Genomic DNA, 56,013 nt, shown 5'->3' with positions numbered 1-56,013 from the left:
CCTGCCCCATGGTGAGGGACTGTCTTTGCCTGCCTACGCCACGCGAGGGGCGGCCGGCATGGACGTGGTGGCTGCAGAGGATGTGACGATTGCACCAGGTGCGCGCCATGCGGTGGCGACTGGCCTGTCGGTTGCAATTCCGCAAGGGTACGAAATTCAGGTTCGCCCGCGCTCAGGCCTCGCGTTCAAACACGGTATCACCGTGCCCAACACGCCTGGAACAATCGATTCAGATTATCGGGGCGAGCTCAAGGTCCTGCTCATAAATCATGGACCTGAGGATTTCGCGGTTGCTCGCGGTGACCGAGTGGCACAGCTTGTGGTTGCGCCCGTCACACAGGGGATGTGGCAAGAAGTGGACGAACTTGATGCCACGACTCGCGGTGAGGGCGGCTTTGGCTCAACCGGCGGGCACGCAAAGCTCTAGCGACTATTCCTGTGCAAAGCGCACGCTAGCGCTGTATTCTGCCTTCGCCCTGTCACCGTCTGGGCCGCGGGCAGGTGCAAACCGGGCGCGGTCCATCAATATCCGGCAGGCTTGACGGTCAAATCGGCGCGAACCAGTGCTGCGATTGACTTCGCAATCCTCAGCACGGCCGTTCTCATCGACGAGAAGAGTATAACGCAAAATTCCGCGACCCTCTCGAAAACCGCGAGAGGGCCAAGGGAGAGTGTCCTCATTGCTAATCCAACCAGCCGGATTGATTGGCCGAGCGGCTACAGACCTGGTGAGAACGGGTTGTTCGAGAGGAGGGGCGATGCCGCCTTCTCTTGTTGCGGGCTGGGTGCCTGTTGGCGTAGAACGCACTGATCGTGTGGTCGGCGCTTCCAATTCGCGGTAATTGGCACTCGCTAGCCTGCGATACCACGGGATATAGCGCCACTGCTGGGCGCATTGCTTGAGCAGGCGAAAACCCGCAGAGCTTGTCTTTAGATCGATGCGCGCGAGTTGGTTTCCACCATGGTCGACATAAAGGGTTTTTGCCGCGCGAAACGCCGCTTCAATATCCCTTGCACCCGCCGAAAGTGAATAGTTGCTGCCCGATTGATAGCCAGCAAATCGCGCGTCATCAAAAGACCAAGTTACATCGCCAACCATCCCAGTGAAAAACCGGCCGGTTTTGCGTTGAAGCGCGAGTGAGCCAGCACGGCCATCTGCCAAACGATAGCGAAGAATTACCTGCGGATCGGCTGTGAGCCGCAATTCGCACGCCCGCGCGCCTTCGTCCTGAACGACAATCCAACGTCCGAGATTTACGAATGTCTCCTCACCGCCTTGATTGCGATCTTGCTGAACAGCGCTTGCCGGTGCTGCAATCCATGCCGCTGCTGCGCCAAGGATGTAAAGAAGGCTAAGAGGTTTCATTGCTGGGCTCGTCTAGCAAGAATTGTTTCGGCGCTCATCAGGGGCGCTGACCTTTCCACAATACAAAAAGGCGGCGCTTTTCCCTTCCGCCGCCTTTTCGTCCCATCAACGGGTGGTGTTCGGGCGTGGATCAGTTTGCTGGCTTTACGCTTTTTCCATCCTCACGGATCGTAATACGCAAGACTTCACCCGAGTTTCCGGGAAAATCGGTAAAAATTGCATCAACCAGATTAGGGACGAGCGATTGTAAGCGGTTAGAGCGCGAGGCGGCCTGTGCCTGGCCCTCAAAAAGGCGCTCACCCGTGGCGGTGTTGTCGATCTTGAGGTCGATCTCGCTGGTGTAGACGGTGAAACTGCGCACATCAGGACCTGCAAGCCATGGGTCGTAAAAGCCAAAGGCAAAACTGCGGCGCGCACTAAATCCTCTGAAACGGCCAAAGCGGCCAAAGCCACCAAACCGGCCAAAGCTCCCGAAATGCCCAAAGCCTGATCCAAGATGGGTGGAGCGGATACGCTCTCGTCCATTGTCGACGCTGTAGTCAAAGCGTACCAGCAGGCTTGCCGCCTCGGGCGAAGCAGAGGCAACATAGCCGAGTTCTGCCATCTCAGCGGCAACTAAATCGGCATAGAGGGCGAACTCAAGGCCACCGGCAAGCGCCGGATCATCGGCAACAACGGCAAAGGTTTGCCCTTGCGGTGCAGGCAGCTGCGTTTGAAAACGCGAGACATCCGCTTTGAATGATGAGGCGCAGGCAGCGAGCCCTAAAGCAAGTCCTGCAACAAGGCCTGTTCGCAACAAGCGACGGCCAAATGTTGAACGCGAGGTCATATCAGGTGTGGTCATGGCATATCCTTCACAAAATCTCCAGTGCGGCCTTGAGACGAAGGCGCACTGGACAGTCCCTTGCAAGCCCGGATCGTCACCGCCCTCGCGCAGCGATCAATCATCAATGATTTGAACGGCCACACCCTTTGCGATCAGTCACTCGCGCTAATAACACTACAACCGAGTGCTGAACCCAGTTTGAACGTGTCCCACTTCGGGGTGTTCGGCAGGGTAGCCTAACCTCTGACTAGGCCCAGCGCCTTGTAAGTTGCATCAAGCGTCGGAATTCCGCGTTCGCGCGCCTGTGAGGCCCCGCGCGCAAGAATGGCATCCAACGCTTCCTGATCGTCCTTCAATTCCATGAAGCGCTCATTGATGGGGCGAAGTGTTTCAACCAATACCTCGCCAAGTGCAGGTTTGAATGCACCAAATCCCTGCCCGCCGTGTTCGCTGAGAACTTCCGCTGTACTCTTCCCGGTCAAAGCGCCGTAGATGCCAGTCAAATTTTTGGCCTCTGCGCGGTCTACCAAGCCAGCTTCCTCGGATGGAAGGGGCTCTGGGTCGGTTTTGGCTTTCTTGACCTTCTTCATAACCGTTTCCGCGTCATCAGTAAGGCTGATCCGGCTCATTTCGGAAGGGTCGGACTTGCTCATCTTAGATGTGCCATCGCGAAGGCTCATAATCCGCGCAGCTGCTGGCGGGATATAAGGTTCGGGCAGGGTAAAGAGCGGCGCGTCTTCAGCGCAGAAATCCGTGTTGAACTTTTGAGCAATGTCGCGAGCCAGTTCCAAATGCTGTTTCTGATCTTCGCCCACCGGCACATGTGTTGCTTGATAGAGGAGCACATCCGCGGCTTGCAGAACGGGGTAGGTGAAGAGGGCGATGCTCTGTCCCTCTCGGTTTTTGCCCGCCTTGTCCTTCCACTGTGTCATACGATTGAGCCATCCCATGCGCGCCGTGCCGTTAAGCAGCCATTGCAGCTCTGCATGGGCGGGCACTTGTGCTTGATTGAATAGGACGGTTTTTGTGGGATCGACTCCGCATGCAACCAATGTCGCGACCATTTCACGGGTATTTTGCGTCAGTTCAGCCGGATCATGTGGCTGTGATATGGCGTGAAGGTCAGCGAGAAAGATATAACATTCCCCGCCAGCGGCCTGCGCTTCGTCTTGCAACTTCACATAGTTGACGATCGCGCCAAGGTAATTGCCAAGGTGCGGCTTTCCTGTGGGCTGGATGCCCGAAACAACTCTCATTTTGGTTACTCTTTCTTCTGATATATTTGGGCCAGGCTTCGCTTTTAAAGCGTTAAAGCCATCGCCAGGCCGCCCGCCCACGCACTGCGAAACGCAGCGGAGCTGAACTGGCCGAGAAGAATGTGTTGGTCATGTCCATCGCCAATAGCAGATGTGTTTAACGGTGCAAGACAAGCCTATTGCTTGCGGGTGAGGGCAATGATGCGCTGTTTGTCGATGGCTCCAAAGAGGAAGGCGAGCCCGAAATAGATGATGACTGCAGCTCCTATGAGGATGCCCAATGCGCCGAGCCGGGCAAACAATCCAGCCGAGTACCATTCGGTAAGGAGATCGTTCGCATAGTAGAGGGCTGCTCCCATGGCCGCTGCTGCCAATGCTTGCTTTGCCAGACGGAAGATCAAGATGGCAGGCATGCGATAGAATCCGCGTGCGGCCAGAACGATGAGCAAGAAGCCCACATTGATCCAAGCACCAACTACGCTGGCAAACGCCACACCGATGACGCCGTAGGTTTCGAGGAAGAAAATGGTCGAAGTGATGAATACGCCAAGCGCAATAAACGCGGCCACCACTGGGGTGCGCGTGTCAGCGCGGGCGTAGAAATTGGGGACCAACACTTTCACCAGCACATACGCCGGAAGCCCTAGCACCAATGTTCCAAGCACTTCGCCTGTTACAGCTGCGTCGGCTAGATCAAAGCGCCCGCCTTGGAAAATCATCGTAACGAATGCCTCGGCGCAGATTGCCAAGGCAACAGCAGCCGGAATAGTCAGCAGCATTGCAAGTTCAATTGCATCGGATTGCAGGCGGTCCGCGCTATCCTTGTCATCGCCGCCGATAAACTTCGACAGATTGGGCAAAATTGCTGTCGCTAAGGCAATTCCGATAATCCCCAGAGGCAATTGGTTCAGCCGGTCGGCATAATTCATGTAACTGACCGACCCATCCTCAAGTTGGTTGAGGAAATACAGCTGCACCAGGGTGTTGATCTGATAGGCGCCCCCGCCAATGGCTGCGGGAAGGGCAATGACCGAGAGTCGCTTTACCTCAGGTGTAATTCGCGGCCACAAAAGCTTGGGGCGAAACCCTTCAACCCGCGTCCAATAATACAGCCACGCAAGCTGCATCACACCTGCGCCTGTTACAGCCCAGGCGATGCCATATGCGATCTGGGTAACGCTTGCGCCGGTGGTTTGGGCAAACCATTCGCCTGTCAATAATGCTGTGATCAGAACAAGGTTCAAGATGATCGGGAACGATGCACCTGGCGCAAAACGCGAGACCGAATTGAGCATGCCCGTGAACAGCGTCACTATGCTAACAAGGATGATGTAAGGGAACATGATCCGCGCAAAATCGACGGCGAGCGGATAGGTTTCCGTGTTGATCGGCTTTTCCGAAAGCAGCCAGATGACGCCGGGCATAGCGATCTCAAACACCGCGACCAATGCGATCAAAATCGGCAAGAAGACGCTCAGCACATCGGCGCTAAAGCTCTTGGCGTCTTCCATGCCCTCTTCAGCAGTCTCTTTGCCGTGCAAACGCTTGGAGAACATTGGCACAAACGCCGCAGAAAACGCGCCCTCTGCAAAAAGGCGGCGAAACACATTCGGGATGATGAAGGCCTGAAACCACGCATCCGTCACGCCATTCGCACCAAGGACGCGCGCGAAAATCATCTCGCGCGCCATCCCGGCGATCCGGCTAAGAAGGGTGAGGGACCCGATCGTCCCCACGTTTTTGAGCAGGCTCATGAGCGTAAAGGTATGCGCCGTCGACGCATGAAAGCAAGGTGTTAACCCTTACGCTGTTGGCGTGGGTGTGGTCACCGCGCCTTCTTGAGCACGTTTTGCCTGCAGTTGCTGGATGTAGAGGCCGTTGAAATCAATCGGCTCAATCATCAACGGCGGGAAGCCTGCATCACGCACCGCATCGGCAATAACCCGGCGTGCGAATGGGAAGATGATGCGCGGTGCTTCGCCGAAAAGAAAGGCATGCGCTTGTTCTTCGGGAATGTTGCGAATGCCAATAAGCGCACAGTAGGCGAGCTCAATAATGTAAGCCGGGCCTTTTTCGCCAGCCGCCGTGATGTTGATTTTCAGCTCAACTTCATGGACCTCGTCGCCTTTGGCCTCTGCGCCAATGTTGAATTGGACATCTACCTTCGGCTGATCGGCCCATTGATACACGTCAGGCGCACTTGGGTTTTCAACTGAAAGGTCTTTGACATATTGCGTAATGATTCCAGCGGCTGGCTGATCATCGCCCGTGTTTGCGCCCATATTGTCGAGATTGGTGAGAACGTCGCCTTCGTCGGCCATAATGAAGTGTCTTTCGATACAAGTGTTCAAGTGTCTTTGCCGCGGTCCAGAAACAGTGCGGGCGCAAACACGTTAATCCGGTGAGCGCGCCTAGCAGGGGGCAAGCCCAAGGGCAATCGGTGGGGCAATATTTGCTTGAGAATGGGATGTCGGGAACGATTTGACTGCAAATCAAACCGTCCTCACTTACAAATTGCCCTATTCTTCGTGCGATTCGGCGTTGGAGAATTGAATTTTCTCCCTATCTATGGGACGAACAATGGTGCTTTTGAAGCATCCTACGCCAATCCGGGGCGTATCTCGTGTTGGCATACACTTTCAATTCAGTCATGGTGACTAAGATTGAAGTGGAAAATGCGCGAAAGCGGCCAGATCAAGGAAGTAACGTGATTGTAGAAATCGTCATCCTCGCAATGATCGCAGCCTTTTTGGGGCTGCGCCTGTACTCGGTGCTCGGCCGCCGGGCAGAGCATGAAGAGGAATCGATCCCGCAACGCTTTGAGCCGAGCGATAAGATGCCTGCACAAACACCCGCAACGGGGCAGTCGGCGCAAGCGGCGCAGGTGCGTCCTGCTGAGCTCGAAGGCGTGATGCCAGCCGTCGAAAGCGGCATTCGCGACATCGCCAATGCTGATCGCAATTTCGACTTCGCTTCCTTTGTTGAAGGTGCAAAAGGCGCTTATGGAATGGTGCTTGAAGCATTTTGGGCAGGGGACAAAGACACTCTTCGTGAACTGTGTGACGATGATGTGTTCGCAGGGTTTGAAGGTGTGATCGATGAACGCGAGGCCGCTGGCCACACGCTACAGAACAAATTGATCCGTATCGAAGAAACCCGCGTGCACTCTGCATCGCTCGACACTAGCAAGTTTAGCAAAGTGGCGCGTATTGCGATTATGTTCGTTGCCGACATCGCTGCGGTCACACGCGACAAGGATGGCAATGTTGTCGCAGGAAGTCTCGATGATGCGGTTGAAAGCCGCGACATCTGGACCTTCAGCCGCGATATTTCGTCGCGTGATCCCAACTGGATCCTCGACGAAACCGACCAAGCTTAGGGTCGAGGCTGGAAGGGGGGCTTCGCGATGTTGCGTCTTCGCAGGCAAAACTCGAACTCTCCGGCAAGAACCATCCGTCTTCAAGGGCCAGAAGCGGTCCGGCACGCACCGCGCTCATTAGGCGCTGGTGCGGCTGCACTTGCCTCGCTTGTTCTTCTTTCTGGCTGCTTGCGGCTTGTGCCAGACGTAAGTCCGCCGAGCCCAGTTCTGCCGGTCCCTCCACCTGTGACCACCGGTACAAGCGCTGCTCTTTCGGGCGTCGTGCGGGGACCAAGTGTTGGCGCGCTCGGAATCAGTCAAAGCGATGCAGGAACAGCTTTGGCAGGCTTTGTCGAAAGCTGCCCGCAACTCCTTCGCCGCGAAGACAGGAGCGGCCTTTCGTATAACACCGATTGGCGTCCAGCTTGCGAGGCGGCTGTGGGTTGGCCGTTGCGCGATGCTCCGCGTTTTTTCCAAACTCATTTTGAAACCGCACGTGTGGGCGATGGAAGCGCTTATGCGACCGGCTATTTCGAGCCAGAGATCGCTGGGTCTCGCACCCGTCGACCCGGATTTAATGTGCCGGTTTATGTGATGCCTGATGACCTTGCGCGGGGTTGGCCTGCCGATGTTCCTCGATCAGAGCGCACTGGACGTGCGCCTCTTGGCCGTCGCAAGCCTGATGGGTCATTTGTGCCATATTACGATCGCGCCGCGATTGAGGATGGCGCATTGACCGGACGTGTTCCCGTCATTGCCTATGCAGCTGATCCGGTGGAGTTCTTCTTTCTACAGATACAAGGTTCGGGCCGTTTGCGGACCCCGGAAGGGGAGATCATTCGGATCGGCTATGCTGGGCAGAATGGCCGCGGATACACCGGAATTGGCGGAGTCATGCGCGAGCGTGGGCTTTTGGGTAACGGCCCAGGGCAGTATTCCGGTTCTATGCAAGGGATCATGGCTTACATCCGCGACAATCCGCGCGATGGCCGCGAGCTTATGCGCCTCAACAAAAGTTGGATATTCTTCCGCGAACTCACCGGTGATGGCCCCCTAGGCGCGCTTGGCGTACCCGTTCGCAGCCGCGCCTCAGTCGCCGCGGATCCGGCATTCGTTCCACTTGGTGCGCCTGTGTGGCTTGACCTTGATCGCAACGAAGCGGATGGTCTTTGGATCGCACAGGATACAGGCGGCGCGATTAAAGGCGCAAATCGGTTCGACACTTTTTGGGGTGCTGGCGATGATGCGCGCCGGATTGCGGGCGGGATGAGCGGACGCGGTTCTGCTCTGATTTTCCTTCCAAAAGGAACCGTCGCACGCCTCGATTCCCGAAATTCAAATAACCGGCGGTGAGCTTCCCGCGCGGCCTTAGTGAACCCGAGCAGCGCGCTTGGGCTCGTCTTGCATCGAGTGTAACACCGATGCCGGGAAAGAAAGTCCCGGCAGCACCTCAAGACGCGGTCCCTGAAACCAAGGCCAAACCTCAACCCAAGCCAGCGACAAGCGGGTTACCTAAACAAGCCTTGATCGCAAAACGACCACTTACGCGTACCAACAGCCCGGCCCCAACAAAACGCCCCATGGCGTCCAACCAACTTGATGGTAGTTGGAACCGCAAATTGAAATCGGGCCAGATAGCGCCAGACTATACGCTCGATTTACATGACCATAATCTGGATCGAGCTTATGACCGGATCATGGGTGGGCTCGATCAGGCCCGCATGATGGGCGCTCGCGTTGTTTTGGTTGTTGCGGGGCGAGAGCGCCCGGTGGACCCAGCTGACCGAGGTTCAAAGCGCGGGGCAATTCGGGCAAAACTATTGGATTGGTTGGCGGTCAGTCGTCATGCGGACTCCATCGCAGCAGTGCGGCGTGCCCACATCCGGCATGGCGGAGAGGGCGCGCTTTATCTGGTGTTGAGGCGGTCCTGATCGGTTTCACCCGAACAGCATCACATTCATCAAACGGCCCGGTAGAATGATCGCGAAGATCCCGGGGATCATCAGTGCGCCAAGGAACAGGCCCACGATCTCCGCCTTATGGCGCTTGATGTCGCCTTTGCGTGCGCTGCTGACGATCAACCACGATGCGCGGTAGGTTAGCGGCACAAAAATGTGAATCCACGATAGCGCCATGCCTTCGTGGATGAATAAGGTAGAGGTCGCAGTGACCACCATCAACGCTACCAAGAGCTTTCCCAACGCCTTGTGCATCGCAGTGCCTTTGGGCGCGAGCAGCAAGTAGAGACCCAAAGGGACGCATGGGACCACTGTCGTTACATGGAACAAGACTGCGGCATTGCTGAGGTGAGGTAGGTCTGGCGCATAACCAAGCAAGGCCCGTGCAATGGCAAGTACACAAACGGCTGACATCGTGGAGCCTGCGAAGATCACCAAAGCCCGTGTGATAAGCCCCAATTGCATCACGCCTTTGGGTTGGCTGAGGCGTTTGAAAGTGCTCAACGGGCTTGGGAAAGTTGCTGCAGTCATGATGGGTCTTTCAGGTTCATTTGCGTCGCTGCAACCCAATGTGACCTGTGCCAGCCCGCCATCAATCGTATATGCGCCGGTTGGCTGTGACCTTCGCGAAATGGCATAAGGCTGCCGGGATTTCTGGAGTTTGCCACTTTACGAAGCGCGAATGGGCAGGCACCTATGGCGGTATGAACAGTATTTCTGGTGAAGTGACGAGCCGTGAAAAGACGCTCAGCTCTCGAGCGGCATTCTGGCGCAGCACGCTCACTGACCTTGCAATCATGACGACAATTGGCCTTTTCTTGGCTGTTATTGGCCCGTTTGGATCGATTGAATTGCCGATCAGCGTACGGCTCGTCACTTGGCTGACTTTCTCCTATCTTGGCTATGCTATCTATTCGCCGATGGGGTTCTCCGTGGACCGGTTGCACGTAGCGCTCGACCTTCCGGTTCTGCCACTCTGGATCGGTGCCGCTGCGGTCGCGACGGTACCGATGACCATTGCGGTCTACTTCGTCCAATTCATGCCCAATTGGCCGAGGATGCCTGCGCTTGAGGAAGCGCTCACGAGCTATTTCTACGTCTTTGTAATCGGCGGCGGCATCACCTTGTTGTTTAACTTCATTGGTCCGCGTGCCAATAATGGACGAACGCAAATGGCGGATGCTATGGACCATGACGAAGCCAGCGAATTTGAATCTGCTACGCCGGGATCGACGGATGAATCGGTGACGAAGGCGGCAGCAGCAAATCCACTCATTGATGCTCTTCCACCAGTTCTTGGCAGCGATGTGATCGCGCTTGAGATGGAGGATCATTATGTTCGGGTGCACACCGCGCTTGGTTCAGAATTGGTCCTTATGCGTCTGCGCGATGCGATGGTGCATGTGGCCGATATCGAAGGGCGTCAGGTCCACCGAAGCTGGTGGGTGGCGCGCCTTGCAGTCGAGGATGTACGCCGCGAAGGGCGTAATGTGCGGCTGGTTTTGCCCGGTGATTTAGAAGCTCCGGTTTCCCGCGCTCAAGTGGCGGAGTTGAAGGCAGCCGGCTGGTTATAGCTTGGTGTTTGGTCGGCACCAGCCCTCCTTCCTTTGTGAAGGTCAGCAATAAAAAAGCCCCCGGCGATTATCTCACCGGGGGCCTTCTGTGATCCAAGAACGGGAACCGGGGGGTGGCCCCAGACTTGGTTCAGCGTTCCAGTTTAGAAACGACCGGCATCCATCACTTTGGCGAAGGCAGCCACGAAGTCGTTCACGAACTTCTCTTCGCTACCTGCTTCTGCATAGACTTCGGCTTGCGCGCGAAGCTGTGCGTTAGAGCCGAAGATAAGGTCAGCGCGGGTTGCGCGGAACTTCTCAGCGCCCGTCTTACGGCAGGTGCCCACGTATTCTTCGTCTCCTGAGCCGTCGACCGGGGTCCACTTGGTGCTCATGTCGAGAAGGTTGGTGAAGAAGTCAGTGGTGAGCTGGCCCGGACGATCGGTGAAGACGCCGTGACCGGTGTTGCCGCTAACCGCACCCATCGCGCGAAGACCGCCAACCAGAACGGTAAGTTCTGGAAGTGACAGACCCAAAAGGTGTGCCTTGTCGATCATCATGTCTTCAGTTTTCACTGAAAGCTTTGTTTTAAGATAGTTGCGGAAACCATCGGCAAGCGGCTCAAGCGGGTCGAAGCTTTCTGCGTCGGTCTGTTCTGCGCTTGCATCGCCGCGGCCACCGGTGAACGGTACGCTTACGGTGAAGCCAGCGTCTGAGGCCGCTTTCTCAACGGCTGCGTTACCAGCAAGCACGATCGCATCAGCAACCGAGATAGAACCACGAAGCTCTTCGATTTTGGCGAGAACGTTTGAAAGCTCTGCTGGATCGTTTGCCGCCCAATCGTTTTGCGGTGCCAAACGAACACGTGCGCCGTCACTGCCACCACGGTGATCAGAATTGCGGTACGTGCTGCCGCTCGCCCAAGCTGCTTTCACAAGTTCGCTGACCGACAGGCCAGAGGCGAGGATTGCTGCTTTAAACGCGTCCGCATCAGCTGACGAAGGTGCAGTGCCAGCAGGCACTGGATCTTGCCAGATCAGGTCTTCTCCAGGAACTTCTGGACCTTGGTAACGAGCCTTTGGCCCCATATCGCGGTGGCACAGTTTGAACCATGCGCGAGCAAATGCGTCATCAAGCTCAGCTGGGTTTTCAAGGAAACGTTTCGAAATTTTCGCAAATTCCGGATCGCGCTTGAGAGCCATATCAGCCGTGGTCATCATTGTCGGGACCTTTTTGTTCGGGTCGCGAGCATCAGGTGCCATGTCTTCCTCAGACTGATCGATCGGCTGCCATTGGTTTGCACCCGCCGGGCTTTGAACCAGCTCATAGTCATATTTGAACAGCAGGCGGAAAAAGTCGTGTGACCATTCGGTTGGATTGTTCGACCACGCGCCTTCGATACCCGAAGTGGTGATGTGACCTTTGGCAATTTCATCAGCATCCGTCATCCAGCCAAACCCTTGCTGATGAAGGGCTTCACTTTCAGGACTGCCTGAGAATGTGTCAGAAGGCTGTGCGCCGTGCGCTTTACCAAAGGCGTGTCCACCAGCGGTCAGGGCAACGATCTCTTCGTCGTCCATCGCCATATTTGCAAAGGTGCGGCGCATATCGCGGGCCATGCCTTCATCATCATGCGAATTTCCGCCTGGACCTTCTGGGTTCACATAGATGAGGCCCATTTGGATCGCCGCGAGCGGGTTTTCGAGCTCCATTTCCTTGTCAGGCTGGATGCGGGTTTCGGCACCGGTGTCGACCCAAAGGTCTTCTGTGCCCCAGTAGACCATCTCTGGCTCGTAAACGTCGGGACGACCGCCGCCAAAACCAAAGACAGGTCCGCCCATGCTTTCAATCGCGACGTTACCGGCAAGGATGAACAGATCAGCCCAGCTGATGCCTTTGCCGTATTTTTGTTTAATCGGCCAAAGAAGGCGGCGCGCCTTGTCGAGGTTGCCATTGTCTGGCCAGCTGTTGAGAGGTGCAAAACGTTGCTGACCTGCACCTGCGCCGCCGCGGCCATCGCCTGTGCGATAGGTGCCGGCTGCGTGCCATGCCATGCGGATGAAAAACGGGCCATAGTGACCATAATCCGCTGGCCACCAATCTTGGTCATCGGTCATCAAAGCGGTGAGATCCGCTTTGAGCGCGCTGTAATCAATCGCGTTGAACGCAGCGGCGTAATCGAAATCTTCGCCGTAGGGGTTGGCTGATTTGCCTTGCTCAGTCAGCAGGCCAAGGTCGGTCGCCTCTGGCCACCAATCTTTGTTGGTGCGGCCCAACAACGTGCGGCTTGCGCCGTCGCCGTGGAATGGGCAGCCGCTGATATCTCCGGTTTTTGCGTCCATTGTCTCTTCTCCTTTGGGATAGTCTTATCCGACTCGAAACGTGGGAGCCGGAAGTGCTGGGACTTCAATGATGCAGTGGGGTCGCCCGGTCCAATCGATTAATCTGTCGAGTTTGATTGTAAAAACCGATGAGACACGAACCTATGCCAAGAACGTGTCTGCAATCGCCGAATTGCCACATCCGGCAAGCCGATTACTGTCGCTTCCGAAGTTCTAAGACGGAGAAAAAAAGAACCGGAAGCCGCCTTTTCCAAGGGGGAGAGGAAAGTCAGGCGACTTCCGGTATTTTGCGACACATTGCCCAAATAGATGTGGGCTTGGTCGAAGGTGCGAAGCGATCCGGCGGAGGGGGAGGCCGGTCGCCTCTTTGACGGGTGGGGGGACCCGTTGAGAAGTCAAATAGTGGTTCAGCGTAAATTTGGAAATGTAGAGATTCGATCAGAGCGATTAGGAAAACTAATGTAACCGTTTTGACCAATGGACTTTGAAAATATCGCTTTGAAAGTAAGAGGTTTATGCCAACCCAACGACCGGCGTCATTCTCTCCTGAGGTCGAAGGGCGCGCTTTGGGGCAATACCTCCAAATCGCTGCGATCTGTCTGAACCAGCACCTCTTCCCAACCCCAGCGCGTCTTCCATCCGAGATCGGTACACGCGGCACCTGAATCATAAACACGGTCAATTGTCCGAGGCAGGTTCCATCCCCGCTCGTCAAACTCTTTAGCGAGCGCTGGTGCACGAGCCCGGATTATGTCGGGCGCCGCTTGCCTCAATCCTTCGCAGTCCTCGCGGGTGAAGGGTGAGTCGCCCGACAAGATGAAGCGTGCGAATGCGGTGCCTTCATGAAAAAGAGCCGTGCGGTGACCCTCTCCCACATCGCGTGCATCAATCCCGCGATGTAAGCGATATGTTGCCATTTGCGGTGCGCTTTCCGGGAAACACCGAGACATACGCAGCGCTCGAACAGGAAGGTCGCTCGACGCGAGATCTTCAAGCCGCTCCTCCGCCGCTAATTTTGTGCGGTGGTAGATGCTTTTGGGCAAGGGTTGTGTTTCTTCATTGATCCATGTGCACCTTTCTGGCTCAACCGCATGACCATAAAGCGCGGTGGTTGAGGTATAAAGGAAGCGCTTTACACCGGCGGTAAGCGCCCAACCGTAAAGCTGAGCTGTGCCGGCCACATTCACTCTGGTAAATTCACTATCCGGCATTTCGCCGACATGCGGCGCGTGCGGACCACCTGTATGGATCACTGCGTCCGCCCCTTCCAGCAAAGGACGCATCACACTTTCTTCGGTTAGATCCCCGACTGTGTGCGTGACCGAAAAGGGCCTCGGGTCAATGCCGATAACCTCGTGTTCGCCGCAGCAAGCATTAAAGATAGCGCGGCCAATGCGGCCAGAAGAGCCAGTCAGAATGATCTTCATACGCGTCCTCCTGCTCAAGCCTGCGTGATAGACCGTTTCGCCTCGCGAAAGCTCACCAATTTGCGCGAATCTTCGTCCCACAGGGCCAGAAACATGGTTCCAAAGGCATCACGCACGGTGACTCGGTTGAACTCTGCCAATTCAGGGTGCGCTTTTAATGCTGCTGGCAGCCGGTAAAACGGAATGCGGCTCACCAAATGGTGAATATGGTGGATCGCGATGTTTCCGGTGAACCAATTCAGCACCGCAGGCAGATGCAAATATGAACTGCCCTCAATCGCAGAGGCGTGATAGTTCCAATCTTCGCGGTTTTCCCAATAGGTGTCTTCGAATTGGTGTTGGACATAAAACAACCAGACACCCACCGAGGCGGCGGTCAAAAGAACAGGCAAAAACACCATCGCCGTGACAGAGGCTCCGAACAAAAGGCCAAGAGTGACGAGCAGCGCGCCCGTCACCGCATTGGTCAAAAGCGCGCTTATCCAATACAGCCAGCCTGCTTTCATAAGGCCAATCGGCAGGCGGTGCCGCAGCAAGAAGAGATAGGCAGGACCTACCCCCATCAGGACAATGGGGTGGCGGTAAAGCCGGTATAAGAACCGACCAAGCCTGCCCTTTTCACTGTATTCGCGCACAGTCAGAGTATCAACATCGCCAAAGCCGCGCGCATCAAGATTGCCAGTACTCGCATGGTGCAATTCATGGCTGCGCCGCCAACAATCATACGGCGTCAATGTGAACACACCCAACGTGCGGCCAAGCCATTTGTTCGTGGTCTGGCTCTTAAAGTAGGAGCCGTGCCCGCAATCGTGCTGAATAATAAACAACCGCAAAAGCAGCATCCCTGCAAATGGGGTCAACGCAAAAGCAGCGTAATACCCCGCCTCCACCGCAAATAACATAACGGTCATCAGGCCTGCGAACGGCAGTATCGTGGAGGCGACTTCCCAAATGCTGCGTCCTACGCCTGGTGTGCGAAATTTAGAAAGCGTCCGCGCAAGCTCGCGCGGGTTTGGCATCGATGGTGTTTGCATTATGCGTCGCCGACTTGTGCACGATGAAGAAGCTTTTGATCGGCGAGGACAAGTGCCATCATCGCCTCCACAACCGGCGCACCGCGGATGCCTACGCATGGATCATGGCGTCCCTTGGTGCGGACCTGTGTCGCCGCGCCATCCGATGTGATTGAATCCACTGGTGTGAGAATCGACGATGTGGGCTTGAAAGCCACGCGGCAAACCACAGGCTGTCCGGTTGATATACCGCCTGCTGTTCCGCCTGCATGGTTGCTCTCGTAAACAGGACCCTTTTTATTTGAGCCTTCGGGAGCGGGTCGCATTGCGTCGGCGTTTTGCTCTCCAGTCAGGCGCGCAGCCTCGAAACCATCGCCGATTTCAATGCCTTTAGTCGCGTTGATCGTCATCATTGCAGCGGCCAGTTCGCTGTCGAGCTTGGCATAAACTGGAGCACCCCATCCCGCTGGCACGCCTTCGGCCACACACTCGACGACCGCACCCAAGGAAGAGCCACTCTTTCGTGCATTGTCGACCAATTCTTCCCAACGTTTCGCTGCCCAACTGTCTGGGCAGAAGAAGGGGTTCTTATTGATTTCATCGAAATTGATCGCATCGCGCTCAATCTTATCGCCGCCAATTTCGCACACGAAACCGGTGATTTTGACCTCAGGAACAACCAAACGCGCCACTGCGCCTGCTGCTACTCGAGCCGCCGTCTCTCGCGCGCTCGACCGGCCACCGCCGCGATAATCGCGAATGCCGTATTTCGCATCATATGTGTAGTCGGCATGGCCAGGGCGGTAGCTTTTGGAGATTTCGGAATAATCTTTGGAGCGTTGATCGGTGTTTTCGATCATCAAATGGATCGGCGTACCTGTGGTGACTTGCACACCCTCTTCATTCGCAAACACACCAGACATAATTCGGACCTGATCTGCCTCTTGCCGCTGAGTTGTGTATTTGCTTTGCCCCGGACGGCGCGCGTCGAGGAAGGGTTGAATATCCTTTTCGGTGAGAGGGATACCCGGCGGGCATCCATCAATAACCACGCCCAATGCTGGCCCGTGGCTCTCTCCCCAAGTGGTAAAGCGGAAGACCCGCCCGAAAGTGTTGAAGCTCATGGCAAAGCGCTTTTGCGCAAAGTTCGGCCTTTGTCCATTAGGCAAAAAGCTCGGTTCGTCTCATATGCGGACAAATGAGGGCCACGGCTGGTATATCGCGTCACTTTGCGTCAAGAACAAACCATGATTGCAAAGCTATCCGGCAGGCTCGATGAAGTTGGCGAAGATTGGGCCATCGTGGATGTGCAGGGTGTGGGCTATCTCGTCCACTGTTCCGCGCGCACTTTGTCGGCAATGGGCGAAGTGGGTGAGGGGTGCACCGTGCACACCGACCTGCAAGTGAGCGAGAACGATATGCGCCTGCTCGGCTTTGCCGAAAGCGCAGAGCGCGATTGGTTCCGATTGCTGACTCAGGTCCAGGGCGTGGGCAGCAAGGTTGGCCTTGCGATCCTGTCCGCACTCTCGACCGGCGAATTGCGCGATGCCTGCGCGGCGGGTGACGCGGCGAGTGTGGCACGGGCGAACGGCGTCGGGCCGAAACTGGCCGGGCGGATTGTGAATGAGTTGAAGGATAAAGCCGGAGCGCTTCCCGGTGGCGGCATGGCAGGTGCTAGTGTCGGCGGCGCAGCCCCCAAGGGCGGTGCGAGTGCCGATGCGTTGAGCGCATTGGAGAACCTTGGGTTCAAGCCAGCAATTGCCGCGCAAGCAGTATCGCGCGCGCTGGAGGAATTGGGCGAGGGCGCAAGTGAGGGCGACCTGATCCGCGTGGCGCTGAAGAAGGCGGCTGGGTGATGAGTCAAGATCATGTAGAACCACCAATTGACGATTCCGAGATTGCAGTTCTTAGAGCAGGTGCACAGCTCATCGCTGATGACGCCTTGCGTTCAAGAGACTATCTTACCGAGCAGTTCGCCAGCCTAGCGCGATGGCTCATCGCTTCACTTTTAGCTGTGAACAGTGGTGCCTTGATTGCTGTTCTCAACTCTGATGCTCTGAGTTTATCGGGCAAGCAAGTAGGTGGAGGCGTGCTTGCAGCTGCTTTGTGTGCAGTCCTGATCTCGGCTTACGCCAATATGCGAAGCGCAAAAGCACTAATGCCGAAGATGACTATGCAGCAAGACTACTGGGCTGGCGTAGCGCTTACGGGTGAACGCGATGAAGTCGAAGAGGCGAACTTCTCAATTGATTGGGACAAAGACGGTCCATGGGAAGTGGCCGCAGATTGGTTAGCTTGGATCTCGTTTGTTTTGTTTGTGTCCGGGTTGGTTGTCTGCGGGTTCGCCCTAGAAGACAAGGACTCTCCGGCAGGGCAGTCGGTTGAAATCACCTGCGATTTAGCCAATGACCGAAGCTGACCTGCCCATCCACTCAGGCGAAAACCAACCCGGCGATCCGGATACGGCTTTGCGCCCAAAACGCCTCGCCGAATTTATCGGTCAGGAGGGGGCCAAGGACAACCTTCGCGTCTTTATCGACAGCGCACGGTCGCGCGGGGAAGCGATGGATCACACGCTCTTCCACGGGCCTCCGGGACTTGGAAAAACCACTCTTGCTCAAATTGTTGCAGGCGAACTTGGTGTTGGCTTTCGCGCGACCTCTGGACCGGTCATCGCCAAGGCAGGCGACCTTGCCGCGCTGCTCACCAATCTAGAACCGCACGACGTGCTTTTTATCGATGAAATCCACCGGCTAAGCCCTGTTGTGGAGGAGGTTCTTTATCCTGCGATGGAGGACCGCGCGCTCGATATTATGATCGGGGAGGGTCCCTCTGCGCGCAGCGTGCGTATCGACTTGCCGCCATTCACTCTGATTGGAGCAACCACTAGGCAAGGCCTGCTCACAACGCCCTTGAGAGACCGGTTCGGCATCCCTGTGCGTCTCCAATTCTACAGCCATGACGAGCTCGATCTTGTGGTCACTCGTGCGGCTAACTTACTAGGGTTAAACATTGATCCGGCAGGCGCGCGCGAGATCGCCCGGCGTTCGCGCGGCACACCGCGTGTGGCAGGGCGCTTGCTTCGGCGTGTGCGCGATTTTGCTCATGTTGCAGGCGAAGGCACGGTGACGCGCGAATTGGCCGATGATGCGCTCACCCGGCTTGAGATTGACAGGCTTGGTTTGGATGCGATGGACCGGCGATACCTCACAATGATTGCAACCACTTACAAGGGCGGCCCAGTTGGCGCTGCTGCTCTTACTGCTGGCCTTGCCGAGCAGCGCGATACGGTTGAAGAAGTGATCGAACCCTACCTAATTCAGCTAGGATTGATCGCGCGTACAGAACGTGGGCGCATGCTTAATGATGCCGGTTGGGAGCATTTGGAAATGACCAAACCGACTCTTCGAAAAAACGATCCGCAAACCGGCCTGTTCGATGAAAATGGCTAACTAAGCGGCTAATTTTGGTCTCAAAACGGGACAGCGAGCCTGAAATCACCCCGATCTGAACTCTTTGCGGCCTCTGCCGGGCCTCGAACATGGTTAATCCCATTGCGGTCAACCTAATTTCAATACCATCACAGCATTGGAAAGTGGTGAAGGTGCAGACCGGCTGCACCCGGCCACAACATGCAAGGTTCGAATTTATGTCGATCAAGATGGTAACAGCTAAACTCGCGGCAACGGCCGCTGGAGTTGCGCTCCTGCAAGGTGGGGCGGTTCGGATAGCTGAGCCTTTGAACACCGATGAGCCGCGTTTCGCGTCGGATGCAGACGGCAAGCTGGTTGATTCAAAGGCGCTCCCTGTTGCTCAGCCCATCGGAGAACCGCGCTATGTGAAAACAGGCGCAGTTGCAAAACCGCGTTACATCAAAACAGATCGCAGCCGCGAATTGCCGCCTCTTCCAGAGGTTGAGCCTGATCGTCGTCGCCGGATTGTTGAGCGCACGATTGAATGTCAGCCCGTGCCAGGCGGCTTTGGTCCCCTTAGCGGTGAACGTGATGTGGTAGCCGGAACCACATCGCTGCCAGCTGGCGCGGTTGAAGCCTATTATGACGACGCAGAATGTCCGCCGATTGCGCAGGTCGCATATGCACCGGCTCCGCTTCCGCCCCTCCCGCCAATCCGCGGTGGCGGTGGTGGTGGCTTTGGCGGCCCGATAGCGGTAGGCGGTGGCGTTGGCTTTGGCGGCGGATTCTTCGGCGGCTTCTTTGGTGGCAGCGGCGGCGGAGGCGGTGTCTCCTCGGGTAATGTATCGACCACGACCACAACATCGGGTGGTTCTTCCGGCGATGTTTCGTCAAGCACTAGCGGTGGCAGCACGAGTACAAGCGGCGGCAGCACGAGTACAAGCGGCGGCAGCACAAGCACCGGTGGCAGTAGCACTGGTGGATCGAGCTCAAGCACTTCGGGTGATGTAAGCACTTCCGGTGGCACAAGTTCAGGTGGCACGCCAACGAGCACGACGACCACTACAACGACCACGACCACGTCGGGCAATGTCTCGAGCAGTACGTCAGGCAACGTGTCTTCGAGCACATCCGGGAATGTTTCGAGCACAACCTCAGGCAACGTCTCGAGCACGACATCGACGACGTCTGGCAATATCTCGAGTTCAAGCACATCCGGAAACGTTTCGAGTACCTCGACGACGTCCGGTAACGTCTCGAGCACGAGCACAACCTCGGGCAATGTTTCCAGCACGTCAGGCAATGTTTCGAGCACGAGCACCGGTGGCGGATCGTCTTCGTCGAGCTCGTCATCATCGTCTTCGAGCAGCTCAAGCTCATCTTCGAGCTCATCGGGTGGCAGCAGCAGCGGCGGCGGTGATCCAGATCCGGGCGGTTCTGGCTCATCATCTTCGTCGTCTTCGAGCTCGTCATCATCATCTTCGAGCAGCTCCTCATCAGGCGGTTCCTCTGGCGGGGCAACGTCCGGCGGTAGCACAGGCAACTTCAGCAGCTCGACCAGCTCATCTTCAAGCAGCTCGTCTTCAAGCTCATCGTCTTCATCCGGCGGGGCGAGTTCAGGCGGTTCGAGCAGCTTTGGTGGTAGCTCGTCCTCGTCCAGCTCAGGCTCTTCATCGGGCAGCAGTTCGTCAAGCGGAAGCAACACCACCACCGGTGGCAGTTCGGGCGGTTCTTCGAGTTCATCATCAAGCGGTAGTTCATCGTCTTCGGGCAGCTCAGGCGGCTCTAGCAGCTTTGGTGGTAGCTCATCGTCGTCGAGCTCGGGTTCGTCGTCCAGCAGCAGCTCCTCAGGTGGCGGCTCAAGTTCGTCATCGGGCAGCAGTTCAGGGTCATCAAGCAGTAGCTCTTCAGGCGGTTCATCCAGCTTTGGAGGCACTTCATCGTCGAGCTCAGGTTCTTCAAGCTCAAGCAGCTCGTCCAGCTCAGGTGGAAGCTCAAGCTTTGGCGGAACGACCTCGACTTCGACGTCAGGTTCTTCCTCAAGCAGCAGCTCTAGTTCATCGAGCAGCAGTTCAAGTTCGAGCGGCGGTAGCACCTCAAGCAGCAGCGGCGGCACGGATGTGCCAGCGCCGCCAATGCTGATCCTATTCGGGCTCGCGGCTAGTGCGATCCTTTCTCGCCGTGCATTCGGTTCGAAAGCGAAAAACACGGTTGAGGGCGGCGAGGGTGCACAAGTTTAACCGGTCCCCGTTCCGGGGTGGCAAAAAAAGGGCGGCTTCCAAACCGGAAAGCCGCCCTTTTTTCATTTTGCGCGAATGTTAGCTCCGCGTATTTCGCCTGATCAACCTTCAATACCGTTACCAGAAGACTGGCTTCGGCGCCGATTGTTCCCAGTTGATTGGCGTGATGATTCTGCCATTTCGTCCCACTCTTTGCGAGACGCGCAAACCTTCTTTTTCATCCGCGTACCAAGGACCGAAACCCTGCGGCAGACGCGCTCGTCTTCATCTTTGAGCTCTTCTTCGCTTTTAGCAGAGGAATCAGCCTGATCGGTAAGGGCCACTTTTTGCAATGCGGGCACCGCTGGTGCGTCGCCTTGGGCAGAGAACGCCAAAGAGGCGGCGAGAATTGATTGGATCAACATATTGGATATTCCTCTTGAGAAAAGTCTCGTGCAGAGTTTTCTGAACGTGCCTTTACTAGAGTGGTGCCCATGATGCCAGTTTTGATCGTTCAAATGTCAACCAATGCCCACAAGCGGCATTCCGGCAACAGATCAAACCGGACATTTTGATTTAGCCAAGCGCCAATCGTTCTTGAACTTGCTCGTCCGTATCGGCGAATTCATAGCCAAACGGTATGTTTTCTGGACAGTCTTCTCCTTCACTGCCGCTGGGTGCGCAAGCGGAGATTGCCAGCGTCCCAAGAGTGCAAAGAATGAGACGTTTGAACATCGGTGCGGCACAAATCCTTTAAGCGGCAAGCTTCCTCAAAACGTAATGAAGGATGCCGCCATTGTGGTAATACTCCATCTCGTTCTCCGTATCTATACGGCAAAGTGCGGTGAAAGTGAAGGTTGAGCCATCGCCTCTGCGGGCTTCGACTTCGACATCTTGTGCGGGCTCAAGGCCGGCAAGCTCCTTGATCGAAAAAGTGCAGTCGGCATCGAGACCAAGCGACAGGCGCGTATCCCCTTCTTTGAATTGCAAAGGAAGCACGCCCATTCCAACAAGGTTTGAGCGGTGGATGCGCTCAAAACTCTCAACGATAACTGCGCGCACGCCCAATAGAATGGTGCCTTTCGCAGCCCAGTCACGACTGGAACCCGTCCCGTATTCCTTGCCGCCCACAACGATAAGCTGTGTACCCTCAGCCTTATGGCGCATGGCGGCGTCATAGATCGGCATGCGCTCACCAGCGTAAGTGGTCTCGCCCCCTTCAACGCCGGGGACCATTTCGTTCTTGATGCGGATATTTGCGAAGGTCCCGCGCATCATCACGTCGTGATTGCCGCGCCGCGAACCGTAAGAATTGAAATCCTTTCTCTGGATCTGATTGCCATTAAGGTAGGAACCGGCAGGGCTGTCTTCCTTGATCGCGCCAGCAGGGGAAATGTGATCGGTGGTGACCGAGTCCCCAAGGATTGCGAGCGGCTTGGCATCAACAATATCGGTGATCGGAGCTGGCTTCATCTCCATGCCTTCAAAATAAGGCGGGTTTGCAATGTAGGTGGAGCCTGCGCGCCATTGATAGGTGTCGGACGGCTCGACTGTGATTTTCTGCCAATGTTCATCGCCATCAAACACATTCGCGTAGCGCGTTTCGAACATTGATCGGTCGATATTGGCTGTGCGGTGTTCAGCGATCTCCGCGTTCGAAGGCCAAAGGTCTGCAAGCATTACATCGTTTCCGTCTTGGTCTTGGCCTAGCGGTGTTTCGGTAATGTCTTCAGTAACAGTACCCTTGAGGGCATAGGCGACCACCAGTGGCGGACTGGCCAAGAAGTTGGCGCGCACATCAGGCGACACGCGGCCTTCGAAGTTGCGGTTCCCGGAAAGCACGGATGCGGCCACAATATCGTTGCCATTGATGGCGTTGCTGATTGGCGGGGAAAGGGGGCCGGAGTTGCCGATACAGGTGGTGCAGCCGTAGCCGACAAGGTCGAAGCCCACGGCATCAAGGTCGTCCTGAAGACCGGATTTGACGAGGTAATCGGTCACTACTTGAGAGCCTGGCGCAAGCGAGGTTTTTACCCATGGCTTTGGCCGCATGCCGCGTTCATTGGCTTTCTTGGCGACTAGCCCCGCCGCGATAAGAACGTCCGGGTTTGACGTATTGGTGCAGCTGGTAATCGCAGCGATAACGACATCGCCATCGCCAATATCGTGGTCGGTCTCGGCCACATCGACGCGGACAGGCGCGCTCTTCTTGTAAACTTTGGCCAAGTCCTCATTGAACAGCTCATCAACCATGGGGAGCGTCACGCGATCTTGGGGGCGCTTGGGCCCGGCAAGGCTTGGCACAACCGTGCCCACGTCCAGCTCAAGCGTGTTTGAAAAGACCGGTTCATTCGCCGGATCAAACCACATACCCTGCTCTTTGGCGTAGGCTTCAACCAGAGCGATGGTTTCTTCCGGACGGCCCGTCAGGCGCATATAGTCGATGGTTTTGTGGTCGATGCCAAAGAAACCGCAAGTTGCCCCGTATTCTGGTGCCATATTCGCAATAGTTGCCCGGTCAGCGAGGGTCAGATTGGCAACCCCTTCTCCGTAGAATTCAACGAAGCGGCCCACCACACCAACTTCGCGCAGCATCTGGACGCAGGTAAGAACAAGGTCTGTCGCGGTAACGCCTTCGGTCATTTTTCCAGTGAGCTTAAAGCCGACCACTTCGGGCACGAGCATCGAAATCGGCTGACCCAGCATCGCGGCTTCGGCTTCGATCCCGCCCACGCCCCAACCAAGCACACCAAGGCCATTAATCATTGTGGTGTGGCTATCGGTGCCTACGCATGTGTCCGGGTAAGCAACAAGTTCGCCGTCTTCGTCTTCGCTCGACCATACGCCGCGCCCGATATATTCAAGGTTCACCTGGTGGCAGATGCCAGTTCCAGGAGGAACAGCTGAGAAATTCTCGAAGCTTTCCGCGCCCCATTTGAGGAAGTCATAACGCTCCGCATTGCGCTCATATTCCAGCGCCATATTGGCTTCCATCGCCTTGGGGTGGCCAAATTCATCGACCATGACGGAGTGATCGATTACAAGGTCCACAGGCACCTGCGGATTGATCTTTGCCGTGTCTCCGCCAAGCGCCTTGATGGCGTCGCGCATAGCTGCGAGGTCGACCACGCAAGGGACGCCAGTAAAGTCCTGCAAGAGCACGCGGGCAGGGCGGTATTGGATTTCTTCGCCAGTGACAGGATTGTTCTGCCAGTCGACAATTCCCTGAATATCCTTTCGCCCAACGGTGAAGCCGCCATCCTCAAAGCGCAGCATATTCTCCAAGAGCACCTTCATCGAGATAGGCAGTTTTGACACATCGCCCATTTGCGCAGCCGCTTTCCTAAGCGAATAATAGGCGTAGGATTTGCCGTTCACATTGAGGGTGGAACGGGCGGCGAGGCTATCTTTGCCAGTGGCGGTCATTTGCGTTGGTCCCTAAAAACTATCCCATAAATAATCTGGCCCCGGGCGAGCCCAAGGTCAAGGATGTGGAACGCTATGCGACTTCAGTTTGTCCTCGCTTGCTTTTACGAGTTGCAAGCCAGCATCCGGTCACAATCAACGCTGTTCCCGCGAGAGTAGGCACCGTTACTGCCTCTCGGAAAAACAGCCAGCCCAATACGCTTGCCCATAAGAAACCTGAGTATTCAATCGGCACAAGAGCCTGGGCCTCGGCCCGTGCATAGGCCCATGCTAGGGTCATTGCGCCCAGAACAGTCAGGGCGGCAGCTGCTGCCAGAGGGAAAAGCGCTTGCGTTTCAATCGGCGTTGCAAGGAACGGGGCGGGCAGCAGTAAAACAACGCCTCCGACACCGCTATGGAAAGTGGCAATTTCAACCGGTCCGGCGACCTGCGATTGCTTGCGGATTACAATGAAATTGTAGGCATAAAGCAAGGCAGAGATTGTCAAAGCGCCAAGGCCAAGCGCTGCATCATCATCAAAACCACCCGTCCCGATTTTGCCGCTGACAATCACCAATGTGCCTGCCAAGCCCAGAAGGCTCGCGATGATGGCCTGAGGCTGGATGACTTCACCCAAAAGAATACGGGCCAGATACAGCGCGATGAGTGGTGCGATAAAGCTGAGCGCAATCGCCTCTGCCAAAGGCAATTTGGTTAGTGCAAAGAAGAACGACAAAGCCATAAAGGCGCTGATAATTCCGCGCTCAAGATGCAGTTTCAATGTCGATTGATCGGGCCAACCGCTGCGTTTCCAGAACCAAAAAGGCGCAATGATTGCTGCTCCAATAAGCGAACGCAGAACCGTCGCAGTATAAGCCCCGGTGGTAAGAGCAGCCTCTTTCATGAAGGCATCCATCATCGATAAAAAGCCGACACCCAGCAACGCCGCAGCAAAAGGGAGTAAGGGAGAAGAGAGGGCGGACCGGTTCATTGGAACCGCTCTCTAGAGGGGTAAGGCCGCTGCGTCACCACTACTTAGGAGCAAGTTTTTTGGGTCAATTCAGCCTTAGGAAATCTGTTTTGGTTGATAGAAGTCCTGAAAACGGGGTATATTTACCTTTAAGAGGTAGGAACACATTGTTCATGCTCAGTTTGAGCAAATGGGTATTAGGTGGATCAAATGCATAAATGGGTCAGCACGTTTGCAATCACTTTGACGGGCTCAGCTGTGCTCGGTGCGGGAGCTCTTGCACAACAAGAAGCTGCTGATCGCGCGCAAGCCGAACCGGCGGCAGCGGCTGAGACCGCAAATGACGCAAGTTTTGATGAAGCATTCCCGCAAATGGTGTCGGAGCCATTGGTGCAAGGCGACCTTGCGCCTCCTGGACCCATGGTGGCAGCTTGGGGTCTCGATCATGTGACAGCCCTTATCGGCGTGATCGACGGCATTGGCGCGGAAGGCCTCGATCCCAATGATTACGATCACGCAGCGATAAAGGAGCTGGCCGAGCAAGGGCCATCTGAGGCGCTCGACAAATTGGCGTCCAAGAACTTTGTTTGGTTGGTTGAAGACCTGCGCGATGGACGCACCCCAATGGATGCGCGGGTGCAGTGGTTTGTCGTTGACCCGGACCGCAACCGTTTTCGTTCGCGGGAACTGCTTAACGAGGCTCTTGGGACCGGAGACGTCGCAGGCACGCTGTCAAAACTCAACCCCACCCATCCTGACTATGCTGCGCTGCGCGCTGAATTGGCTGAGACTCCATTTGAGGAAACCGCCAAGCGCAAGCTTATCCGCGCCAATATGGACCGTTGGCGTTGGCTCGCGCGCGATTTAGGTCGGCAATATCTTCTCACCAATGTGCCAGAATATCAGTTGCGCCTGACGGTGGCGGACAAGATCATCAGCACCTATCGAACCGTTGTCGGAAAACCTGGCCGCACCGCGACACCGCAATTGGCCGAAGTGGTATCTGGCGTGGTCTTCAACCCCACCTGGACCGTCCCCCAATCCATCGTCAAAGGCGAAGGGCTGGGCGAGCGTGTGTTAGGCAACCCAGCATGGGCGCGTTCAAAAGGATACCGCGCAACCCGCCACGACAGCGGCTGGATCAGCGTTGTACAGCAACCAGGACCCACCAATTCTCTGGGCCGAATGAAGCTGGAAATGCCCAATCGTCACGCGATTTTCTTCCACGACACGCCGTCGCGCCATTTGTTCAACAACAATATGCGAGCACTTTCGCACGGCTGTATTCGAACAGAGCGAGCGCTGGAGCTGGCGATCACCATGGCGATCCTTGGCAAAGGCGCGACCAAAGATGAGGCGGTCGCAATTGCAACCTCTGGTGAATACACCAAGATTATGATTGAGAAGAAAATGAACGCCTACATCACCTATTTCACCATGGGTGTGGACATCGATGGCAATCTTCGTGAGTTCGACGACATTTACGGCCGAGATAAACCAGTGCTGGCCAGCCTCGATAAACCGCGTGTGCAAAATCGCTCTGGTGAAAGCGACGACGAAGTCATCGTGATCGAGAACAACCCGCTGGCGGGGTGAAGTGTTGGCCTAACCTAGGGGTTTAAAACGCCCCGGGTACGCGCCTTTGCATCGCACTGGGATTGTCGGGCGTGAGCATCTGCATGTTCGGCTCGTTCCCATTTCCCTGGGCAAGCGCCAATTGCTGCTCGCGGCTGAGCATTGCGCCGTTCTCTTGCAGGCCTAGGCTGTCGGTATAAAGCAAACGGCCGCCAGACAATTTCAACAAAATCTGCTGGAAGTCCTGTGTGCCAAAGACAAAGCACCCTTGCGAGCGGCCCATTTTGCCCCATCGTTGAAGGTGCGATGGCTCTGCATAGGCCGCGCGGTGCATCACGATATAGCGGCGCAGTGCTGCCTCATTGGATGCTTCCAATCCGCCAAGGCGCACTGATGTGCCATAACGTCCTTGGTACCACTCCCACGTCACATAAGCTCCTCGACTGGTTGCATGGGAGCCCTCCTCGTTGGAATAGCTGTCAAGCCAACCATCGTGATTGCGGTCAGAGCCTGATCCGTGGCTGACGTGATAAGCCTGCACTTCTTCAAGACGCAGGTTCACAAGGTAAAAACGCTGATGGGCCGAATGCACACCGTAATCGCAAATGCCGACGATATCCTTGCGCCAAATAGCATCGCCCGCTCGGTCAAGCTCGCGCTTAGCGACATCGAACAATGCCCTGTCACGAGGCGTTCCGGTGCGCGGCTGTGCGGGCACCTGAGCAGACAATTTGGCAGGTAATGCAGGAAGCGGTGCCGAACCCACAAGTGTGAGGCCAGTGGCAATGGAGCCTTTCAAGAGATCGCGTCGGTTCATACTGATCATACTACCTAACGGAAAATGACGTTCCCGTGAATCCCAAAATAACGCCCATTACGCCGCCTCGTGAATAGCCTTGGCCGCCATGCCCAACTTTATGACTCCCGGCAGATTGGCTTGGATTTTCGGCCCGATTTCGGAAAGCGCTGCCAGCCGGGGATCGTTCTCTCTCATCATCCGCACAATTGCAGGCCCCGTTGGGTGGAGCCGGCTTTTGTTATTGAAGGCATTGGTCTTTTCATTGCCTGAAAGAATCGCAGTGCTCATCAGATTAGCCATCACCGCATAAGGGTAAGTTTCGGTTGTGTCAGTCAGCGGTGCAGGAGGCACGAGGTTGTTTTTCTCGTCATCCGTTTCAAAATGCACTTCAATAAATGCGGCCAAAGCTGCGCTGAATGGGACAAGCGGAGCTTGAGCGAGCTGCAAGGTGATTGTGTCACCCTGGAAGAAGGGGCGTCCATTGTCGCGCTGCTCAAAAGGCACTGCGCTTGCGGTGCAATCAATGAAAAGTGTACCTTCAGGCAGATAGGTACGCTCGTCTCCAAAGATCATCGCAGATGTTTCCAGAGCGCTAACTCGCTTGTTCCTGTGAATCTTGGTAATCTGCTGGAGCAGCGCGATTTCGGCTTCCGAGATCACTGCAAAGTGGAACATTTTGGGCGTCACGCTTTCGTCGATCCGAAGCATAGTCCCACGCTTGCCAAGCTTGGCAAACATCTCATCACCTGTTTCAGAACCGTTGGCGCATTCAACAAGGTCGACCTGAAATTGCACCAAATCCTCGATATGATGATAGGCGGGTTGGAGCAGCTTGCGGTTGAACATCCAGCTGTCACGCGGACGCACCCAGTCGATTTTGTCTGCTGGAACGCCTGCCTCGAGCAGCCAGATTGCGGTATCCATAGCCGTCTTGCCGCCGCCAATGATGCAGTAATGCTGCGGCAAATTGTTCGTATCCATCCAAAGGAAAGGAAGGTCGCCAGGGGGAGCAAACCGTGTGCCTTCTCCAATGTCGAAGGCGGGCTTGTGGGTCGAAGGGACGCTGGTTTTAAACCAAGTCCCATCAACAAGCTTACGCCGGATTGTGAAGGAATGCTCATCACCCGAAAGGATGCTGCGCGCTGAATGTTCGCCTTTATTGCCGCCCTGATATTCGGTGAGCGGCAAGTATGTCACCCGTCCGCTCGGCACAAAACGCTCGGTCATCAAGCTGCTGTAATAGGCGAGGATTTCGGCGTGCTTAGCAAGGGGATACATGCCTTTATTGTGGCCGCGTTCATCCACGCGGTCGGGGCACATCTCCATCGAATTGACGCCATACGTCGCGCTTGGTTGGTGCAGGGCCACAAAAGAATAGGCATCGTTCCAATGCCCGCCAGGCCGTGCATGCTTATCGAGGATGGTGATATGGCAATCCGGATCTTCGTCTAGCAGCGTATCGACAAATGCCATACCTACCGCACCTGCACCAATGACCAGATAATCGGTTTCGTGAGAAGTCATGAGCGCGTTCATCCTTTGGCGTTTGCAAATTTGCTATACAGCTCTCGAATCAGAGAAGAGAGTAATCATGCGCCGTTTATCACGCCTTTGCGCCATTATTGTGAGTTTTTGGACTTTGGCCTTTGCGCATTCTGTCTTGGCTCAGGATGGAATGGGCGAGCGGGCGCAAACTATCGTTTCATCAGAGCTACCCCTTACACAGCTCAACATTATCCGCAGCAGCCGAACAGATGTGCCGGGCACGGTAACGGTTGAAACTGCCGAAATCCCTGAAAATTTGCCGCGCATTCTTGATGAAAAAGGCGCTGAACGGCTGATACGCAATGAGGGGATAACGCTTCAATGGATCGGCTGGGAAGAACGCGGGCCAGCCTGGGTCGCGGTCGCGGACACTGGGCATTGGCTTTTGATGGCAGGACAAGGTGACGCACAGGGCGGTACTCTTGATCTGGAGGGGTTCATAACTGAGATTGGCTCTGATCATTTCATCTTTGAAGGCACGATTAAGGTGCTGGGCACACCCGATGAAGAACGCCTTTGCAACGCCACCAAACAGTGGCGCTTTGCGGTGACGCAAGGCCGTTCATATTACCGCTTGCGCGAATTTGAATGGTGCGATGGGCTCACCGACTACATCGATATCTATTTCCCGCCCTCTCTTAGGTGAGAGTTGGACCTGGGTCGGAAATTAGCTGCCGGAGAGCAACATCTGATTGCCTTCGATCTGCACTGAGCCGATTTGCCCTAGATAGGATTGGCCGAGAAGCGATACATCCAGCCCTTCTGGCACGATCATGGCGCGCACGTTGTGGCGGGTGAAGCCGCCAACATCTACAACGTCCAGTTGGCGCACGACCCCGTAAACCGTTCCGCTTGCACCGCGTGCAACAGGGCGCACTTCGCTTTGGTCCCAATAAATGCCCGCGGCCCGTGCATCTGATCCGGTAAGAGCGATGACACTTGCGCCCGTATCCACCAGCATACGAAGGCTCGCACCGTTCACGTTTGTGGTAGCGTAGAAGTGCCCGTCATATTCGCGCGAAAGGGTGTGGGAGCCAGCGTTCCAATCGTTTGTGGCGGTCGATTCGGTATGCGCGACTGCGCCGCGAGGCGCCCAATCGCCGCCTTCATCTGAGCTGCCCACGTCAGAGCCGGCAGCAACCAGCGCTGCGAACAAGCAAACACCGGCGGTAAGGGCGAGATAGCGTCCAATCATGGATGCATGGATTAAAGCGAAAGGTTTAAGGCGCCCTAAACTTCGCGTTTTCCTCGGCCATTGCCACCATGGAGCGGGCGTGGCGAGCAGCGACCTGTTGCGCATCTCCATATCCGCCGCCCAGCGCAGACGCGATTGCTAGCCCGCGCGTGCGGGCTTCTCTCACCACAAAGCGATCGCGTTCGAGAAGCCCTTCATCGGTGAGGGCAAGGCGGCCTAGTTTATCGTCTTCATGGGGATCGACGCCTGCCTGATAGAAGACAAAGTCGGGTTTGAAGCCGTCGAGCAGTTTGGGAATGTGGTTTTCCAGCACCGTCATATAGGCGGCATCCGTGGTGCCATCGGGCAATCCAAAATCGACGTTTGAGCGAGCCTTTCGGACCGGGAAATTCTTCTCTGCATGGACTGAGAATGTCGCGATATCTTCGCGCCCCGCAGTAAGGCTGGCGGTGCCATCGCCTTGATGCACGTCGAGGTCGATGATCGCGATGCGTTTAGCGTCCCCTTCTGTGATTAACCGATTGGAGGCAACGGCCAGATCATTGAACACGCAATAGCCCGCACCCGTTTCAGCCAGAGCATGGTGGCTTCCCGCTGCGCTATTGGCGGCGTATCCGTGCTGCATTGCAAGTTTTGACGCGAGCCAAGTCCCGCCATTGGTGTGGCGCACGCGGTCACGGATGGCCTCGGTCACCGGAAAGCCGATGCGGCGCTCTTTCTCGCGCGGGACATCAGCGCGAAACACCTCATCGACATATTCTGGGTCATGCACCGCTTCGAGCCAAGCCCGCGGGCAGGGTTCCGGCGCGTGTTCGGTTATCGCCGCGCCAGAGCTGCGTAACTCCTCCATCACGAGGTAGTATTTGTCGAACTTGAACGTCCCCCGCTCAGGGTGCGGTGCCATGTAATCGGGGTGATGGACGACGTGGAGCAGGGTTTAGGGTGCCTTATCAGCCAGCATCACTAGCTCGTTATAAATCGCGTCTTCTTCGCGGCTTGCGGCGTTGCGCCAGCTTTGGGCGGTGTCTGCGTTCAGTACCTCGCCCTCGGCAGTTGCCGCCAGCACAAGCGGTGTGCCTTCCTGTTCCGCAATGCCGAAGCGCTGCAACACATGTTGGTTATGGCCGTCACCTTGTTGAGGCATACCAACATTGACGAAAACCAGCTCATAGCTCTCTGAGATCATGCCTCCGATGCGCTCACTTGTTGTCCACCCGGCAAAGGCGCGGCTGTCGTGGCACCAGTTTGCGCCAAAGGCGATGAGGACGCGCGTGTTGTTTTCCGCCGCGCGGGTGAGCGCCGCGTCAACGTCCGCCATTGCATTTTCGCTTACATCGTAAAGCCGCGCCTCGGGATAGTCATGGTCGCCATCACCTTTCCCAAGTGCAGCGCCGCCGATTACCACAAGTGCAGCGAGAAGCCCTGATACGATGGCCTTTATCATTCTGCTGCCTCCGGTGTCTTCTCTGGTGCATGCGGATCAAAAGCCACTGCATCGCCTGCTTCAATCGCGGCGGCCTTATCTTCGACCAATTTAACAATGTGGCTCAGCATATCCTCGTCCTCAATCGCATGCGCTTTCACGCCGGAGAGGTAGACCATGTGCTTGCCTGCGCCCCCGCCGGTAAGGCCAATGTCTGTCTCGCGCGCCTCGCCGGGGCCATTAACCACGCAGCCGAGCACGGAAAGGCTCATCGGGGTTTTGATGTGTTCAAGCCGTTTTTCGAGGGCTTCAACCGTGCGAATCACGTCGAAACCTTGGCGCGAACAGGAAGGGCACGACACAACGCGAACGCCGCGTGTGCGAAGGCCGAGAGATTTGAGCATCTCATAACCGACTTTGACCTCTTCCTCAGGCTCAGCAGACAGCGAGACGCGGATGGTATCGCCAATGCCTGCCCACAAAAGCGAGCCCATGCCGATAGAACTTTTGACCGTCCCTCCAATCAATCCGCCAGCTTCGGTAATACCAAGGTGAAGAGGGCAATCGACCGCTTCTGCAAGCCCGTGATAGGCCGCCACCGCGAGGAAAACGTCGGATGCTTTCACCGCCACTTTGAAATCGTGGAAGTCGTGATCTTGAAGGAGTTTGATGTGGTCCAAAGCGCTTTCAATCAGCGCCTCTGGGCAAGGCTCGCCGTATTTCTCAAGCAAGTCCTTCTCGAGGCTACCAGCGTTGACGCCAATGCGGATAGCACAGCCATTGGCTTTAGCTGCACGGACGACTTCAGCCACCCGTTTGGATGAACCGATATTGCCCGGGTTGATCCGCAAGCACGCTGCGCCCGCATCGGCGGCTTCTAAAGCGCGTTTGTAATGAAAGTGAATATCCGCGACGATGGGAATGCGTGCAGCTTTGGTGATCTTGGCAAAGCTTTTGGTCGATTCCTCGGTCGGACAAGAGACACGGATAATATCGCAGCCAACCTCTTCGCACCGCCTGATCTGATCGAGCGTAGCCACTGCATCTTCCGTGGGAGTGTTGGTCATGGTTTGAACGGTGATCGGAGCCCCGCCACCAACGGGCACATCACCCACCATGATCTGACGGCATTCCCGCCTATCGATATCGCGCCAAGGTCTAAAAGACATGGGTGTGCATATAGGCCCGGAATTATGAAGGAGCAATGACAGTAAAAAAGGGGCGACACTGCGTCGCCCCTTCCAATATTCGTCTAATTGTGAGCGCCTACCAGCGGATCAGAGGCGGAACCACAAGCCGTCCGGCCACGGCCATAATGGCAACTGGCGCAACATGCCAAAGGCCAACGTGTGAAAAGGTATCAAGCGGGCAAGTGATGCCGTAGGCCAACGCGCCAAGCGCGCCAGCGGTCGTACCTGCTAGCCATCCAGAACGTTCAATCGACACCGGTGCGCCGCGGCGTAGCCAAAGGACAGATGCTGCAAGAACAATAGCAGATGCGCAAAGCGAACCCGTCACACACATCATCGCAACCGGGTCATTTAGACCTTCATGCGCATGATTACCGGTGCCTGTGAGCAAGCTCAACGCCGCGCCAACTGGCATGACAGCGACCATCAATGCACCCCAAAAGGCAGCGCTGCTTTGTGCGCCAACCCGAGGCATCGCACTCTTGATAAGCGCAGCCCCGCTTGCCGCACCAAGCAACAGCAATAAGCCATGGGTGATCAAGAAATATCCGGACGCCTGGCCTTTGAGCAAGCCATCCCACCATTCATAAACAGCGATCGAAACCACTGCCGCAATAATGGTGGCAAATGCTATCAAAGCGATGCCGTCCAGCGAGCGCACCGGTTTAATCGGGGTCACATCTTCGGTCAGAGCAGCGATCAAGTCGTCGCGATTTGAGTACTTTTCCATATTATTCAGCTTTCTCGACCAGCGTCGCCAATTTCTTGAGGCCACGGTGGATATTCACTTTGACCAGGCTTTCGCTTTGCCCGGTTTTTTCGGCGGCCTCTCGGATAGAGAGACCTGCAATCTTGACCATCTCAATCACTTCGGCTTGACGGTCAGGCAATTGCCCAAATAGCCGATCAAGGCTTACTCGGGCCATGATGACTTCTTCATCGCTGTCCTCACTGGCATCGTCATCCATGAGTTCTTGAGACTCATGTTTATAGACCTTGCGCAAATGATCGACCCAGCGATAGCGTGCAATCGCTGCCAGCCATGGCAGAAATGGGCGCGATGGATCCCACGTTGCCCGTTTGGTGTAGAAGGCAATAAGCACATCTTGCACCAGATCATCAATCGAATGCGGCGGTATCCGCCTTCTGAAGTAGCGCTCCAACCAAAGCCCTGCCTCTGACAGCAACACATTAGTAGCGGCTTTATCGCCGTCCTGTGCTGCTGTCATTAGCCGGGCAAAGGTTGGTTCATCAGCAACCATTGTTAGGCAGCGTTGCCGCCATAGAAGCGGTCACCCAGACGATCGAGGGAGAACATGCCTCCGCCGCGGCTGATCAGAATGGCGGCCATTGCAATAATCCCGAACGCCCAGCCCCAGAAGTGGCCGCTGGTTGGGTAAACGAAGAACTGAATAACTAGAGCCATCACTGCCAGAGCAGCTGCTCCAAAGCGGGTAAAGAGGCCTGCGAACAGGAGCATAGGGAGAAAGAACTCCGCATAGATTGTCATCGGCATTGCGATCTCTGTTGGGATCGGCAATCCAGTGTATTCATATTGAAACAGTGTCGGAAGCGAGTCGTTTGGTGTGAACCAAGTGCCTTCAGCGACTTTGGTCTTGTAAGACCTCCAAAACACGCCAGCCAGAGCGATCCGGATACCAAGTAGCGCCAGGCTTTCAAAAACCGAGCCTTTGAGAATCTCTACGATGCGTCCGTAGAGCGATGTGATTGCATTCATTTGATCCTCCGTGAAACCTGAGCAAAGGCACAGTCTTTCTTGCCTGAACTGTGCGTCCTGCTCTTCGGTTTTTCTATCTTTTTCAAGGGGGTGCCTTCACCCTCTCACTGTCCGCTTCGCCCTATAGTATGTCACACAATCCCCCAATTGGAAGGGGTTAGGTCGAAAAGGAAGCAAGAGGGCTTTTCAGCAAACTTGAATGTTAGCGGCGAACCGGCGCCAAAGAGCCGTTGCCTTTTGGCGTTTTGATGCTTGTGCAAGAGCCTTTGTCGACAAGCTTCCAAGCATTGCCTTGGTAGTCACGGGTCGAGGTGCCAGCGCAGCTTGTGCCTGGGCCAGCAGCGCAGTCATTTTTGCCTGCAAGCGACACGCCGTAGCATTTTTCTTTCGCGCCTTGAGCTGCCACTGGGGTAGTAGCCATGCCAGCTGCGATGCCAGCGGTCAGGGCGAGACCTGCGAGTGAAGCAATTGATTTCTTGTTCATGGTATTTCTCCAAAACGTGTTTCTTAGAATTTTGTGTTCCTATTTGCGTCGGAACTGCCCTGTGTTTCGCTGGCGTATTGAAGACGGTTACAAAATTCTTGAAAAAAGTGTGGTCTAAGCGTTGGTGGCTGTGTTGTAACGGGGATATGCTTCTCTGCGAACTCAATGATGAAAGGGCCCGCTACGGGCTGCAAAATATCTGCTAGGATCATTTTTATGAGTTCGCATTTCGAAACGATTGAGCCCTTTTCAGGTTTTGGCCTTGGCCTCAGGCGCACGCATTACGAGGATTTTTTGGAGAGTGACGTGCCAGTGGATTTCGTTGAGGTGATCAGCGAAAACTACATGATCGAGGGCGGACGTCAGTTACGTATCTTGGAACAGGTGCGTGAACGTCTGCCTGTGATCATCCACGGCGTTTCCATGTCTATCGGCTCTGCTCACGGTCTTGATTCAGACTATCTGGCCAAGCTCAAACAACTTGAGCAACGCATCGATCCGCTTTGGGTGTCAGATCATTTGTGCTGGACTCGAACCAGTGCTCACAATTCGCATGACCTTTTGCCCATGCCTTTGACTGAAGAAGCCTTGCAGGCGGTGTGCAACAATATTGATCATGCGCAAAATATACTGGGCCGTGCGATACTGTTTGAAAACCCATCAAGTTATGTCACTTTTCCAGAGGATGAGATGAGCGAATGGGAATTCCTCACCGAGATGACCCGGCGCACAGGCTGTTATTTGCTGCTTGATGTGAACAATATCTACGTCTCGTCGAAGAACCATGGGTTTTCAGCAGCGGAATATCTCAAAGGTCTCCCGCTAGACCGAGTGCGCCAAATCCATCTGGCGGGCCATGATCCCGCAACGCCAGAGCGTGACATTATTATTGACACCCACGACCGGGCGATTGTGGAGCCTGTGTGGAACCTTTATGCAAAGGCGCTTGAAATGATGCCGCATCTTCCGGCGGTAATGATCGAACGCGATGATCACATCCCGCCGATCGGCGAACTTCTTGCGGAACTAAACCGAGCCCGTGCAATTGCGAGCGATGAGATGGAACTGGCATGAGCAGTCTCGTTGAACGGCAAGACGCATTTCTTGCATCAATTCTGGACGAAGGTGCACCTGTGCCTCAAGGGTGGGGCAACAGCCAAGCCGCTGGGATGGCAGTGTACCGGGGCAATTATCGCTCTGCATTGATGGGTGCATTGGCTGAGACGTTTGAGCGAACTGCACTGTGCATTGGACAAAAGGCCTTTGCACAAGCGTCTATCAACCATGCAATTGCGCACCCGCCCAGCGGATGGACCATAGATGAGGCCGGCGAAGGTTTTGACGAAACTTGCGCCGAAATGTTCCATGATCGCCCTGAGGTCGCTGAGCTTGCTTGGATTGAATGGGCTATGCTTGAGCTTGCGACCGCTCCTGACACGGTGCCAATGACACCTGACGATTTTGCTGCCGTAAGCTCTGAGTTTGGCGATGAGGATTGGGGCGAGCTTCGCCTTCAATTTCAACCTCGCGCAAGGGCGCGGCTGGTTCGCCATGATTTGGAGGCACTTTGGCAAGCAATCGGGACCGAGGATCAGATGCCAGAGATATGCCTTGAAACGCACGCGACTTGCGTGGTTTCCCGTCACGAAGAACGTCCCACCTTCACTCTGCTAGAAGCCGATCACGCTCCCGCTTTCACCGCCATGCAGGAGGGTGCAAGCTATGGTGAGCTGATCGCAGTGCTTCTTGATGGCAACGAGTCCCCCACTCAAGCAAACATCCAATCGGCAGCAATGCGGGCTGGCGGGATGTTGGGCACTTGGTTGAACGAGGGCCTGATCGTAGCGATCAATCCTTGACTTAGGCAGTGCTTGCTTCACTCTTCTCCGCCAAGGAGAGAGCCCATGCTTACCGACACTTCCATCGAATTGCGCAGTGCAAAGCCCAGTCTATTGATGCGGACCATCAAATGGTTGATGTCAAAACGGCCCGATGTTTTCCCGCATAGGGCAGAGGATTTGGAACCGTTCTTGGCTGGGCGTAAACTGCCCAAAGATGCCCCGATGCCAGAATCGTTTCGCACAAAGTTTGACGCCGAGGAATGGGAAGCGGCAGGCCAAAAAGTCGTCACGCTGCACCGGAAATCGGGCCCCGGTATTTGGCATATGCTCTACTTCCACGGGGGCGGATTTGTCCTTCCGATGTTCAAAGAGCACTGGCCATTGGCGCAAGCTATGGTTGAGAAGTTGGGTGTCAGCATTTCCCTGCCGCTTTACGAAGTTGTCCCGGAAAGTTCGCACACAAGGCAAGATGAGCTTGCTGATGCTGCATTTGCCAAGATTGCAGAGGGTCATGATCCTTCCAAAATCATCTTAAACGGTGATAGCGCGGGCGGGCATATGGCTTTGAGCCTTGCTTTGCGTCTTGCGAAGACGGACGGTCCGAAGCCCGGGAAACTTGCCTTGTTTGCACCTTGGCTCGACGTGACAATGGCAGATCCCGGCATGCAGGCTGTGGAACCGCATGACATCATGCTGAAAATCGGCACTTTGCGCGCTTGCGGGCAAGTGTTTGCGGGAGAAGGTGATCCGGCGAGTGCACAATTCAGCCCGCTCTTTTCACCGGGTGAAGACCTCGCCGCGCTTCCACCAACCCGGATTTGGACTGGATGCCATGACCTGTTCATTGTCGATAGCCGGACTTTTACCGGCAAGCTTCGTGATGCTGGGGTCGATGCGAAACTCTATGAATATGAAGGTGCACCGCACGTGTTCATGGCGGTGGTGCCGACCAGGGAATCCAAGGATTGCCTGCACCTTCTAGGCGAATTCTTGGCGGAATAGAGACCATAAAAAGGGGCGCGCTGAACAAAATCAACGCGCCCTTTAAGTGTCTGCGACCCGACGCCGCAGCATGCGACACGGGGCTCGATCAAGCCTTTTGACTCTTATCGAGCTGGTGCAACTTCATGTCGCCCAATGGCGTCCATGAAGATCAAGGCAAACGCCTCTTTAAAACTATCTGGGCCCGTGCGGCGTCCGCTTCGAGCATTTTCGCCGCATGAAACAATCAAACGCGACCGAAATTTCCCCTTTATTGCGCAAGCATGTTTATATCACGCTTAGCGCAACCGTCTTCTGAGCTCTGTATAGAGCAAAATGTAAAATCTCGCGGTAAAGGCATGTAAATTGTAAAATCGGCGGGTTCGCTTAGGCGAAATTTTCGCCGGTCATCTGCTCAGAAATAGCCCACAGTCGGTCCGCATTCCCCTTATCGAGCGCGTAGCTGCGCACACCCCCGCTGGTGGACACATCATCCACTTGGGCGACATGGCAGTCCTCGCAATAGACACCGCCAAGGCCGTCGAGTTCTGAAGCAGTCGCCGCCCAGACCTGTGTTGCAGCTCCTTGCGGTATCGATTTGAGCACAACTGGGCTGCCTGATTCACCGGCATTCTTCTTCATCCGTTCCATCAGGAACTTGGTGTCTTCTTCGGTCAGATGGCGACCAAGGTTGGTCTGAATGCCGCCGGGATGAACCGCATAAGCATGAATACCATTGTCAGCGAACCGGTCCTCAAGCCCTTTGGTGAAGAGGGCATTTGCGGACTTGGAGCAGCCATAGCTTTCCCATGGGGAGTATTCGCTTGTCTCGAAATTGGGGTCATCAAGTTGAGCTGGAGAAAGGTGGTGGCCTCTGCTGGAGAGGTTTACGATGCGCCCACTTCCAGCCCTGCCTGCACCTGCCTCCAACAGCGGCATGAGGTGCTTTGTCAGAGCGAAATGGCCCAAGTGATTGGTCCCAAATTGCATTTCAAACCCATCCTTGGTGAGGGTTTTGGGACAGGCCATAACCCCTGCATTGTTGATGAGAACATCGATCTTTTCGAAACGCTGATTGGCCTCAGCGCCTGCGGTCTTGATGCTTTCCAAAGAAGCAAGGTCGCAGGTGAGCGTTTCAACGTTCGCTCTAGGAATGTCGGCTTTGATCGCCGCCACGGCCTCGTCCATTTGAGCTGGATTGCGAGCCGTGATCACCACATGAGCGCCTTTTGCCGCCATGGCCCGAACGGTTTCTTGGCCCAAGCCCGAAGAACCACCTGTGACGAACACAGTTTTGCCCGACAGGTCGATGCCTTCAAGCACTTCATCAGTGGTGGTGGTGTCTCCAAATGCAGGCATGCGCTGTGTCCTCTCGTGAATTCCTATCTGGCTTGATGCGCTCAGAGGCGTTAGCAATGCAAGATATGAAAAACGCCTTTCTCACGATTGTCGCCGCGAGTCTTGCAATGCTCGCCCCTGCAACCGCTTTCGCCGATGACCATACCGAGGTGGAGAAACCCAAATGGTCGCTGGCGATCCACGGCGGGGCTGGGACGATCCTACCTGAAAACATCACGCCTGAGCAGCGCGTGGCTTACGAGGCAGCTCTGCAAAAGGCATTGGATGCCGGAAGCGAGGTTCTCAAAAACGGTGGCAGCGCGATGGAGGCTGTGCAGGCGGCGATTATCCCGATGGAAGACAACCCGCTGTTCAACGCAGGGCGCGGCGCAGTGTTCACTTGGGAAGGCGAAAATGAACTCGACGCCTCGATCATGGATGGCCGTGACCGCAGTGCAGGCGCGGTGACAGGCGTTAAGACGGTCAAGAATCCGATTCTGCTGGCCGACAAAGTACGCACGGAAAGCCCGCATGTGTTCTTGATGGGTGAGGGCGCGGAGCAGTTTGCAGGCGAGCAAGGGTTCGAAGTGACCCCGCCGGAATGGTTTGCCACGAAACGTCGGCGTGAAAGCCTTGAGCGGATGAAAGCGCGGGGGCTTTCTGCGCTTGATGTCGATTTGAAGTTCGGAACCGTGGGCGCGGTCGCGCTCGACCAAGAGGGCAATTTGGCCGCTGGCACTTCGACGGGCGGGATGACGGGGAAGCGTTGGGGCCGGATTGGTGATGCGCCTGTGATTGGAGCCGGGACCTATGCGGATAATCGGAGTTGCGCGGTGTCAGCGACCGGGTGGGGCGAGTTCTTTATCCGTGTGGGCGTGGCGCAGGAAATTTGCACCCGTTTGCGGTTAGGACCAACGCTCAGTTTACTTTTTGAACGCCCAGAAGGCGAACGAGGTTTCATCTCTAATCCAACGTCGCTTGTTGATCCGCAAGTCGTCGCTTCGACGGCTCAAGGCACAGCTGATGCCGTAATGGCCGAAGTGAAAGAGCTCGGGGGCGATGGAGGTATCATCCTCGTGACACCCGAAGGCCACACAATCTACAGCTTCAACACGGCTGGCATGTACCGGGGCCGGGCAAATAGCGATGGGCTCAATGAAGTGGCGATCTTTGGCGGTGAGGGAGAGGCGGCTGCCTCAAACACTCCCGATCACTAGAGCTCTTCGATCCGCGCACCCCGCGCCTCAAGGATGGGCCGCATTTCCCAGTATGCCGCCGGTGTGCGGGTCAGCGGGATATACGGGTGCAAATGGTGGATGACATGGAACTGCATCCCCATCGACCCGATATTGCCGACCTTAGATTTCCAACTGCGCGTGTTGCGATAACGCTCCTGATCACTGCCGGGGTGGTGCGGCGCCCATGACAGGAAGAACGTCAGATAGGTGATCGCAATGTGATACGGCAGCCACCACAAGAACAAGGCCTCAAGTGCGTAGCCATTCCAGGCCAGCGTTCCCAAAACCGCGATAAAGCCGACCTTGTAAATCAGAGCGAGCAGCAACAGTTCCGGACGTCCTGCGCGCATAACTGCACCGGCATAATCCTCATTGCGTTTCGCAGCAGGTTGACGCTGCACAATGGCGTTCCAAATCGCCGTCCAAGGACCGGGCGCCTTGGTGGTGATGTCCACGTCAAGCTCGGGATCATTGGTGTGGCGGTGATGGTCGAGGTGGGTGACGCGCAAAATTTCAAAGGGATAGACGATCATCCAGCTTGTCGCGTGCCCGACTAGCTCGTTAAGCCAGCGCCATTTCGTGCCCGGCCTGCCGATAATGTCATGCTGCGCTTCATGCGTAGGCAGATAGACCAGCGACATGTTAATCACTGCAATCGGGAAAGCGGCCCAAAGCGGCAATATGTCCATGAAGACAAGCGGCCATAGCGAGAGCCACACCGCCATATTGCCAAAGGCCCAAACAACCGCTTCCCAAGGGAACATGCCCGAATGTTTGCGCGCGATTTTGAGTTCAAGCCGTTTGAGCTCGCCGTTGGAGAGCTGCGAGAGATCATCGGGCAAAATTGCAGACTGCGCGTTCATATCCATCTCCCGCTAATCTGTGCGAACACACCCCAGGCCCCTGCTACGACCAGTCCGATGGTCAAAGTGGAAAGCCCATAAGGAGCCGAGAGGCCAAGCGTCTTCATCCCTTGATCAATGACAGGCGCCAAAAAGGCGAAGGCAAATATCAGCGGTAGCATCCAAACCACAGCCTTGAGGGCTTTCTCCAAGATCATATCAAGCTGCCTCCTTTTCCATCTTTGGATGCACCGTCTGTGATGCAGCCAATTTTGCGATCCGTGCCAGAAGCTCTTCGCGAAATTCCTCTGAAGCATCCGCTGCTAGCACGGTGTAAAATCCAATCCGCTGACGCCGAAGCATTTCGCTTGCATCGATCGCATCGTGAAGCCAATCATCGAGCGGGGCGCGGTAAGCGGCGAACATCTGCTCAGCGAGCAATTGCGCGTCCAAATTTCCCCGCAATTGGCCAAGCCGCTGCGCCTCGCGGCATGTGTACTGTACCATCTCGACAGAACGACGCGCAGCGTGCGCTCCGGGGTCATCGCGGGCGGGGTGATAGGCATAGGCAATCCCGAGCCGCTCAAGGGCGATGAGATTTGCCCGGTTAAGCTCGCGGTTTGCCATGATCTGAGCATACGCTTCATCGAGGATCGCATCGGCCATTGCTAAGGGCGAGCCGCGTTCATCCAGATGCAACCGGCCCCACAATTCCTCAACTGAAGCAGTTGCCATCGCGCTGATGATCGCGGTCTTGTCGCCGACCAGATTGTAAAGAGTAGGGGCTGTCACGCCTGCCGCTTCAGCAATGCCGCGCGTGGTCAGCGCGTCATAGCCGTCGCGCGCAATGATGGTTCGCGCTGCCTCAAGAATACGGGCCTTTCGTTCGGCAATGGACTGTTCGCGTTTGCTGGACATGACGCATCTATTAAGTCATCTACAAACTTTTATCAATGATAAAGTTTTATCATTGATAAAATTATGGATCATGCGCCTTGTCCAAATTCTTGGCAAACTCGCTCAGCACTTCGCCGGCGCGGGCTAAAGGCTCTTCATGAGACTTGTCATAAGTGTTGTCCGTCCCCGGCGGACGGTAATAGACCGCATAGGTAATTGGGCCGCATTCTGGCGGCTTCGCAAAGCCGATGTCGATGTAAATCCCGCCGGTGCCGGGCGCGAGACCGGTGCCGGTCTTATCGCCTGCCTGCCAATTGCCCGGCAATCCTTTGCGCACCCGATCAAGGCCGGTTGGTGTATCGGTCATCCATTGCCGCAAAAGCGCGCGTTGTTCCTCGGGTAATGCATCGCCATAGATCAGCTTGGTGACCGTGCGCGCCATTGAAGCAGGCGAGGTTGTGTCGCGAATTTCGATCGGTGGTACATTATTGAGCGAAGGTTCATTTCGGTCGAGCCGACTCACATCATCACCAAGAGCACGCCAGAAGGCCGTGAGGGCTCCAGGCCCGCCGATCTCCCGCAAAAGGATATTTGCCGCCGCATTGTCAGAGTATTTCTGTGTAGCTTCGGCAAGTTCGCGTAAAGTTGCACCGTCGGAAAGTTTCCGCGTGGTGAAGGGGGAGACGAACATCAAATCACTCTCGCTCCACCTGACCTGGCGATCTGCGCTGTCTTCGCCTGTTGCATCACGTTGAAGTATTTTTGCAGCGAGTGAGAGCTTGAATGATGAGCAATGGCCAAAGCGCATATCCCGATTGATGCCAATCGATTGCCCGCTTGTCACATCGACAAATTCCGCGCCCAACGTGCCGCCAAACTTGCCTTCGATCTGTCGCAGCATAGCCGCAAATGTGTTGTTCGGATCTATTTCAGGCGCATCTTGCCTCGGCGGCAAGTCGAGGGAGCATCCGACCGCGCTGAGGCCCGTCAGAACGAGGCCTGAACCCATAAACACGCGTCTATCTATGGTCATGCCGGTTCATCTTTCGATTGCCAATCCTATGAGTGCTTATCGGCCTTGCGTTTGCCGAAGCGCATATCGCCTTCAAGTTTTGAGCGAAGCTGCGCATAGAAGGCTTCTAGGAATGCTCTTTCATCACCTGCGCCCGGATCCCAACCTATCTTGCGGCAGATTGCTGCGTGTACGGGGCTAAGCGCATCATCTTTGTCTTCGCGAAGCACACGTTCGAGCACTTGAAGTTCGTGTTCCCCGTAAACGGACAACTCTGCTTCGCCGAAGTCATAACGCACGCCGGTGACATTGCTTGATCCGCTAACTGCTGCGGCGCCGCTGGTTGAAAGCGTGTCGGCCAGTTTAGTGCGGGGCGCTTCGACCACCCAGGTCCCGGCAATGACATCGCCCGCGCGCAAATTGTCTTTGTTGAAGAACGGGAAGAGCATGAAGATACCGAACCAGATCGCGCCCGCAATGCCGAAGCTTCCCGTCTCGCCCGTGGGAGCAACAAGCAGGAATACCAATGGCATAAACAGTTCAATATCGCGCAAGAGGTTACGGGCAATCACAGCCTCGGCGGTCAATCGCCCACCAGAGCGTGCAGCCACCCGGATGCCAACAGCGCGCTTGCCCCATGTTGCCCCGCGCGGGCCCAATTCGAACGCTAGGAAATAACCGTATCTGACAAAGAATATGAACAATGTGAGGATCACATAGAGAAATTCTATCGCGCCTTGCGCGTTCTCAAACGTCTCAGGCCCCAGCACATCTTGAACACCTCCCGCCATGAAAACGAGGAGGAGAAGAAAGAGATACGAGCCAATGATGAATATCAAAAAGTCGAGGATCAACGCACCCAAACGGCTGCCTCGAGAGGCAAGCATGATGGGCACCTCGATCCCCTCAGGGGTTACCAAGACCCGTTCTTTCTTGTGCCGTTTTAACGCACCAGTTCTTGGGAGTGAGGCCATATCTACTCTCCCTCCAACGTTTTGCGCGGACGATAGAGGAAGAAATATGTCAACCAAAAGACCAGGAAGCTACCGCCGATCAAGAAACGTCCTTCGACGCTGCCGATCAACTGACGTGCGAAGGATTCGAGGAGGCCGGCGATGACCATCATGATGATTACACCAGACATAACGACTGCCCCGCGGCGACCGCTGGTCGCAGCTGCTTCAAGAACCGATGCAGAGCCAGGGAAAGCCATTGATCGTCCGATGTGAAGCCCCGCTGCGCCCGATAGGAGGATCGCGAACAATTCGGTTGTCCCATGAACGCTTAACCAAGCGGAAAACTCAACGCTTAGTCCTTGGCTTGAAAAAACCCATACCATCGCCCCCAAAAGTGCAGTGTTGTAAACCAGCAGCAAAAGGGATGGGATGCCGAATGCAAACCCGAGAGCGAAGGCGAGAATGGCGACCCCTGCATTATTGCTGAACAGGCTTGCTGCAAAAGCGGACAATCCATCCGTGTCTGTTTTTGTTCCAAGAGTTTCCAGCAAAACATCACGGCTTGCCCCGGGCACACGTGTATCGGCGAACTGCCCGGGTACAAGGCGGTAAAACCAGTCGGTGTCTTGTGCAACGAGCAGCCAACCGACAACCGCGCCGGTGACCATCACAAACAGCGCGATACAGATATCCAACCAGATTTCGCGCACCGCCCGGCTCCATCCGCCAAACAGAAATTCGCGAAACCATCCAAAGAAGCCTTTGCGTGGACCATAAACTTGAAACCATGCACGCTGCACCAGGCTTTCAAGATAGCGCAGAGTTGCCGCATCAAGCGAAGTCTCACGCGCAACCGACAGGCTGGAAGCTGCTGTGCGATAGAGTGTGGGAAGCGCTAGCAGATCGTCATCATCGATCCGGCGCAGCCCGCCTTTCTCCATACGAATGATGATTTCTTCGAGCCTGCGCCAATCTGCTTCGCGTTCTAACCGGAAGCGGTCGGAGCGAAGCGCCGCGCTCTCAATATCGGGCGGTGCGGTCACAGCGGATTTGCCAAACCAAGAGGAAAGAACCGGGGCCTTCATCCGATCGCCTCGCTGTTCTTGATCGTGTAATACCGGTCGATCAGGTCATAGCCTAACTGATCATACGGAGCTTCGATTACATCCACGCCCATCTGGCGCAGGCGGCCGAGGACAACACGGCGTTGCTGAAGCAAAGTGTCAGCGGTCACACTGCGCGCCAAGGTTGCGACATCACCGGGCTCTTCATCGATAAATGTCTCAAGCTCGCTGTCGGCGATCGTGACAAACAGTAGGAGGTGTTTTTTGACGAGCCTGCCTATGCTTTCAACCATCAGTTCGGCCGCTGTCGGGTCGGTGAAATCTGAAAACAACACGATCAAGGAACGGCGCTGAAGTTTTGCGGTAAGAGTTGCAAGTGCGAGCGTGAAATTGGGTTCGGCACTTTCATAATCTAGCGCGGCTGCTGCGCTTTGCAGTCGATGAAATGCCCGAGCATCTGAAACAAATGGCGTCATCACTTGTGGACGCTGTGCAAAGCCGAACAAGGACGCTTTGTCTCCATTTTTCAGAGCGACATAGGCGCAGGTGAGCGCGGCAGAGACCGCTCTGTCGATCCGGGGCAGACCGTCAACCGGTTCGCACATTGCCTGACCGCAATCAAATGCGAAGACGATCTGGTTGTTGCGTTCGCTTTCATTCTCGCGCGCGTACAGCGAAACGTGGCGTGCACTGGCCCGCCAATCGATCCGCCTGCGATCCATTCCCGCCTCATATTCGGTAAGCGCCTCAAACTGCGTGCCTTCGCCGCGAATACGCCTTGCGATCAGGCCGGTTTGGGCATCGCGCAGAAATGTCTGAAGTTCTTTGGAACGGATCGGCGACAAGTCCGGCCAAATACGGACTTCCTTGTCGACCAACGCCTTCACCTCTTGCCGCGCCCCAAGGCCAAGGGGGCCGTTCCATCTCAGCCATGCACGTGTGATCGCAGCGGTGCCTCGCCGTGATGGGTAGACTGATTGAGAACCACTGTATTCATTCGCGATATCGGTTGGGAGCAATTCAAAATCTGCGCAGCCAGCGGGTCCTAGACGCGGGTCGAATTCGAGCGCTACCTCAAGCCCAAATCCGCCTGCCCGAGCAAAACGAGCGTGCACGTCGAGAGCAGTTTCTTGCCCCACTTCTGTGTCTGCTGGCACAATCACATGCCATTCATTGCATGACCCTGCGATCATGCCATCGAGGACGATCAAGACGATCAATCCCAAAGCCGCGATTGGAGCGATTACCCAATATTGGGGCGAAATTGCACCGATGACGACTGCCAAAGGCGCAAGGCCGGCAATGCACCAAGCGGCGCGAGGTGTCGGCACCAGAGGAAGGGCGGGAAGGCGGGGCACGGAGCGTATTACCTAGGGGCCTGTGTCATCTCGATCAGTTCCGCGACCAATGCTTCCACATCGCGCCCTTCAATCTCAGCGGCCGGGCTAAGTGTCAGCCGGTGCCGCAATACTGGTACGGCCAACGCTTTTACATCGTCAGGAATGACATAGTCGCGTCCTGCAAGCGCGGCCCGCGCTTTAGATGCGCCAGCCAGCATGACAGCAGCGCGAGGCGAGGCACCTACAGACAAATCTGCATGCTCACGCGTTGCCCGGATAAGCCGGACAACATATTGGGCGATGTCATCGGCAAGCTTCACTTGCGAAAGCGCAGCGGTTGCGCTTGCAAGTGTTTCTGCACTGGCGACAGCGCTCACCCCGAGATCGGCCGGGTGCTGTGGCCCCTGGCGGGACCCAAAGTTGGTGACAATTCGCGCTTCGTCAGCTTCTGTAGGGTATGGCACGAGAAGCTTGAACAAGAAGCGATCCAATTGCGCTTCGGGAAGCGGATAGACGCCTTGGTTCTCTATCGGGTTTTGCGTCGCGACCACCATAAAGCGCGGCGGTAATTGGTGGGCTTCCCCATCCAAAGTGACCCGTCGCTCCTGCATCGCTTCTAGTAGAGCCGCCTGCGTTTTGGGCGGTGTCCGGTTGATCTCATCAGCCAAAAGCAGCTCGCAGAAAATGGGGCCGCGCGTGAGGGTGAACTGGCTGGTCTGGAAGTTGAACAGATTAGACCCGAGGATGTCACCTGGCAGCAAGTCAGGCGTAAACTGGATACGCCCAAAATCGAGCCCCAATGCGGTCGAAAACGCCTGCGCTAGAAAGGTCTTTGCTGTTCCCGGAGGCCCTTCGAGAAGGACGTGGCCTTGGCTAACCATTGCGACAAGCAATTGATCGACCATGTCTTGTTGACCGACAATCGCCTTGCTGATTTCGGCGCGGATGCTGTCTGCAAGAGCGCGCAGATCAGCGAGTGACATCACTGCGCCTGAGGGGCTGGCACTGGCCGTCTGTGCGCTCGATGGAGTTTCGCTAGTGGTCATCTTCTGGACTTTCCTGTCGTCTTGGAAGCAAGTTCGCTGAGGCTCTGCGCGGCGCGCATGACCTCGCTTGGTTTTGTGGCATTCTGCAATCGAGCCACACGGTTTGAAAAAGGCTCTTCGTCTGGCAGGCGCTGTTCGAGAGCTTGGTCAATTGTCGTAGCATCGGGTTTGGCAAGGCCCAAAGCGTTGCCAAGCTTGCGTTCGATCAGTGCGACATAGGGATCTGCGAGCAAACGCAGCCTCCGGGCACGAACGATCAAGCCAGCGCCATTGGTCACCAACTGGGCTTTGCCAAACCGTGCTTCCTGCGATTGAGCTGCAACCGGACCAAAGCGCAGGAATGCACGCCATCCCACAATTAACATCGCCAGTATGAGGCAAATCGTCGCAGCTAAAAACGGCGGGCGGAACGCAAGTGTCAAGAGATTGGTTGATCCCCCAAGGCCAACCAATGTCAGGTCAAAAGTGACCTGCTTGTCCTCGTATCCTGCCTGTTCAACAATCGCGAGCGCAAGGGCCGCTCTGGTTGGGTCGGCAAGCCCGTAATTGTTCAAAAGGTCTGGTTCGATGACGACGGTGAGGAAATGCGCATCTTCATAGAAATAGGTGTCCGGTTGGCCTACTACATTGACGGCCAATGGCCGCCCCTTGTCGTCGATAACCAGAGCTTCGTGATTCGGACTATTTTCAGCGTAAAGCGGTGTCGGCGCGGGTAAATTTCCTGAAAGGCCCAAACCACCCCAACTCGGAGTTGCGCCGGAAGCGTCGGGATCCATGGCGGTTTCCAGAGTGTAGGGCTCAGGCAAATCTTGCGTCCATCCAGGCAGATTGGACGAAACCAATTGCACCCAATCATCTTGAACTTGGTCTTCATCTTCTTCGGCAATTTTACCACTTGGGCGAATGGCAAACCACTTAGGTAAAATCACCAGAGTTGGCCCCTGATATTGCCGCTCTTCTAGAATAGCTGCAAACTCATCTGGGTCGGTGTTTTGGGTTGGGGTTAAGACAAGCAAGCCCGATGTCTCCAACCCGCTTTGCTCACGCGACTTTTCGACGTCATAGCCATTGGCTTCGAGCAATTGAGAAAGTCCGGCATATCCATGAATTGCGTTGGAAGAAGCATGGGCTGGACCCGTGCCTCTATTTCCTCCCGTATCGCCAGTCCCGATGAAATACAGCATCGCCACAAAGGCCGCAAAGCCCACAACAAGCATTGCAAGAACCGCGCTTTTGCCAAACGGACTTGCCGCCTCTCGGCCTCGAGCGGCTCCGGTGGTTGCCACTGGTGCAAGTTCGCCGGTCATGCCGAGGCCTCGCGATTGCTTTCAATCGATTGCCTTGCAAAATCGGCGTAGGCGCCGCGCGCTGCCTCCCAGTCGTTGCGATCCAGGGTGCGCAGCGCAAACAGGCTGCGCTCGACTCGTTCCGAGATCGTCTTAAACGCACTTCGAGCCGGTGTAGAAAGAGCGGGCAGGGCGGCAAGCTCTCTTGCTGTACTGCTTGGTTCAACCCAATCTGGGCGTGTGGCAGCGATCTGTGTAACGCTGCGCTTGAGAAGCAAATGAGTCGCTTCATCAAACCGGCCTTCGGCGGCCAATCGGTCAGCATCCTCGAGAAGCGCGGCGCTCTCCTCTTGGCTGGGCTGCCATTCCGGATCGCTACCTGCTGCTGTCTTTGCGCTGTCGCCAGCGCCCAATCTAGCCAGTGGCCCGACACTGCGCGCAATCCAATATAGGACAAACGCAGCGAGTAACCCCAAAAGCACCCATTGAATGATGTTCCAGTTTAACCCGAGAAACTGACCGATGGGTCCCAATATCCAACTCAGGAATTCAGCAATGCCACCCAAAATGGCGTCGAACCACCCGGGCTCGCGAACTTCCGGCGGTGCCATTGCGAACTCTTCGAATTGAATATCAGGATCGTTGCGCACATCGCGCCACCCATTGGGCGCGGGCACATTTGCCGTGCTTGCTTCGGGCGCTTGAGTGGTTGTCGGAGAAGTAATCGCCATTCTACCCGCAGTCGTGGCATGGCAGCCCAACGCAAGCAATACGCTTGAGCGCACTAAATCACACTAATTGAAGCTATTCTCAAAATAGAATGGGCCTTTCGGGCAAATCAGCCGCGTTTGCGCGCCTGTTCATAGGTGCCCAAAATACGCAGCTCTTTTGAGTGAAATGCACATTCTTCAAGCGCCCTATCGACCGCCGGATCGCCGGGTACACCAATGATATCGGCATAAAATCGGGTAGCCGAGAAGCTCGCGCCCACCTGATAACTTTCCAGTTTGGTCATATTGACCCCGTTTGTCGCAAATCCGCCAAGCACCTTGTATAATGCTGCGGGGATGTTCTTTACCTCAAAGATAAAGGTCGTCATCGCGGGTTGGTTGGGATCTACGGACAGGAATGTAGGCTTGTTCGCAAGGATCACGAACCGCGTCATGTTGTCGACCGCATCCTCAACGTGGTCTTTTACAATTTCAAGGCCATAGAGTTCGGCCGAAATCGAAGGCGATATCGCTGCTATGGTTGGATCACCAAGCTCCGCCACATGCGCAGCAGCGCCCGCAGTATCGATAAAATTCAGCGGCACAATATCGTGTTTGCGCAAGAAATGGCGTGATTGGCCTAGAGCTTGTGGGTGACTGAAGGCCGCCTTGATGGAATCAAGGCCATGAACGGACCCGTCTTGTGGCGGTGCAGGAGCCATGAGCGCGTGGTGGATCGGTAAGAAATACTCTCCGACAATCGAAAGGCCGCTTTCCGGCAACAGGAAGTGAATATCTGCAACCCGGCCATTGTGCGAATTTTCAATTGGAATGATGGCTTGACCCGCTTCACCCGATTTAACCGCGTCTAGTGCATTCACAAATCCATAGCATGGTAGCGGCGCCATATTTGGCCGCGCCCCAAGCGCAGCACGATGGGAGTTTGCTCCAGGAGATCCCTGAAAAGCAATTGCGTTGGTGGGGTCGATCTTGGCTGCATCGCGTAGCTGTGCAACAATCGGAAGCGCCAGTTCAGGGAAGTCCATCATAATGGCGCCGAGTGCTATCGCGCGGCTGTATCAGTGGCAAGCCTTAGGTCTTGTGCCATACATTATCACAAGCAATATTGTATTTCGTGCACCACTTGATGATGGGTTTCATCTTGCACAGTGACAAAGGCCACTTTATGGGGGCGCCGGGATGACACAGGACAACTCTAATATGTCAGACAATGACGCAGGATCGGGCGATCTCTTCAACACCGCAGCAGGCTGGGTGCTTTTCGCAGCAGGCCTTGGGCTAGGTCTTTCGATTTTGAGCGGGAAGTACTTTCACGCTGATAAGCCTGAACGCCCTGAGACACTCGGCTACGTGGTCGAAGGTGTTGAGGAAACTGGCGGCGCAGCACCAGAAATGACAATGACTGCAGCGCTTAATATGGACGGCGTTGACGTCTCAGCCGGCGAGAAGGCTTTTGCCAAATGTGCGGCTTGCCACACTGTCGAACAAGGCGGGGCAAACGGTGTTGGTCCAAACCTTTACGGTGTCATGGGGTCAAAGTTCGGTAACAATGCGGCCTTTGGTTATTCCAGCGCTCTTACGGGTGCCGGCGGTGTTTGGGGCTGGGATCAGATGAACGAATGGCTCGACAATCCTCGTGGTTACATCGACGGCACAAGCATGGGTTTTGCCGGACTTTCGAAGATTGAAGATCGCGCGGCGCTTGCGCTCTACCTCAACAGCTTTGGCTCAAACCTTGAGGTCCCAAGCTACGTTGCAGATGTGATCGACGAAGCTGAGGCGGAAGCTGCCGCAGACGAAACTGCTGAAGTTATCGCGGAACAGAATGCTGCCGAATCGACGTCGGAAGAAACCGCGGAAGCTGCTGCTAGCTGAGCCGTTTGTTGAGGCGCGTTACTCGCGTCCCTTAAATCCTTGAGCAATGACATACCATTCGGATGAACCCTTGCGGCTCGCCGGAGGTTTGGCGTGCTTGACTGTTTTAAAGTGCGATTTGAGCAGATTTAGCAATTCTGCATCGGTTCCCCCTGCCAATACCTTGGCAATAAACGCACCGCCTTTTTCGAGAGTTTCAACCGCAAACCAGGCACCGGCTTCGACAAGACCCATGGTGCGAAGGTGATCGGTTTGTTTATGGCCCACAGTGTTCGCGGCCATGTCTGACATGACAAGATCAGGCGGTCCGCCAAGGGCATCTTCAAGTTTTGCAGGTGCCGCATCATCCATGAAATCCATCTCAAAAATGGTGACGCCCTCGATGGGTTCGGTGGGTAGAAGGTCAATGCCGACAATTTCAGCCTTCGGCGCTTTTGCTCGAACAACTTGGCTCCAACCGCCCGGCGCAATGCCAAGGTCCACCACGCGTTTTGACCCTCGAATCAAGCCAAATTTCTCATCAAGTTCAATCAGCTTGTAAGCCGCACGGCTGCGATAGCCGTCGGCCTTTGCCTTTTTCACATATGGATCATTCAGCTGCCGTTGTAGCCAACGGGTCGAGCTCTCTGTGCGCTTTTTGGCGGTCTTGACCCGTCGCTCGGGATTGCGGCCTGATCGTGTCATAGTTTTAGCTCGCCGCCCTTTTTTTGTTTTGACCAGATCGCGCCGCTTGGGGCGCTGGGTTGGAAGGCCCGCTATCAAGTTCTGCCGCCATCATGCTGCGCAATATCCCTTCGCGGATGCCGCGATCGGCTACGCCTAGTCGCTGAGCTGGCCAAAGGTCGAGGATCGATTCCAAAATCGCACATCCTGCCACGACCAAATCCGCACGGTCATTGCCAATGCAGGGCAATTGGCTGCGCTCGTCAGGGGACAATCCTGAAAGCCGCTCGCTAATCTCGCGCATGGAACTGGAAGGAACGATCAGGCCGTCCACGGCCTTTCGGTCGTAGTGCGGCAATTCAAGATGCAGACTGGCGAGGGTGGTGACGGTTCCACTGGTCCCCAAGAGCCGAATGTTTTGGCCCTTTTCTGCGCCAGCGATCCTTTGTACGAAAGGTGCGAAACTTTCAGAAACAACGCGGCGCATTTCAGCGTACCGAGCAAGACGAGACTCTTTTGGTGTTAGGCTATCGTTCTCGATAACGCCCACGGTGTCGGTGAGTGAGACCACCCCCCAAGGCACGCTTTGCCAATCGATGATGCGAGGAATTTTCTCACCTGGTTCGAGCAGCACAAGCTCGGTCGAGCCTCCTCCAATATCGAAGATAACTGCTGGACCCTGGCCTGCTTCTAAAAGGATGTGACATCCCAGCACCGCAAGGCGCGCTTCTTCTTCGGCGCTGATAATATCGAGCACAATGCCGGTTTCACGCCTCACGCGTTCGATGAAGGCTTCGCCGTTGGAGGCTCTGCGACAGGCTTCTGTCGCGACCGATCGGGCAAGCCGTACGTTGCGGCGACGCAGTTTCTCAGCACAAACCGCAAGCGCACCCATAGTGCGTTCCATCGCATTATCAGACAATCGCCCGGTGGTCGTGAGATCTTCGCCGAGTTTCACAACGCGGCTGAACGCATCGATCACGGTAAAGTCGCGTCCCGAAGGTCTCGCGATGAGCAAACGGCAATTGTTCGTCCCCAGATCGAGCGCCGCATATGCTTCGCCCGCTCTATACCTGCCCGTGTTCGATGAAGGCTTGCCATGCTTTGCTGCTGGGCCGGACCGGCCCTTTACACTATTCGCGCGCTTGGTGTTTGGTGCAGGGCGCCGGTTGGCATGCTTCTTACCTTGCCGAGCAGAGTTCGGTTTATTGCCAGCATCATTGTCTGCTTTGGCAAAGCCGGGATTTCGCGCGTTTTTGGCAGAGCCGTCCCGCGCCTGATTAGCGCCCTTTTGGCCACCGCGTTTGGAGGCCGAGTTCTTGTGCTGGCTAGAGCGCTTATACCGAAAATCGGCTACTTTGCCGGACCTGCCGCTCCGTCTTTTGCCAGCTCTTTTGTTATCGTCCGGCGGAGTTGCATCCGCCATAATTCATCTTTCATCTCACCGAATGCGAAAAAAGCATCGGCACTTGTCACCAAAGCTAAACGATGAGGCAGGATAGAGCAAGCGAGCTTGGTCTTCGCACTTGCAAAATAAAGGGAGCCAAATGGAACCATTGTCGCTATGGGGCTCCAGCGGGTGCCGATTACGCAGGCGAACGCCCGTTTGAGCCGCGTGTCGGACCGCGCCTTTCTCATGCTCTCTTCTGTTCCCGCGCGCGCGTCATGTGCGCTAACTCCAAGCGAATTTTTATGTCCTTTGAAACTCTACCTCCGCATCTGGGTGAGGCGCTCGCCCAGCGCGGCTATGAAGCGCTCACATCTGTACAGGCCGCGGTTACTGATCCGCAGGCCGCTGGGCGTGATCTGCTTGTTTCGGCGCAAACCGGTTCGGGCAAGACAGTCGCCTTCGGCCTCGCTTTGTCGGATGAAATCCTCGCTGAAATCAGGGGTACCCCGCTCACTGAAAGTCCATTAGCGCTCGTTATCGCACCCACGCGTGAGTTGGCCTTGCAGGTCAGCCGCGAACTGACGTGGCTTTATGCAAAAGTGGGTCTTCGCATCGCCACATGTGTTGGCGGTATGGATGCCAGCAAAGAGCGCCGCAATCTGCGTTCTGGTCCTGCGATTGTCGTTGGGACACCGGGGCGCCTGAAAGATCACCTTAACCGTGGTTCGCTCGACTTGTCAGGATTGGTAGGTGTGGTTCTCGATGAGGCGGACGAAATGCTCGACATGGGCTTCCGCGATGATCTGGAAGAGATCCTTGATGCCGCGCCTGAAACTCGGCGAACGCTCCTGTTCTCTGCCACATTGCCACGTGCCATTGTGCGCTTGGCGGAACGATATCAAAGCGATGCTCTTCGTCTTTCGCTGGCGGGTCAAGACCGCGGACATGGCGATATCACTTATCAGGCGATCACTGTTGGACCGTCCGAAATTGAGAAGGCCGTGGTTAACTTGCTACGATTCCACGACCCAGAAACCGCGATCTGCTTTTGCGCGACTCGCGACAGTGTCCGGCGACTTCATGCGACTCTTCAAAACCGCGGCTTTGGCGTGGTAGCCTTGTCGGGTGAACACTCTCAGTCAGAACGTAACCAAGCGCTTCAAGCGATGCGGGATCGGCGTGCGCAGGTTTGTGTCGCAACCGATGTCGCTGCTCGCGGAATTGATCTGCCTTCGCTAAGCTTGGTGATCCATGCAGAAGCTCCGCGTGATGCGGAAACCCTTCAGCACCGCTCTGGCCGCACAGGGCGGGCTGGTAAAAAGGGCACGGCTGCGATCCTTATCCCATTTAATCGCCGCAAACGTCTTGAAAGTATGCTTCGCGGGGCAAAAATCGGAGCAGAATGGCTTGGCGCACCAACGCCAGAGATGATCCGTAAGAAAGATCATTCGCGGCTAATGGAGACGCTGAGTGCGCCGGCAGAATATGAGGACGATGACCGGGCAATAGCCTCCGAACTCATGGAACGGCTGTCTGCAGAAGACATCGCTGCGGCTTTGGTGAAGGCTCACCGGGCCAAAATGCCGGAACCCGAAGAATTGATGCCGAACACGGCCAAGGCCCATGAGAAGGCGAAGGCAGATAGGCGCCGCGAAGGGTTTGAAGACACCGTATGGTTCAAGATGGGAGTCGGCCGACGCCAGAGTGCTGAACCACGTTGGATTTTGCCGCTCATTTGTCGGCGCGGGGGCATCACACGCAATGAAATCGGTGCCATTCGTGTAGGGCCAAATGAAACATGGTTTCAAATCCCGCGCCCTTTCGCAGCGGCCTTCGCCGAGAGTTTGCAGAGCACTGAAAACAGCGGCGACAAACAGGACGATATTCCTATTGAAGAATCGGCAGAAGGCCCCCGGATGGAGGCACGCAGCAACCGCAAAGCCGGTGGTCCAAAAGCTCACGCGAAACCCTTCCGCTCAATGCATGGCGGGAAAGACAGGGGCGGCTGGGACAAGGACGGCAAGGGAAAAGGCGGGAAGGATTGGCCTGCTAAAGGCAAGGGTAGCAAACCACGCAAAGGTCCATCGTCCGAGAACAATTCAGATGGAGACCCCAGAAAAGGCAAACCCAAATTTGACCGTTCAGATAAAGGCGGGCCGAACAAGGGCGCGCCTGGCAAAAAAGGCGGACCCTGGAAGAATGCTAAGCCTAAAGGTGATAAACGGCGCTGAACTAGGTTGAGGTCAGGTTCAGCGGCCCTGCCGCGCCTTGCTTGATCCTCGCATAGGTGCGAGCTAGAGGCGCGCCGCTATTGCCCCGTCGTCTAATGGTAAGACTACGGACTCTGACTCCGTCAATTGAGGTTCGAATCCTCACGGGGCATCCAGTCTATTGCCCTTCGCCTAAGGAGGCTTTGCCGATTTGACCAATCAGGACATCTGGTTGCTGCACCAAGCAG

55 protein-coding genes and 1 tRNA gene (1 of these 56 only partly in view) are annotated in these 56,013 nt (G+C 55.8%); 17 read left to right on the top strand and 39 right to left on the bottom strand.

Annotated features, from left to right (window positions below):
• Positions 1 to 427, top strand: the 3' portion of a protein-coding gene (dut, locus tag ABJ205_RS11790) for a dUTP diphosphatase (protein ID WP_348155980.1). It extends 32 nt beyond the left edge of the window; only the last 427 of its 459 coding nucleotides appear in the window; the start codon falls outside the window, past its left edge; its stop codon occupies positions 425 to 427.
• A gap of 3 nt (positions 428 to 430) precedes the next feature.
• Here the strand turns inward: dut and ABJ205_RS11785 are convergent, their stop codons facing one another.
• The 5 genes from ABJ205_RS11785 to secB all read right to left on the bottom strand — a co-directional run bounded on the left by ABJ205_RS11785 (position 431) and on the right by secB (position 5,769).
• Positions 431 to 1,366 carry a TonB family protein gene (locus tag ABJ205_RS11785; RefSeq protein WP_348155977.1) on the bottom strand — a complete coding sequence of 312 codons (936 nt, stop codon included), beginning with the start codon at positions 1,364 to 1,366 and terminating at the stop codon, positions 431 to 433.
• A 130-nt stretch (positions 1,367 to 1,496) separates the two neighbouring features.
• Complete coding sequence (locus tag ABJ205_RS11780; protein WP_348156207.1) at positions 1,497 to 2,195, bottom strand: DUF4136 domain-containing protein; 699 nt, start codon at positions 2,193 to 2,195, stop codon at positions 1,497 to 1,499.
• 233 nt (positions 2,196 to 2,428) lie between these two features.
• Positions 2,429 to 3,448 (bottom strand): tryptophan--tRNA ligase, encoded by a 1,020-nt coding sequence (trpS, locus tag ABJ205_RS11775; RefSeq protein ID WP_348155974.1) that lies wholly within the window; start codon positions 3,446 to 3,448, stop codon positions 2,429 to 2,431.
• A gap of 176 nt (positions 3,449 to 3,624) precedes the next feature.
• Positions 3,625 to 5,202 (bottom strand): murein biosynthesis integral membrane protein MurJ, encoded by a 1,578-nt coding sequence (gene murJ, locus ABJ205_RS11770; protein ID WP_348155972.1) that lies wholly within the window; start codon positions 5,200 to 5,202, stop codon positions 3,625 to 3,627.
• A 48-nt stretch (positions 5,203 to 5,250) separates the two neighbouring features.
• Positions 5,251 to 5,769, bottom strand: coding sequence for a protein-export chaperone SecB (gene secB, locus ABJ205_RS11765; RefSeq protein WP_348155970.1), 519 nt, complete (start codon positions 5,767 to 5,769; stop codon positions 5,251 to 5,253).
• Positions 5,770 to 6,155: 386 nt separating this feature from the next.
• Between secB and ABJ205_RS11760 the strand changes: the two genes are divergently transcribed.
• From ABJ205_RS11760 to ABJ205_RS11750, 3 genes are all read left to right on the top strand, one after another.
• Positions 6,156 to 6,827 (top strand): Tim44/TimA family putative adaptor protein, encoded by a 672-nt coding sequence (locus ABJ205_RS11760; protein WP_348155968.1) that lies wholly within the window; start codon positions 6,156 to 6,158, stop codon positions 6,825 to 6,827.
• Positions 6,828 to 6,854: 27 nt separating this feature from the next.
• Positions 6,855 to 8,159 carry a murein transglycosylase A gene (locus ABJ205_RS11755; protein WP_348155965.1) on the top strand — a complete coding sequence of 435 codons (1,305 nt, stop codon included), beginning with the start codon at positions 6,855 to 6,857 and terminating at the stop codon, positions 8,157 to 8,159.
• A gap of 227 nt (positions 8,160 to 8,386) precedes the next feature.
• Positions 8,387 to 8,737: a Smr/MutS family protein gene (locus ABJ205_RS11750; protein ID WP_348155962.1), complete on the top strand. Its 351-nt coding sequence runs from the start codon at positions 8,387 to 8,389 to the stop codon at positions 8,735 to 8,737.
• Positions 8,738 to 8,743: 6 nt separating this feature from the next.
• Here ABJ205_RS11750 and ABJ205_RS11745 read toward each other — a convergent pair whose 3' ends face one another.
• The gene (locus ABJ205_RS11745; RefSeq protein ID WP_348155959.1) at positions 8,744 to 9,295 is read right to left on the bottom strand and encodes a hypothetical protein; all 552 of its coding nucleotides are present in this window, start codon (positions 9,293 to 9,295) and stop codon (positions 8,744 to 8,746) included.
• 86 nt (positions 9,296 to 9,381) lie between these two features.
• On the opposite strand from ABJ205_RS11745, the gene ABJ205_RS11740 reads away from it, so the two are divergent.
• Positions 9,382 to 10,338: a LytTR family DNA-binding domain-containing protein gene (locus ABJ205_RS11740; protein ID WP_348155956.1), complete on the top strand. Its 957-nt coding sequence runs from the start codon at positions 9,382 to 9,384 to the stop codon at positions 10,336 to 10,338.
• A gap of 143 nt (positions 10,339 to 10,481) precedes the next feature.
• On the opposite strand, the gene katG is transcribed toward ABJ205_RS11740, so the two are convergent.
• The 4 genes from katG to aroC form a co-directional block, all read right to left on the bottom strand.
• A complete protein-coding gene (gene katG / locus ABJ205_RS11735; protein ID WP_348155954.1) occupies positions 10,482 to 12,659 on the bottom strand; it encodes a catalase/peroxidase HPI in 2,178 nt (725 codons plus the stop codon).
• A gap of 536 nt (positions 12,660 to 13,195) precedes the next feature.
• Positions 13,196 to 14,086, bottom strand: a complete 891-nt coding sequence (locus tag ABJ205_RS11730; protein ID WP_348155952.1) for an NAD(P)-dependent oxidoreductase — start codon at positions 14,084 to 14,086, stop codon at positions 13,196 to 13,198.
• A gap of 14 nt (positions 14,087 to 14,100) precedes the next feature.
• Positions 14,101 to 15,120 (bottom strand): fatty acid desaturase, encoded by a 1,020-nt coding sequence (locus ABJ205_RS11725; protein WP_348155949.1) that lies wholly within the window; start codon positions 15,118 to 15,120, stop codon positions 14,101 to 14,103.
• Entirely contained in the window at positions 15,120 to 16,223 is a 1,104-nt protein-coding gene (aroC, locus tag ABJ205_RS11720) for a chorismate synthase (protein ID WP_348155946.1), read from the bottom strand. Before aroC ends, ABJ205_RS11725 begins: the two co-directional genes overlap by 1 nt.
• A 123-nt stretch (positions 16,224 to 16,346) precedes the next feature.
• Here aroC and ruvA point away from each other — a divergent pair, with 123 nt between their 5' ends.
• Genes ruvA through ruvB form a run of 3 tightly spaced genes read left to right on the top strand, consistent with a single transcriptional unit; the run spans position 16,347 to position 18,551 of the window.
• Entirely contained in the window at positions 16,347 to 16,955 is a 609-nt protein-coding gene (ruvA, locus tag ABJ205_RS11715; protein WP_348155943.1) for a Holliday junction branch migration protein RuvA, read from the top strand.
• Entirely contained in the window at positions 16,955 to 17,518 is a 564-nt protein-coding gene (locus tag ABJ205_RS11710; protein ID WP_348155941.1) for a hypothetical protein, read from the top strand. The genes ruvA and ABJ205_RS11710 overlap by 1 nt, the downstream gene beginning before the upstream one ends.
• The gene (ruvB, locus tag ABJ205_RS11705; protein ID WP_348155939.1) at positions 17,505 to 18,551 is read left to right on the top strand and encodes a Holliday junction branch migration DNA helicase RuvB; all 1,047 of its coding nucleotides are present in this window, start codon (positions 17,505 to 17,507) and stop codon (positions 18,549 to 18,551) included. The genes ABJ205_RS11710 and ruvB overlap by 14 nt, the downstream gene beginning before the upstream one ends.
• A 601-nt stretch (positions 18,552 to 19,152) precedes the next feature.
• Here the strand turns inward: ruvB and ABJ205_RS11700 are convergent.
• The 5 genes from ABJ205_RS11700 to ABJ205_RS11680 all read right to left on the bottom strand — a co-directional run bounded on the left by ABJ205_RS11700 (position 19,153) and on the right by ABJ205_RS11680 (position 25,127).
• Positions 19,153 to 20,721: a hypothetical protein gene (locus ABJ205_RS11700; RefSeq protein WP_348155936.1), complete on the bottom strand. Its 1,569-nt coding sequence runs from the start codon at positions 20,719 to 20,721 to the stop codon at positions 19,153 to 19,155.
• A gap of 132 nt (positions 20,722 to 20,853) precedes the next feature.
• A complete protein-coding gene (locus tag ABJ205_RS11695) occupies positions 20,854 to 21,156 on the bottom strand; it encodes a hypothetical protein (protein ID WP_348155933.1) in 303 nt (100 codons plus the stop codon).
• Between the two features lie 151 nt (positions 21,157 to 21,307).
• A complete protein-coding gene (locus ABJ205_RS11690) occupies positions 21,308 to 21,466 on the bottom strand; it encodes a hypothetical protein (protein ID WP_348155931.1) in 159 nt (52 codons plus the stop codon).
• Positions 21,467 to 21,484: 18 nt separating this feature from the next.
• Complete coding sequence (acnA, locus tag ABJ205_RS11685) at positions 21,485 to 24,157, bottom strand: aconitate hydratase AcnA (protein ID WP_348155928.1); 2,673 nt, start codon at positions 24,155 to 24,157, stop codon at positions 21,485 to 21,487.
• A 73-nt stretch (positions 24,158 to 24,230) separates the two neighbouring features.
• Entirely contained in the window at positions 24,231 to 25,127 is an 897-nt protein-coding gene (locus tag ABJ205_RS11680; RefSeq protein ID WP_348155927.1) for a DMT family transporter, read from the bottom strand.
• 189 nt (positions 25,128 to 25,316) lie between these two features.
• Here ABJ205_RS11680 and ABJ205_RS11675 point away from each other — a divergent pair, with 189 nt between their 5' ends.
• A complete protein-coding gene (locus ABJ205_RS11675) occupies positions 25,317 to 26,702 on the top strand; it encodes a L,D-transpeptidase family protein (protein WP_348155924.1) in 1,386 nt (461 codons plus the stop codon).
• 22 nt (positions 26,703 to 26,724) lie between these two features.
• Here ABJ205_RS11675 and ABJ205_RS11670 read toward each other — a convergent pair whose 3' ends face one another.
• Together ABJ205_RS11670 and ABJ205_RS11665 are read right to left on the bottom strand one after the other, a co-directional pair.
• Positions 26,725 to 27,498 carry a murein L,D-transpeptidase catalytic domain-containing protein gene (locus tag ABJ205_RS11670; protein WP_348155922.1) on the bottom strand — a complete coding sequence of 258 codons (774 nt, stop codon included), beginning with the start codon at positions 27,496 to 27,498 and terminating at the stop codon, positions 26,725 to 26,727.
• 57 nt (positions 27,499 to 27,555) lie between these two features.
• On the bottom strand, positions 27,556 to 29,004 hold the full coding sequence (locus ABJ205_RS11665) for an NAD(P)-binding protein (RefSeq protein ID WP_348155919.1): 1,449 nt from the start codon (positions 29,002 to 29,004) through the stop codon (positions 27,556 to 27,558).
• A gap of 67 nt (positions 29,005 to 29,071) precedes the next feature.
• Between ABJ205_RS11665 and ABJ205_RS11660 the strand changes: the two genes are divergently transcribed.
• Positions 29,072 to 29,671 (top strand): hypothetical protein, encoded by a 600-nt coding sequence (locus ABJ205_RS11660; RefSeq protein ID WP_348155917.1) that lies wholly within the window; start codon positions 29,072 to 29,074, stop codon positions 29,669 to 29,671.
• A 21-nt stretch (positions 29,672 to 29,692) separates the two neighbouring features.
• Here ABJ205_RS11660 and ABJ205_RS11655 read toward each other — a convergent pair whose 3' ends face one another.
• From ABJ205_RS11655 to ABJ205_RS11620, 8 genes are all read right to left on the bottom strand, one after another.
• On the bottom strand, positions 29,693 to 30,220 hold the full coding sequence (locus ABJ205_RS11655) for a TIGR02281 family clan AA aspartic protease (protein ID WP_348155914.1): 528 nt from the start codon (positions 30,218 to 30,220) through the stop codon (positions 29,693 to 29,695).
• 25 nt (positions 30,221 to 30,245) lie between these two features.
• Positions 30,246 to 31,124 (bottom strand): histone deacetylase, encoded by an 879-nt coding sequence (locus ABJ205_RS11650; protein ID WP_348155913.1) that lies wholly within the window; start codon positions 31,122 to 31,124, stop codon positions 30,246 to 30,248.
• Between the two features lie 33 nt (positions 31,125 to 31,157).
• Positions 31,158 to 31,664, bottom strand: coding sequence for a thioredoxin family protein (locus ABJ205_RS11645; protein WP_348155910.1), 507 nt, complete (start codon positions 31,662 to 31,664; stop codon positions 31,158 to 31,160).
• Positions 31,661 to 32,812 carry a flavodoxin-dependent (E)-4-hydroxy-3-methylbut-2-enyl-diphosphate synthase gene (gene ispG, locus ABJ205_RS11640; RefSeq protein ID WP_348155909.1) on the bottom strand — a complete coding sequence of 384 codons (1,152 nt, stop codon included), beginning with the start codon at positions 32,810 to 32,812 and terminating at the stop codon, positions 31,661 to 31,663. Before ispG ends, ABJ205_RS11645 begins: the two co-directional genes overlap by 4 nt.
• 97 nt (positions 32,813 to 32,909) lie before the next feature.
• Positions 32,910 to 33,563, bottom strand: coding sequence for a DUF1109 domain-containing protein (locus ABJ205_RS11635; protein WP_348155906.1), 654 nt, complete (start codon positions 33,561 to 33,563; stop codon positions 32,910 to 32,912).
• A 1-nt stretch (position 33,564) separates the two neighbouring features.
• Positions 33,565 to 34,095, bottom strand: a complete 531-nt coding sequence (locus ABJ205_RS11630) for a sigma-70 family RNA polymerase sigma factor (protein ID WP_348155903.1) — start codon at positions 34,093 to 34,095, stop codon at positions 33,565 to 33,567.
• Between the two features lie 2 nt (positions 34,096 to 34,097).
• Positions 34,098 to 34,571 (bottom strand): DoxX family membrane protein, encoded by a 474-nt coding sequence (locus ABJ205_RS11625; RefSeq protein WP_348155900.1) that lies wholly within the window; start codon positions 34,569 to 34,571, stop codon positions 34,098 to 34,100.
• A gap of 202 nt (positions 34,572 to 34,773) precedes the next feature.
• Entirely contained in the window at positions 34,774 to 35,055 is a 282-nt protein-coding gene (locus tag ABJ205_RS11620; RefSeq protein ID WP_348155897.1) for a DUF2282 domain-containing protein, read from the bottom strand.
• Positions 35,056 to 35,271: 216 nt separating this feature from the next.
• Here ABJ205_RS11620 and ABJ205_RS11615 point away from each other — a divergent pair, with 216 nt between their 5' ends.
• From ABJ205_RS11615 to ABJ205_RS11605, 3 genes are read left to right on the top strand one after another with little or no spacing between them, the layout of a single operon-like run.
• The gene (locus ABJ205_RS11615; protein WP_348155894.1) at positions 35,272 to 36,129 is read left to right on the top strand and encodes a DUF692 domain-containing protein; all 858 of its coding nucleotides are present in this window, start codon (positions 35,272 to 35,274) and stop codon (positions 36,127 to 36,129) included.
• Positions 36,126 to 36,914, top strand: coding sequence for a DNA-binding domain-containing protein (locus tag ABJ205_RS11610; protein WP_348155891.1), 789 nt, complete (start codon positions 36,126 to 36,128; stop codon positions 36,912 to 36,914). The genes ABJ205_RS11615 and ABJ205_RS11610 overlap by 4 nt, the downstream gene beginning before the upstream one ends.
• 45 nt (positions 36,915 to 36,959) lie before the next feature.
• The gene (locus ABJ205_RS11605; protein WP_348155890.1) at positions 36,960 to 37,898 is read left to right on the top strand and encodes an alpha/beta hydrolase; all 939 of its coding nucleotides are present in this window, start codon (positions 36,960 to 36,962) and stop codon (positions 37,896 to 37,898) included.
• Between the two features lie 366 nt (positions 37,899 to 38,264).
• Here the strand turns inward: ABJ205_RS11605 and ABJ205_RS11600 are convergent, their stop codons facing one another.
• Entirely contained in the window at positions 38,265 to 39,236 is a 972-nt protein-coding gene (locus ABJ205_RS11600) for an SDR family NAD(P)-dependent oxidoreductase (protein WP_348155888.1), read from the bottom strand.
• A 65-nt stretch (positions 39,237 to 39,301) separates the two neighbouring features.
• Here ABJ205_RS11600 and ABJ205_RS11595 point away from each other — a divergent pair, with 65 nt between their 5' ends.
• Positions 39,302 to 40,432, top strand: coding sequence for an isoaspartyl peptidase/L-asparaginase (locus ABJ205_RS11595; RefSeq protein ID WP_348156204.1), 1,131 nt, complete (start codon positions 39,302 to 39,304; stop codon positions 40,430 to 40,432).
• Here ABJ205_RS11595 and ABJ205_RS11590 read toward each other — a convergent pair.
• The 11 genes from ABJ205_RS11590 to ABJ205_RS11540 all read right to left on the bottom strand — a co-directional run bounded on the left by ABJ205_RS11590 (position 40,429) and on the right by ABJ205_RS11540 (position 50,655).
• Positions 40,429 to 41,316 (bottom strand): fatty acid desaturase, encoded by an 888-nt coding sequence (locus tag ABJ205_RS11590; RefSeq protein ID WP_348155885.1) that lies wholly within the window; start codon positions 41,314 to 41,316, stop codon positions 40,429 to 40,431. The genes ABJ205_RS11595 and ABJ205_RS11590 overlap by 4 nt on opposite strands.
• Positions 41,313 to 41,513 (bottom strand): hypothetical protein, encoded by a 201-nt coding sequence (locus ABJ205_RS11585; RefSeq protein WP_348155882.1) that lies wholly within the window; start codon positions 41,511 to 41,513, stop codon positions 41,313 to 41,315. Before ABJ205_RS11585 ends, ABJ205_RS11590 begins: the two co-directional genes overlap by 4 nt.
• Position 41,514: 1 nt before the next feature.
• Positions 41,515 to 42,213 (bottom strand): helix-turn-helix domain-containing protein, encoded by a 699-nt coding sequence (locus ABJ205_RS11580; RefSeq protein WP_348155880.1) that lies wholly within the window; start codon positions 42,211 to 42,213, stop codon positions 41,515 to 41,517.
• Between the two features lie 61 nt (positions 42,214 to 42,274).
• The gene (gene bla, locus ABJ205_RS11575; RefSeq protein WP_348155877.1) at positions 42,275 to 43,225 is read right to left on the bottom strand and encodes a class A beta-lactamase; all 951 of its coding nucleotides are present in this window, start codon (positions 43,223 to 43,225) and stop codon (positions 42,275 to 42,277) included.
• Between the two features lie 26 nt (positions 43,226 to 43,251).
• Positions 43,252 to 44,178, bottom strand: a complete 927-nt coding sequence (locus ABJ205_RS11570) for an RDD family protein (RefSeq protein ID WP_348155874.1) — start codon at positions 44,176 to 44,178, stop codon at positions 43,252 to 43,254.
• Positions 44,179 to 44,180: 2 nt separating this feature from the next.
• Entirely contained in the window at positions 44,181 to 45,245 is a 1,065-nt protein-coding gene (locus ABJ205_RS11565) for a stage II sporulation protein M (RefSeq protein WP_348155871.1), read from the bottom strand.
• Positions 45,242 to 46,582, bottom strand: a complete 1,341-nt coding sequence (locus ABJ205_RS11560) for a DUF58 domain-containing protein (RefSeq protein ID WP_348155869.1) — start codon at positions 46,580 to 46,582, stop codon at positions 45,242 to 45,244. The genes ABJ205_RS11565 and ABJ205_RS11560 overlap by 4 nt, the downstream gene beginning before the upstream one ends.
• 8 nt (positions 46,583 to 46,590) lie before the next feature.
• Complete coding sequence (locus ABJ205_RS11555) at positions 46,591 to 47,547, bottom strand: MoxR family ATPase (protein ID WP_348156201.1); 957 nt, start codon at positions 47,545 to 47,547, stop codon at positions 46,591 to 46,593.
• A gap of 59 nt (positions 47,548 to 47,606) precedes the next feature.
• Positions 47,607 to 48,917: a DUF4350 domain-containing protein gene (locus ABJ205_RS11550; RefSeq protein ID WP_348155866.1), complete on the bottom strand. Its 1,311-nt coding sequence runs from the start codon at positions 48,915 to 48,917 to the stop codon at positions 47,607 to 47,609.
• The gene (locus ABJ205_RS11545) at positions 48,914 to 49,627 is read right to left on the bottom strand and encodes a hypothetical protein (RefSeq protein WP_348155863.1); all 714 of its coding nucleotides are present in this window, start codon (positions 49,625 to 49,627) and stop codon (positions 48,914 to 48,916) included. The genes ABJ205_RS11550 and ABJ205_RS11545 overlap by 4 nt, the downstream gene beginning before the upstream one ends.
• 107 nt (positions 49,628 to 49,734) lie before the next feature.
• On the bottom strand, positions 49,735 to 50,655 hold the full coding sequence (locus tag ABJ205_RS11540) for a prephenate dehydratase (RefSeq protein ID WP_348155860.1): 921 nt from the start codon (positions 50,653 to 50,655) through the stop codon (positions 49,735 to 49,737).
• 151 nt (positions 50,656 to 50,806) lie between these two features.
• Between ABJ205_RS11540 and ABJ205_RS11535 the strand changes: the two genes are divergently transcribed.
• A complete protein-coding gene (locus ABJ205_RS11535) occupies positions 50,807 to 51,502 on the top strand; it encodes a cytochrome c family protein (RefSeq protein WP_348155857.1) in 696 nt (231 codons plus the stop codon).
• Positions 51,503 to 51,520: 18 nt separating this feature from the next.
• Here the strand turns inward: ABJ205_RS11535 and ABJ205_RS11530 are convergent, their stop codons facing one another.
• Together ABJ205_RS11530 and ABJ205_RS11525 are read right to left on the bottom strand one after the other, a co-directional pair.
• The gene (locus tag ABJ205_RS11530) at positions 51,521 to 52,186 is read right to left on the bottom strand and encodes an RlmE family RNA methyltransferase (protein WP_348155854.1); all 666 of its coding nucleotides are present in this window, start codon (positions 52,184 to 52,186) and stop codon (positions 51,521 to 51,523) included.
• A 4-nt stretch (positions 52,187 to 52,190) separates the two neighbouring features.
• Positions 52,191 to 53,591 carry a Ppx/GppA phosphatase family protein gene (locus tag ABJ205_RS11525; protein WP_348155852.1) on the bottom strand — a complete coding sequence of 467 codons (1,401 nt, stop codon included), beginning with the start codon at positions 53,589 to 53,591 and terminating at the stop codon, positions 52,191 to 52,193.
• Positions 53,592 to 53,857: 266 nt separating this feature from the next.
• Here ABJ205_RS11525 and ABJ205_RS11520 point away from each other — a divergent pair, with 266 nt between their 5' ends.
• Together ABJ205_RS11520 and ABJ205_RS11515 are read left to right on the top strand one after the other, a co-directional pair.
• Entirely contained in the window at positions 53,858 to 55,786 is a 1,929-nt protein-coding gene (locus tag ABJ205_RS11520; RefSeq protein WP_348155850.1) for a DEAD/DEAH box helicase, read from the top strand.
• Between the two features lie 81 nt (positions 55,787 to 55,867).
• Positions 55,868 to 55,941, top strand: a tRNA-Gln gene (locus ABJ205_RS11515).
• Positions 55,942 to 56,013 lie beyond the last annotated feature (72 nt).

This window comes from Erythrobacter sp. (genome assembly GCF_039988855.1).
GTDB lineage: Bacteria > Pseudomonadota > Alphaproteobacteria > Sphingomonadales > Sphingomonadaceae > Erythrobacter.
Note: the sequence above shows the minus strand (reverse complement) of the source record. Positions and strands in the feature narration are given on the sequence as shown.

Bases quoted from the DNA above. Each gene is read 5' to 3' on its own strand.
- ABJ205_RS11785 (WP_348155977.1), bottom strand. From the start codon at position 1,366: ATGAAACCTCTTAGCCTTCTTTACATCCTTGGCGCAGCAGCGGCATGG.
- ABJ205_RS11780 (WP_348156207.1), bottom strand. From the start codon at position 2,195: ATGACCTCGCGTTCAACATTTGGCCGTCGCTTGTTGCGAACAGGCCTT.
- trpS (WP_348155974.1), bottom strand. From the start codon at position 3,448: ATGAGAGTTGTTTCGGGCATCCAGCCCACAGGAAAGCCGCACCTTGGC.
- murJ (WP_348155972.1), bottom strand. From the start codon at position 5,202: ATGAGCCTGCTCAAAAACGTGGGGACGATCGGGTCCCTCACCCTTCTT.
- secB (WP_348155970.1), bottom strand. From the start codon at position 5,769: ATGGCCGACGAAGGCGACGTTCTCACCAATCTCGACAATATGGGCGCA.
- ABJ205_RS11755 (WP_348155965.1), top strand. From the start codon at position 6,855: ATGTTGCGTCTTCGCAGGCAAAACTCGAACTCTCCGGCAAGAACCATC.
- ABJ205_RS11750 (WP_348155962.1), top strand. From the start codon at position 8,387: ATGGCGTCCAACCAACTTGATGGTAGTTGGAACCGCAAATTGAAATCG.
- ABJ205_RS11745 (WP_348155959.1), bottom strand. From the start codon at position 9,295: ATGACTGCAGCAACTTTCCCAAGCCCGTTGAGCACTTTCAAACGCCTC.
- katG (WP_348155954.1), bottom strand. From the start codon at position 12,659: ATGGACGCAAAAACCGGAGATATCAGCGGCTGCCCATTCCACGGCGAC.
- ABJ205_RS11730 (WP_348155952.1), bottom strand. From the start codon at position 14,086: ATGAAGATCATTCTGACTGGCTCTTCTGGCCGCATTGGCCGCGCTATC.
- ABJ205_RS11725 (WP_348155949.1), bottom strand. From the start codon at position 15,120: ATGCAAACACCATCGATGCCAAACCCGCGCGAGCTTGCGCGGACGCTT.
- aroC (WP_348155946.1), bottom strand. From the start codon at position 16,223: ATGAGCTTCAACACTTTCGGGCGGGTCTTCCGCTTTACCACTTGGGGA.
- ruvA (WP_348155943.1), top strand. From the start codon at position 16,347: ATGATTGCAAAGCTATCCGGCAGGCTCGATGAAGTTGGCGAAGATTGG.
- ABJ205_RS11710 (WP_348155941.1), top strand. From the start codon at position 16,955: ATGAGTCAAGATCATGTAGAACCACCAATTGACGATTCCGAGATTGCA.
- ruvB (WP_348155939.1), top strand. From the start codon at position 17,505: ATGACCGAAGCTGACCTGCCCATCCACTCAGGCGAAAACCAACCCGGC.
- ABJ205_RS11695 (WP_348155933.1), bottom strand. From the start codon at position 21,156: ATGTTGATCCAATCAATTCTCGCCGCCTCTTTGGCGTTCTCTGCCCAA.
- ABJ205_RS11690 (WP_348155931.1), bottom strand. From the start codon at position 21,466: ATGTTCAAACGTCTCATTCTTTGCACTCTTGGGACGCTGGCAATCTCC.
- acnA (WP_348155928.1), bottom strand. From the start codon at position 24,157: ATGACCGCCACTGGCAAAGATAGCCTCGCCGCCCGTTCCACCCTCAAT.
- ABJ205_RS11680 (WP_348155927.1), bottom strand. From the start codon at position 25,127: ATGAACCGGTCCGCCCTCTCTTCTCCCTTACTCCCTTTTGCTGCGGCG.
- ABJ205_RS11675 (WP_348155924.1), top strand. From the start codon at position 25,317: ATGCATAAATGGGTCAGCACGTTTGCAATCACTTTGACGGGCTCAGCT.
- ABJ205_RS11670 (WP_348155922.1), bottom strand. From the start codon at position 27,498: ATGAACCGACGCGATCTCTTGAAAGGCTCCATTGCCACTGGCCTCACA.
- ABJ205_RS11665 (WP_348155919.1), bottom strand. From the start codon at position 29,004: ATGACTTCTCACGAAACCGATTATCTGGTCATTGGTGCAGGTGCGGTA.
- ABJ205_RS11660 (WP_348155917.1), top strand. From the start codon at position 29,072: ATGCGCCGTTTATCACGCCTTTGCGCCATTATTGTGAGTTTTTGGACT.
- ABJ205_RS11655 (WP_348155914.1), bottom strand. From the start codon at position 30,220: ATGATTGGACGCTATCTCGCCCTTACCGCCGGTGTTTGCTTGTTCGCA.
- ABJ205_RS11650 (WP_348155913.1), bottom strand. From the start codon at position 31,124: ATGGCACCGCACCCTGAGCGGGGGACGTTCAAGTTCGACAAATACTAC.
- ABJ205_RS11645 (WP_348155910.1), bottom strand. From the start codon at position 31,664: ATGATAAAGGCCATCGTATCAGGGCTTCTCGCTGCACTTGTGGTAATC.
- ispG (WP_348155909.1), bottom strand. From the start codon at position 32,812: ATGTCTTTTAGACCTTGGCGCGATATCGATAGGCGGGAATGCCGTCAG.
- ABJ205_RS11635 (WP_348155906.1), bottom strand. From the start codon at position 33,563: ATGGAAAAGTACTCAAATCGCGACGACTTGATCGCTGCTCTGACCGAA.
- ABJ205_RS11630 (WP_348155903.1), bottom strand. From the start codon at position 34,095: ATGGTTGCTGATGAACCAACCTTTGCCCGGCTAATGACAGCAGCACAG.
- ABJ205_RS11625 (WP_348155900.1), bottom strand. From the start codon at position 34,571: ATGAATGCAATCACATCGCTCTACGGACGCATCGTAGAGATTCTCAAA.
- ABJ205_RS11620 (WP_348155897.1), bottom strand. From the start codon at position 35,055: ATGAACAAGAAATCAATTGCTTCACTCGCAGGTCTCGCCCTGACCGCT.
- ABJ205_RS11615 (WP_348155894.1), top strand. From the start codon at position 35,272: ATGAGTTCGCATTTCGAAACGATTGAGCCCTTTTCAGGTTTTGGCCTT.
- ABJ205_RS11610 (WP_348155891.1), top strand. From the start codon at position 36,126: ATGAGCAGTCTCGTTGAACGGCAAGACGCATTTCTTGCATCAATTCTG.
- ABJ205_RS11605 (WP_348155890.1), top strand. From the start codon at position 36,960: ATGCTTACCGACACTTCCATCGAATTGCGCAGTGCAAAGCCCAGTCTA.
- ABJ205_RS11600 (WP_348155888.1), bottom strand. From the start codon at position 39,236: ATGCCTGCATTTGGAGACACCACCACCACTGATGAAGTGCTTGAAGGC.
- ABJ205_RS11595 (WP_348156204.1), top strand. From the start codon at position 39,302: ATGAAAAACGCCTTTCTCACGATTGTCGCCGCGAGTCTTGCAATGCTC.
- ABJ205_RS11590 (WP_348155885.1), bottom strand. From the start codon at position 41,316: ATGAACGCGCAGTCTGCAATTTTGCCCGATGATCTCTCGCAGCTCTCC.
- ABJ205_RS11585 (WP_348155882.1), bottom strand. From the start codon at position 41,513: ATGATCTTGGAGAAAGCCCTCAAGGCTGTGGTTTGGATGCTACCGCTG.
- ABJ205_RS11580 (WP_348155880.1), bottom strand. From the start codon at position 42,213: ATGTCCAGCAAACGCGAACAGTCCATTGCCGAACGAAAGGCCCGTATT.
- bla (WP_348155877.1), bottom strand. From the start codon at position 43,225: ATGACCATAGATAGACGCGTGTTTATGGGTTCAGGCCTCGTTCTGACG.
- ABJ205_RS11570 (WP_348155874.1), bottom strand. From the start codon at position 44,178: ATGGCCTCACTCCCAAGAACTGGTGCGTTAAAACGGCACAAGAAAGAA.
- ABJ205_RS11565 (WP_348155871.1), bottom strand. From the start codon at position 45,245: ATGAAGGCCCCGGTTCTTTCCTCTTGGTTTGGCAAATCCGCTGTGACC.
- ABJ205_RS11555 (WP_348156201.1), bottom strand. From the start codon at position 47,547: ATGTCACTCGCTGATCTGCGCGCTCTTGCAGACAGCATCCGCGCCGAA.
- ABJ205_RS11550 (WP_348155866.1), bottom strand. From the start codon at position 48,917: ATGACCGGCGAACTTGCACCAGTGGCAACCACCGGAGCCGCTCGAGGC.
- ABJ205_RS11545 (WP_348155863.1), bottom strand. From the start codon at position 49,627: ATGGCGATTACTTCTCCGACAACCACTCAAGCGCCCGAAGCAAGCACG.
- ABJ205_RS11540 (WP_348155860.1), bottom strand. From the start codon at position 50,655: ATGATGGACTTCCCTGAACTGGCGCTTCCGATTGTTGCACAGCTACGC.
- ABJ205_RS11535 (WP_348155857.1), top strand. From the start codon at position 50,807: ATGACACAGGACAACTCTAATATGTCAGACAATGACGCAGGATCGGGC.
- ABJ205_RS11530 (WP_348155854.1), bottom strand. From the start codon at position 52,186: ATGACACGATCAGGCCGCAATCCCGAGCGACGGGTCAAGACCGCCAAA.
- ABJ205_RS11525 (WP_348155852.1), bottom strand. From the start codon at position 53,591: ATGGCGGATGCAACTCCGCCGGACGATAACAAAAGAGCTGGCAAAAGA.
- ABJ205_RS11520 (WP_348155850.1), top strand. From the start codon at position 53,858: ATGTCCTTTGAAACTCTACCTCCGCATCTGGGTGAGGCGCTCGCCCAG.